Here is a 57,671-nt window from a genome sequence, read left to right as displayed (position 1 = left end):
AGTTCGCCCACCAAAGGGTATTTTTACGTCTTGGTCGATGCCGAAATCAGCGCTCAATAGCTTCTTCAAGACGCTCTCGCTGATATTTGGGCTTGGCGCCGAGTTTGGCACCTCTCCCGTTGAGGAGAAATAATAATCGGGCGACGGTGCCGTCCCCATCGGCGCGCGTCTCGCAAGCACGTAGATTTTATCGTTCACATGTATGCGCAGCCCGTACCAGGCGACATTTTCATTGATAATGCTCTCAGAAATCCGATGGTTACTCGCGAACATGCAGTAATCGACAATGTCCAAGATCGCCGTCTTACCGGTGTGACTTTCGCCGGTAATCACGTTGACCTTGTTCGGCAAGAAAGTAACGGACCGTCTCTGTTCGGTCTTCAGCCAGAGTTGCAGGCTTTCGATATGGAATTTCACAGCTCGATCCTCGCATTGAGGTAGAAAACTTCAGCATTGCCCGAGACCAACGCAGCTATGTTGGCTGACGCACGCTGGACGCGCTCGGCGCGTTTGCCCATGGAGGCATCGAAGGGTAAGGTAGACGCGGCCACCGCCCCATTATCTTTTAGTTGAACGACACCAATTTCACACAAGAGTTGAAGAGCATTCACCATAGGCGTCAACGATGCCGAGTATCGCTCATTGAAATTGTAGAAATATTCAATGTTATCGATTAGATACTGCTCAAAGCTGACGAAACGAAATCTGCGGTCAGCAAGCTTTTTCACCGTCTCGCGATGTGCAACAACGGGCAAGATCAAAGCGACTTTGGGAAGCGTTAGAAATCCAGCCTCTTTCAACACAGAAGCGATAGCGAACGCATTGATCCCAAGGTTATTGTAATATGAGCTAAACTTCACTTGTAGCGATCTTTCCAGTTACTCAACCAGCCGATCACCGGACGATCAGAAAGATCGTAGAATCCGCCATTGCTCATGGATAGCGGAAGCTCCTGCGAAGCCAGCGTGAGCTTTCTCAGCCGCAAGTCCCCGAGAATCGCACGGGCAGATACCCTCTCGTCGACGGCGGCCTGTTGGCCCGAATAAGTTTGGAGGAACTTGCCTTCCCACATAATGCTAGCTTCCTCCTCCAAATCGTCGATATCAGATTGAGTGATATCTCCGTCTTGGTTGAGCCGCTCCAAATTATCGCGAAAGTGCAGACGTCTGGTGGTGAACTTGGTGTGAAACTCGATGTTATCCGCCGCGACATCATCGATATCCACTAGTTGCCTGATGAACATCTGATCGGACAGATTGTCCGGCAGAACCGACGGAAACTCCCTAAAAAGCAGGGAGCCGCTCCGGGCCTTATCGAAATGCCGTCGGTATTTCTGGTTGAACTCGTCAAAGCTGATCGTGATCTTGTTGCCCGCCTTGACGGTGGCGAAGGAGTTTTGCCGCACCTCTGAGTCGACGGCGCTGAAAACGTCGTCAATTCGTGACTGGTGTATCTGCTTTTCAGCGATGGACGCTTTGCACAGATTGATGATCTCGTCCTTACCCAACGCGAACGACAGCTGCTGAAAAAACCTCTCCGACACGGCGCTGTCGAGTGAGAGCACATCATTGATGTAACCCCGAATGACCAGGTCTTTGGTTTTCGCTTTAAGTGACGTGATATCAGCGACAAGCTCCGCATGACTCTTGGTGGCAGACTTGAAGGCTTCGATAGATATCAAGAGGGCGTTTTTGTCGTTCTCCGACTTGTTGGACGCGAGCAGGAAGCTGGTCGTCTTAAGAAAGGCTAGCTGAGAATTCACCGACGCCCTTCCATCAGCCGGATCGATGATCAATTTGCACCAGTTCGAAATCGATTTCCAAAGGTCACTATCCAACGTCGTAAGATTGATAGGCACTCCTTGCGTGCTCGTCTGAACGGTGTGTTTCAGCTGGACAAGTAGATTGGTGCCGTCGGGGCGCTCGACATGAACATCATCGAGAACTTCCAAGCCCACGACTTGGCCGCTCCTCAGATTTAGTAGCTCGTTGAGAAAGTAATAATACTGGTAGTCGAAACCAATTGATTTATCTTCTGCACTAGTCGTATCGACCCGCGACCTTCCGCTCATGACCTACCAACAGAATTCTAGAAAACATGCCTCAAGTTGTCTCACCGACACATAGCAGCTGCAAGTCGCTATTTCAATTTACCAACAATGGATCTGGAGCTCAGATCCATGTCATTTAACAGATTTAGTTGCTGATTTCGCCTTCTCGGGGATTGAGAAGGATCGGCCATTGGCTGAGCTCTCAGCCGCTGCGCGATGCATCCGTACGAGATCACTTTGTCGACGGTTTCCGAAATGCTGGCCTGCCGGAGATGTGACGGGGGAACAATCGCGCCTGTGAGGACGGCGACCAAATTACCATCAATGCCCAGCGGCAGCTTCTGGAGCTCGACGTCCCGGATGAGGAGATTGCGAGACGCGAAGCCTCTGGAGCCAGCCGCAACCGCCACAGGCACGGCGTCCTCGCCAAGTTCGCGGCCTTGGTCCGACTCGCGAACGAAGGAGCGGTGCGGCGTTCCCTCTTTTCGGTTCGCCGGAATTCCGATAATCTGGCAGCCTAATCTGATTGGCTTTGTTCTCGGTGAATTGCATGTGGTGGCGCCATCATGGCGCCGTGATCACGGGCTGTCTATCCATGGATGCTCCGACTATCCTCTCATCCCTTTTGATCGCCGTGATATTTGGCGTTTCTTTTTGCTTCGGGCAGAGCGATGGCTTCGGTTAATTGCTGACCTGACCCCAAATCCCCCAGATCTAGGTAGAGCCCGAAAGGGAAGACGAGGAAGATGCCGACACCACAGCAACCCGGTCTGATAGTTCGACAGAAATCCCCTGAAAACATCGAGTTTCCGTTTGCCTCGCTCTCCGATTGGCTGATCCCAACCGAACTGTTCTTCGTGCGAAACCATTTCCCGTCGCCGGATCTCGATGCGCGAGACTGGAGGTTGCGCATTGACGGGGCGGTGGAGCGGCCGATCGAACTTGACCTCGACAGCATCAAGGCGATGCGGAGCACGACCTTGGCTGCCGTCGTCGAATGCGCAGGGAACGGGCGCGTCTACTATGAGCCCCCGAGGGAGGGATTGCAGTGGCAGAACGGAGCCGTCGGCAATGCCGCCTGGACAGGTGTTCTTCTGCGCGAGATCCTGGAGATGGCGGGCGTCAAGCAAACCGCATGTGAGGTTCTGCTGAGAGGCGCCGACAGCGGCGGCGTCGACGCGAACAAGAAAACGGCTTCCCCCGGCCCCATCGCGTTTGCGCGCAGCCTGCCGCTTGAGAAGGCCGTCGCCGACAGCACGATCCTTGCCTATTCGATGAACGAACATCCGCTGACGCGCGATCACGGCTATCCGCTGCGCGCGGTCGTGGGTGGCTGGTTCGGCATGGCTTGGGTCAAGTGGATCACGCATATCACGGTTGTGGAGCGACCGTTCCTTGGCTACTGGCAGGCGCGCGACTATTTCCGTTGGGAGCGCGGCCTCGGGGAACCGACGCTGGTCCCCCTTGCGCAGATGGAGGTCAAATCGCAGATCGCCCGTCCCGTGCAGGGGGCGCAACTCATCGCCGGCCAGCCGTGCCGGATTTTCGGAGCGGCCTGGAGCGGAGAGGCTCCTATCCGGCAGGTGCAGGTCTGCACTGGGGATGGCAAAGGCTGGCGCGAGGCAAGGCTCCTCGAAACGGAACGTCCCTTTGCATGGCGCCTGTGGGAGTACATGTGGACCCCTGAAGACGTAGGGCCATATACGCTGCGATGTCGCGCGACCGATGCGGCGGGATGCGTGCAGCCCGACCTCCAGCGCTCCGACTGCGAGAGCTACGTAGCCAATTGGATCATTCCGGTGAAGGTTACGGTCGTTCCCGCGCCACAGACATACGAAGAGGAATTCGTGATCTGATCACCCGCCTTGGGGCAATGCCGGCTTTTTTGCAGCAACAGCGACGGGTCGCTTGACGGGCCGAAGACGCCGCGCGCGACGACGAGGCCGCAAGCGCTACCCACGCAGGGTCTGCTATGGAACTTCGGCATAGCGGATGATGCTCTGGTTTTGGATATTGGCGACCAATTCATCAGAGCGAGACAAAAATCGGCGGAGCAAAGGCGAGGAATTTGAATCGTTGTATCCCAGGGTGAGATCAATTGTCGGCGGCACACCCTCAAGTGCTCTGGCAACGACATTCGGCGTCAGCATATTTTGCGCATAAAGCGGAATAAGCGTTATTCCACCTGTGGACACGACGAGCGACATTGCCGATGGCAGCCCCTCGCCTTCGTACTCTGCCTTGAGGGTGATCCCGACGTTCGACGCGTAATCCTGGATCACGGATTGCAGTACGGGAGAAATTCTGGCCGAACTGACGTAAGTTTCGCGGGCAAGGTCCTGCGGCAGGATCTTCTTGCGCGACGTCAGGCGATGGTCCGCCGGCAGTACGGCGATCAATGGCTCCTTGGCCAAAAACTTGAAGGACACACCGACACTCTGCGTCTCGGGGCGAAGGAAAGCGACATCCAGCTTGCCTCGCATCAGTGCCAGAGCAAGGTCCGGGGAAGACTGACTGGACAGTATGATTTCAACCTCCGGCGCTTCCTCACGAATAATGCGCAATGCATGGGGTAGCCACACGACCTCCTGTCCTGCGAGAAAACCGATCGTGAACGACTGCTTTTGCGGCCGTTCTGCCCGCCGGGCCCCTTCCGCAGCCGCCTCGACTTGCAATAAGGCCAGCCGCGCGTGATCAAGAAACACTTTGCCGGCGGCGGTGAGCGTCACGCCGCGCGGCTGCCGTTCCAGCAGTTTTACACCGACTTCGGTTTCCAGATCGCGAATTTGCCTGCTGAGTGAGGGCTGGGACGTGTGCAGCCGCCGCTCGGCTGCGGTCAGCAAGCTTCCCTCCTCCGCAACAGCAACAAAATAGCGCAAATGCCTGAGTTCCATCGCGTCCTCGCTATACATTCAAGGCATAGCTCGAACGTACAAGGTATTTGTCCTCGATAAAGAGGGAATTTAACTAGCGTCGCAGTTTTGAGATATGATCGAACACGCCTCGCCGAGGTATTTCGCAATCAACTGTATCGAAAAACGAATGTTCAACAGAGCAGATGGAGCGACACGATGCCTACAATTACTACGACGGACGGCGTAAACATCTTCTACAAGGACTGGGGCTCAGGCCAGCCGATCGTTTTCAGCCACGGCTGGCCGCTGTCGGCGGACGACTGGGACGCCCAGATGACCTTCTTCCTTGGCCACGGCTACCGGGTGATCGCCCACGACCGGCGCGGCCACGGCCGGTCCGACCAGCCGGGCACCGGCAACGACATGGACCACTGGGTTGCCGACCTCGCGGCCCTGACCGGGCACCTCAACCTGCGCGACGCGATCCATATCGGCCACTCCACAGGCGGCGGTGAGGTGGCTCGCTATGTCGCCCGCCACCAGGAGCGCGTCGCGAAGGCGGTCCTGGTCGCTTCCCTGACGCCAAACATGTACCGGAGCGAGGAAAACCCGTCCGGTCAGCCGCCGGAGTGGTTCGAAGCGATCCGCGCGGGCGTGCTGGGCAACCGCTCGGAATTCTACCGTTTCGTCCCCGAGAACCCGTTCTACGGCTACAACCTCGATGGCGCCAAGCCTTCGGAGGCGATCATTGCGAACTGGTGGCGCCAGGGCATGGGCGGCGGTGCTCTCGCTCACCACGCGACTGTCGCCTCCTGGCTGGAAGATTATACCGAAGACCTCAAGAAGATCACCGTGCCGGTGCTGGTGATGCATGGCGAGGCCGATCAGGTCGTCCCCTTCGCAAGCTCCGTGCCGCGTGCGGTCAACCTGCTCAAGAACGGCTCGCTGAAGACCTATCCGGGCTACCCCCATGGCATGCTGACCACACATGCGGATGTCCTCAACCCCGACCTGCTCTCGTTCATCAGGTCCTGACGACATCGACCGGACCGCGGCCTTCATCCAACGTCATCAGGACGATCTGTCACCCGGCGATGCCGGGTGACACCTGTTGGAGATCCGGAAGGCAGTGCGGCGGATTTTGCCTTTCCCGCCGGGGCCGAAGGACAGTCGACACCCATACCCTGCCCCTCCCAAAGGATGTCCGGAGACGCAATTGTCGGTCTCCGGACATGGCTGCTGCAAGCCATCCAGAATTTGTTTCCCTTTGGGGCTGCCATTGGTCACCTTTGCCGCTCTGCTGCGAGCTCTGATTGCACTTTGTGGATATTGCGGATCGGAGCGCGATAGCCTTGCGCGACTGTGTGACGTTCACCTCTTGTGTTAATACACAACTTAAGCGATTATATCATGCCCTGACTTTTTCTGGCGGTGTAACCAGGAGGTTGATTATGAGTGTCAAGGCTATACTTGGATCTTCGCTTCTCTCATGTACGCTTGCTCTGGCGGTCCTTGTCTCACCGGTCGCGGTTCCCCGGGAAGCGAGCGCTACGGTTATCATCGGCGGCGGAAGCAGTTTAAACCACGGACGAGGAATATCCTGCCCTCAGGGTGCGCGGCTGCTTCGTACTCGCGGCTTTCGCGGTGTCCGTCAGGTTGATTGCCGCGGCAGGTACTTTACCTATCGCGGAGTCCGCCGCGGCGTGCGCTACGAGGTCGCCATCCGTCAAAGGGATGGCCGCATCGTCGACCAGCGGCGCACTAATCGACGGTAACCCTTTCCTGTCCGCACCACCGATGCTGACCACGAAAAATCAATGTCGTCCCGAGCGGCCGGGGCTTTGAGCGAGACTTCCAAGCGCCCTATCATCACGGCAGCTCCGGTTCCAGCCGGTTCAACTGAGCCTGCGTGTCATGATTGTCATCGCCCGCCGCACGCGGATCGCTATCCGCGGAAGAACAAGGCCGGCACCCGTCCCCACCCCCAAAAAAACAGGTCTGGGGGCAGCACCGCCAGCGACAGCGCGCCCCCTCCCATGGCGCGTGTACCTTTCATCGTACGTATCTGAATTGGCTTCCGGACAGGCCTAGGACCAAATGCCGTGAATCCTTGTGCAAAACATCCTCAAGAATTGCTCGCGCCGTTTCACTTCGAGGTTGTTGCGATATTGTGATTCTACCGGTCTGGCGCGACAAAGATCGAAGTAGAGTGAGGGGGATCACATGGCATCTCGACCAAAACCTGTGAATGAAAACCTGAGTTCGAAAGTTGAAACCATCTCGTCCTCTCAGGAATTGACCAAAAGTCTCGCTTCGAATGAGTTGGTATTTGGGATCGTGGGGCATGTGGGCTCTGGGACCAGCACCACTGCGGACAGTCTTCGAGACATCCTAAAAACAAGCGGTTCCGGCGAAATACGAAGGCATGTTAGCATTTTGAAAGCACGCGAGGTTATCGCTGCTTGGGCAAATCATCATGGGGAACAATTGCCCGCCGACACCGACCCCAAAATGAAGCAAGTTGAACGTTACCAAGATCTGGGCGATCTGATGAGGAAAAACGGCGACCATGCTGCCGTGGCCAGGGGACTGATCCGAAACATACGGATGTGCCGTGCGAAATTGCAAGACACACCATTGGACGAGACAAAGCCGGTAATTCCGGACGGTTCTCCTCGTGCTTACATTCTCGATTCAATTAGGCACCCGGCAGAGGTGTATCTGTTGCGCCGCGCCTACGGTGAGGCTTTTGTGCTGGTCGGCGTCGTGTGTGAGCAATCTACGAGAGCCGAACGAATATCAAAAAAATACCGGGATGCTGGTCTCGATGATGCGGAAAAATTTATGCGCAGGGATGCCAAGGCAGGCGAAAAACACGGGCAGCGCGTTTCCGATGCATTTCATTTATCGGATTACTTTGTCGACAACACCGCCTCCCGTTTCATTGCAGATGACAAAAAGAAGCCCAATCCTAAGTGGGAAATTCCGGATCATCTCGAACGGTTGGTACGCTTAGTAACTCATTTGCAAATTGAACGGCCGAAGATTGAAGAGACAGCGATGCATGCAGCAGGCGGAGCTGCAATGCGCAGTTCATGCCTGTCCCGCCAGGTGGGGGCCGCGCTCTTGGATCGGAGCGGGAACATCGTAGCTACCGGTGAGAACGAAGTGCCAAGAGCCGGTGGAGGAGTCTACGGTGAGGAGTCCGATGATGGATCGGGGGACTCTCGATGCTTTGCAGACAGAAAATTCTGCAGCAATACGACTGAGCAGAACGAAATTTCGGAAGAGCTTGCGGATCACCTAACGACACTGTTCGATGGTAGCGCGAATCGAGAAAAACTGGTCGAAGCCCTTCGCTCAAGCAGGGTTGGTGAGCTGTTGGAATTCAGTCGGGCTGTCCATGCTGAGATGGACGCAGTGCTCGAAGCTGGCAGAAAGGGCGTCTCGACAGTTGGCTGTCGGGTCTTTGTAACCACGTTCCCCTGCCACTATTGTGCAAGGCATTTGGTATCCGCTGGGGTGGATGAAGTGCAGTTCATTGAGCCCTATCCGAAGAGCAAGGCGATCAAACTCCACGGAGATTCTATTCAGCTCGATGATTCGGACGGAACCTGGACGCGTCCATCACTCAACGGCGGCGGAAAAGTGCTATTTCGGCCTTTTACGGGGGTAGCTCCTCGAATGTATCGTCGGGCGTTTCAGAAAAGTCGTGAACTGAAAAACTCTTTGACGGGCGAGTTGCAAATTCACGAGCCGGAATGGGGATCGCCGTATGACATTGCCAAGAGTAGCTACGCGGAATTTGAGGTGAGTTTGACGAAGGGCTTTGGCTATTGAGTGACTTTAAGCGCCGTGCTGGACACCTGAGACTGGTCGATTTCGCAAACTCAGCGGATGGGAAGTCCGATCCTGTAATCAAGTCGAATGCGCAATCGGCGGTACAAGCGTCATTATTTTCCGATGCTTCTACGGTTACGCTAGGCTTCGTGTTGGCGTCAGAAATGCCAGCATCCACATTCAAGCAGTTTCTGGAGAATGTGAAGCCTAGATACATTTTCGATCTGCGGAAGTCGCCGAGCTTCGCAAAGGGCGGTCTTACTCGACGAACCATATTCGCTTTGTTTGACTCTTACAAAATTCGGTATTTCGACGTGTCGGGAGCAATTAACGCAAAATCTGCTCGTGATCCCGCACTTAATCCAGGCCTGCTCGTGCCAAAGATATTGGATCTTTTCGTGTCCGGAAAAGAGCTTCTCGAAGGTCCGGTGGTTTTCTTCGCTGACGATGAACAGCTTGAGGAGCGCTACATCGACGAAATGGCCGCGCTGCTTCCTAACCAGACCAAGACCGGCTGGGACGTCTTCATTTGGGATGGAAAGGCGGGCCAGCCTGCCAATTCATCACCTGAGAAACGAACCATATTCATCAGTCATGCGAATCCAGAGGACAACAACATCGCACTCTGGCTGGGTGCCCGGCTGGCTGCGGAAGGATATGAAATTTGGTCGGATGTCACACGGCTAATCGGTGGCGAATATTTTTGGGACAGCATTGAACACGTTATTCGCGAGCGATCAGCGTGTGTGGTCGTATTGCTTTCTAAAGCGGGCCACGAGAAACAAGGTGTTCTGGATGAGGTCAATCTCGCCATTTTGGTCGAACGGCAGCGCAAACTAGCAAACTTTGTGATTCCGATCAGAATCGACGATCTACCGTTCGCAAATATTCGTGCGAACTTGGCCCGAAAAAATGTTATCGACGGCGCAAAGAACCTTGGTGAAGCTTTGGGGAAGCTCCTAGTTTCGCTCGATAAGCTTGGGGTCCCAAGGCAACGGGGAGAGGTTCAGGCTTCGCTTTCAAAATGGAGAAAGACGCTTCCCAGCGGAGTTGGCGACCAAGGATCGTCCAAGGACGACCTCCTAGTGGAGAATAAGCTGTCCATCACACGATGGCCACCTGCAATTTACAAGATTACAAAATCTGAGAAGCCTAGTCTCGACGTTCGTCCATTTTTAGCGACCTCAGCTGTCGGTAAAGGTGAGCTTTGTTTCGCCAGCCCCTCCGAACTAACTACGATGATTCCTGGAGTCCAGGCAGTGCAGCATTCTGCCGCCACAACAGACGCCGTGATTGATGGTTCGGCTCTCGGCATGCTGGGGACGACGACCCAAGAAAGTCGTAGGGCGCTAACGCACATCCTAAAACAGGCGTGGAACGAATTTTGTGCCTCACGCGGAATGCAGAAGCATGAATTGTCTTCAGGGCGAATATGTTGGTTTGAGAAGAATGGCTTCGTGGAAAAGAACGAGGTCCGCTTCCTTGATCACAAATCGAGGTCACGGCGAAAGGCCTTGGTTGGGCGCAGCCAAAAACGCCGGGTCTACTGGCACTTCGGAATTGAGATCGTCCCGAACATCGGCGATCAATCCGTGCGCGTTAAACCTCATGTCGTTTTTACTGAAAATGGTTTGGACCCGATAGCTTCGACAGCCAAGCAGCATTCACTGCGTAGAGGATTTTGCAAGAGCTGGTGGAATGACCGCTGGAGGGATTTGCTCAACGCGATGTTGACCAATATGGCCAATAGCGCAGGCAGGTTAACGCTGCCCGTTTCACCTCTCCAATCCATTGAGATTGGGGCCACCATGACAGTTCATGATTTGCGCTCGAAATCCTCGGCGATTCATTCAATTGATGAGCCAGCAGTGGTTGTCGGTCAAAGCCAGCGGTCTTTTGACCCTCGCGAAGGATTAATGCTTTTTGGTCCAGTCGAATTCACCCGTAACCCGAGGGAGGTGAGGGTTGGTGTAGTGGGAGCACCCGAAGGCATCGAATTGTTCAAGAAATGGTGCGCCCGTTTTGCTTCTCCAGTGTTGCCGTCTGACGCAGGCGGCCCACGCCAAGTTCCGTTTCTTGGTTTTGACGCAGTCTTTAGCGCGACTTGGTTGAAGGAGCCCGTCGCGGCGCGTCCAATATCACGCACCGACCTCCTAAACGCCATTCGCATTTCAGAGCGTCATGAGGCGGTGTCGAAGGCTGTGGACCTCGTTGTCACCGAGATTCACAAGGCAGTTGTGGAAGATGACGCTCTGGTGGACATTTGGTTCGTAGTCATTCCTGAGGAGATTTTCCTGCTCGGTCGACCAAATTCACGAGTGCCGCTTGCAAAGGCGAATCCTCCTGCACTGCTTCTGTCAAAGCGAGCGGCAACGCGATTCACCAAAGCCAGCCCCTCACTATTTGAGGAAGACAACGCTGCAGCCGAGATTTTCTCCTATCATACGGATTTTCATCACCAGCTAAAGAACCGCTTGTTGGGCCTGAAGGCCGTAACTCAGCTTTTTAGAGAGTCGTCGATCATTCAGACTCTCAGTGAGCCAACGCCCTCGGTTCCTGTCATGGACGAAGATGAAGACGATTTTGAAGACGACGACCAGTTCGGCCATAGACGGATGCAAGCGCCATTGGATGTGAGCTGGAACATCGCGGCGGCGAGTTTCTTCAAGGCGGGAGGTCGGCCATGGCGAGTTTCAACGGCGCGTGAGGGCGTCTGCTATGTCGGTATGGTGTTCAAGCAAGACCCCGCGCGAAGAGATAGCAATGCTTGTTGCGGTGCCCAATTGTTCTTGGAATCTGGGGATGGCATCGTTTTCAAGGGCGCGATGGGTCCTTGGTACTCGCCTGACACCAAGCAGTTTCACCTTTCCGAAAAGGAGGCGGCGAACCTTGTTCAGAAGGCCTTGGCTTCGTACCAGGCCGAACATGGTTCTTATCCGCGCGAGGTGTTCATCCATGGTCGGACCTATTTCAGCCAAGATGAGCTTCGTGGGTTTGCAGCTGCTGTACCGCAAGGGACCAGCGTCACGGGAGTGCGGATCACGAGAAGCAGCGACCTCAAGCTGTTTACCTATCGGGACATCCCTGTCCGGCGTGGGACTGCTTTGATTGTTAGCCCTCGTCTGGCGTTTCTCTGGACATCAGGGTATATCCCATATCTGGGTACCTACCAGGGTAGAGAAACCCCTAATCCACTTCGTATCGAACTATGTGGTCAGTCATCCGCAGAGATTAAAACAGTGCTCAGCGACATAATGACCCTGACTAAAATGAACTTTAATTCGGCCATTTTTGCAGACGGCTTTCCGGTGACGATGAGATTTGCCGACGCGATTGGAGATGTTTTGATGGCGACTGGGGATAGAGAAATCCCGCCTCTCCCATTCAGACATTACATTTAGATTTCGCCCGCGCGATCGCTGCGGGAGTTTGGGGCGACATCCACCCCCAAAACAGGTTTGGGGGCAGCGCCGTGAGCGGCGGCGCGCCCCCATCCCATGGCGTGCAGGAGGCCCCTCGCCTGCACCGCCGGCGGACCTCTCAGTTTGGTTCGCGGATCGCGTCGTCCAGCCCGCGCAGGAGCGGGTAGAGGAAATAGGACATCACCGTCCGGTTCCCGACCTTGATTTCCGTCGAGACGGTCATGCCCGGCAGCAGCCGTACCGGCACGTCGGAGACGTTCAGCCTGGTATCGGCAAGCAGGATGCGCGCCTTGAAGAAGGGTGCCGCCGGCGGCTGGGCGCTAGTGGCGTTCGGGTCCTGCTGCTGGCCGGTCAGGAACGTGTCCTGGCTGATCGTGCGCACCTCGCCCGAGGCCGTGCCGTATTTCTGGAAGGGATAGGCATCGAGCTTGATGCGGGCTTCCTTGCCGACGGCGATGCGGCCGATATCGCGGGTGTTGATCGAGACTTCGGCTTCGAGCGGCACGTTGATCGGCACCAGTGTCACGACAGGCTCGGCCTCGCGCACGACGGAGCCGACCGAGCGCTGGGCGAGATCGAGCACGACGGCATCGGCGGGCGCGGTGAGCGCCACCATGTTGCGGCGCAGCTCCATCTTCTTCTGTTCTTCGCCGGCCATGTCGCGCTGGCTGCGCAGGTCGACGAGCTGTTCCATCGCGGCGCGGCGGAAATCCTCGACGAAGGCCTGGCGGTCGGCGCGCAGTTTCGCATAGGCATGGGCAGCCTCATCGGCCTTGCCGCGCACGGCGGTGATATCGGCCTCGACATCGAGGCGGGCGTCGCGCGAGCCGAGCATGGTCAAGAGCGAGCCGCTTTCCTTGTCATAGAGCTTCTTTCGCGTCGCCTCGATCTGCGAGAGGTTGTCTCGCCGGTCGTTGAGCACGGCCTCCTGATTGCGGTTTGCCGCAATCACCGAGGATTGTCCGGCAATCTGCTGCTCGAAATTCTGCAGCTGCGCCATGTAGAAGGCCCGCCGCTGGCCGAAGAGCTGCACCTGCAGTTGCTCGTCCGGCGTATTGCCGGCGATCTTGGAATAATCCTCGCCGGTCAGCTCCGCCTCCAGCCGCTTCACCTGGGCGTCGAGGGCGGAAAACTTCGCCTTCAGCTGCCCGACATCGGCCTGGCTGAAAGTGGCATCGAGGGTGGCCAGCGTCTGGCCGGCACGCACCACCTCGCCGGCCTTCACGTCGATCGTGCGGATGATCGAGGTTTCGAGCGGCTGCACGACGATGGTCGGCTGCGTGGTGACGAGCTTGCCGGGCGCAATCACCACCTCGTCGATGGAGGAGACGGAAGCCCAGGTGATGGCTGCGGCCAGCAGCGCCGTGACGCAATAGAGCGTCATGCGGGCAACGCGCGGCGGCGCGCGTTCTTCCAGTTCCACCGCGTCGGACTGGAACTCGGCAATTGCTGGCGGCAGCGGCGGCCGGGCGACAAGCTCCCTGCCCTTGCCGGACCGGCCCTGTTCCGATGGCCCCTTCTCTGAAGGGACGGGCATGTTTTCGTCGGATTTTCTGACATGGGCGTTCATGCGACCTGCCTCATCTGCTGTGCCCAGAGGTGGCGGTAGGTCATGCAGCGCGACACGAGCTGATCATGCCGGCCGATATCGGCGACCTTGCCGCGATCGATGACGAGAATGGCATCGGCATCGACGAGCGTCGAAAGCCGGTGCGAGACGATGATGACGGTGCGCCCGGCAGCGATCCGGCTGAGATTGTCACGGATGATCGCCTCGCTATCAGGGTCGAGCGCGCTCGTCGCCTCATCGAAGATCAGGAGCTTCGGATCGGTGATCAGCGCACGCGCGATTGCCAACCGCTGCTTCTGGCCGCCGGAGAGGTTGGCGGCATTTTCCTCCAGCATCGTATCGAAGCCGCGCGGCAGGCGCTCGATGAACTCTTCCGCACCGGCGATGCGGGCGACCTGCATGATTTCCTCGATACTGGCATCGGGCTTGGCGGCGGCGATATTGTCGCGCACCGAGCCGCGGAACAGGAAATTATCCTGCAGCACGACGCCGATGCTGGTTCTCAAATGCACGAGGTCGATCTCGCGGCTGTCGTAACCATCCATGCGCACCAGCCCCTCCTGGCTCTGGTAGAGCCCCTGGATGAGCCTGGTGATCGTCGTCTTGCCCGAGCCGCTCTTGCCGACCACGCCGAAGACCGAGCCGGCCGGAATGGCGAAGGAGACATTGTCGAGCGCTGGTGCTGCATCCGGCGCATAGCGGAAGCTGACGCGGTCGAATTCGATGCGGCCATGCAGATGCGGCCGAACCCCGCGCCCGCGGCCCGCCTGCTCCGGCCGCTGGTTCATGATCTCGCCGAGCATGCGCACGGAAAGCGCCACTTCCTGATATTCATGCACCATGGTGACGATCTGCACGAGCGGCCCCGAGACGCGGCCGGCGAGCATGTTGAAGGCAACCAGCGCACCGATGGTCATCGCACCCGAGAACACGTCGAGCGCGCCGAGACCGATGATCGCGACACTCATCAGCTTTTCGAGAAGCCCCGTCAGCGACTGGGCGATGGTGGAGATCTTCTCGACGCGGAAACGCACGGAGATCGACTGGGCCGAATAATCGTCCCACACCTTGCGCTGGCGCGGCTCCAGCGCCAGCGACTTGACAGTGCGCATGCCATGCACGGTTTCGACCAGCAGGGCCTGCCGGTCGCCTTCGGCCTGGTAGAGCGCCTTCAGGCGGCGCTGGAACGGGCCGACGAGCAGCATCACTACGAGGCCGACAAGGGCTGCGAAACCGAGCACCACGAGCGTCAGCTTGACGCTGTAGAGAAGCAGGATCGGCACGAAGACGAAGAGCGACACGCCGTCCAGAAGCGTCAGGAACAGGCGGCCGGTCAGGAATTCGCGGATGCGCCCCGTCTGCTGCATATGCTTGACGAGAACGCCGGCCGAGGCCTGCTCGAAAAGCGCGATCGGCAGGTTGAGCAGATGGCCGAAGGTGCGGGTGGCGACGCGGATGTCGATCCTGTTCGTGGCATAGAGCAGCAGGTAGCGGCGCAGGAAGGAGAAGGTCGCATCGAAGATCAGCGCGATCCCGATACCGACGGTCAGGACGGTCAGCGTCGCATAGCTCTGGTGCACCAGCACCTTGTCGATGACGAGCTGGAAGAACATCGGCGTCATCAGCCCGAGCCCGTAGAGCACGAAGGCTGCGAGCGCGACATCGCGGAAGAAGCTGCGCTGCTTGATGATTTCAGGCACGAACCAGCGGAAGCCGAAGGGCCGGTCCTCATCCGACATGCGATAGTTGCGCTTGAGCAGGATCACCGAGCCGAGCCAGGCCTTGGCGAATTGCTCTTCGCTGAGCATCATCACCTCGGCGCGTGACGCCAGCGGGTCGAGAACCCGGATCCGCTCATCCTCGCCCTCCCCGACAGCGCCGGCGATGACAACCCAGTTGCCATTGGTCAGTTCCGCAAGCACGGGAAAAGCCTCGCCGAGCTGGAACAGGCCGCGCCAGGTGAGATCGAGATGCTTCGCCCTCAGGCCCGCATCCTTGGCCATCCGCAACAGCTGCCGCACGGCGACGGGATCGTTGCCGACGGCATAATCGTGCTGCAGCCGCTCAGGAGCAAGATCGACGCCGTGATGGCGCGCGACGAGCGCAAGACAATGCAGGTTGGTATGCAGAAATCCACTCATGGCCCACCCGAAACAAAAGAGACCGAGGCTCTATGACTGTCAGTTGAAGTTCGGCGAGGCGTTCGAAGCGCTGCCCTGCGCCGCCTGAATATCGGCGGCCGCGGCAGCCGACATGTCGCCGATGCGGCGAACCGCGCCGGCTTCAACGAGGCCGCCAAGCGCCTTCTGCATGAGATCGACCGCATTGGCGAAGGCGTCGACCGGCATGATGATGCGCTGGCGGAAGACCGGCTTCGGATTGTTGTTGGCATCGCGGTCGGTCGCCGACAGCGACATCAGGTCGATGCGCACGATCGTGCCGGTGATGGTGATTTCGCCGATGCCATCTGCATAAAGTTCGCTGCTCATTGTTCTCTCTCCCTCTGGATTGACGTTAAAACCTGTTGGCTGGAAGCCGCTTCACACTTTTCGGCCCGATGCATGCGTATCGTGCTGCCAGGCCGGAAACGGATCGCGCAGGCCGATGGCGCTCTCCGGGTCGAAACCCGTCTCCTGACCGGTCAGGCAATCGTCGAGTGCTGCGCGGATCGCCGCCTCGTCGAAACCGGAGCCGATGAAGACCAGCTCCTGGCGGCGGTCGCCCCAGACCTCGTCCCAGTGCCTGTCGATCAGTTGGCGGAATTGCGGATGGCGCGGCCACTGCGCCTGCGGCACCGAGGCCCACCAGAAGCCTCTGGTGCCGATGCGGCATTGCGTGCCGGCAATCGACAAGAGGCCGATCTCGTCCGGCCGCGTCGCCAGCCAGAAATGCCCCTTCGCCCGGATGATGCCGGCAAGCGGCGCTTCGAGCACGCGGGCAAGCCGCGCCGGATCAAAGGGCCTGCGGCTGCGATAGACGAAGCTCGAAATGCCGTATTCCTCGGTCTCCGGCACATGGTTGCCCCAGCCGAAGAGCTCCTTGTGCCAGAGCGGATGGCGGGCAGCCCTGGCCTCGCTGAAGAGGCCGGTATCCATGATTGCGGAAAGCGGCACCTGGCCGAAGACCGCTTCGATGACGCGGGCATCCGGATTGAGCGCCGCGATCACCCGGCGAACCTCGGCAAGCGTTGCGGGCGGAACCTCGCCGGCCTTGTTGATGATGACGACATCGGCAAATTCGATCTGCTCGACCAGGAGTTCGACGAGCTTGCGCTCATCGTCCCCGTCGCGCCGCTCGCCGCGATCGGCAAGGAACTCGGCGCTCTGGTAGTCGGCGAGAAGATTGACCGCATCGACGACGCAGACCATCGTGTCGAGCCTCGCCACGTCGCAAAGGGCTGCCCCGCTCTCGTCGCGGAAGGAAAAGGTGGCTGCGACCGGAAGCGGCTCGGCAATGCCGGTGCCCTCGATCAGCAGGTAGTCGAAACGACCGGCAGCCGCCAGCCGCCGCACCTCGCTCAGGAGATCGTCCCGCAGCGTGCAACAGATGCACCCGTTGGTGAGCTCCACAAGCGTCTCGTCCGTGCGCGAAAGGTCTGCACCCCCTTCGCGCACGAGATCCGCATCGATGTTGACCTCGCTCATATCGTTGACGATGACAGCAACGCGACGACCCTCACGATTATCAAGTACATGATTGAGGACAGTCGTCTTGCCGGCGCCGAGAAACCCGGCGAGAACCGTAACCGGCAATCTGTTGTCTGCACGCATCATCGATATCACTCTTTACACACGATGCTGGTCTTACATCCACGCGGGCGTTAGGCCGCGAGTTGCGGTTTGAATCCCACATCCACATAGTAGTTCGTGCTGTTGTAGCTGCTCGTCGGGAACAGCCCGCCCGATCCGTAGGCATAGACGCCGTTATTGCCGGCGGGTGCCTTCAGGTCGCCGTTGGTCACGTCGCTGGCGAAGTAGTTGCCGGTCGCCGAATAGTTGCCATTGGTCGAATAGGAAACGACGTAGGTCGTATCCGCGGTAATGGCGATCTGCTGGGAAAGCTGCGCGGTCTGCCAGCCGCTCGCCGTCTCGTTGTTGAAGGTGACGCTGCCGAGCAGAGTGCCCGAAGCCGTCCACAGATAGCCGCTGTGCGGTCCCGTATTGTCGGCGCCCTTGTAGAAGCGGATGGAGGTGATCCAGCCTGCCGTATCGGCCTGGAATTTCATGCCGAGATTGACCGGCTGGTTGTCGGCGACCGAGACGACCGAGGGCGTCGCGTTTGCCGCAAAGAGGTTCTGCTCCGGTCCTGCGGCCGGGTTGTTGACAGCGAGCGAAACTTCAGCTGATGCCGTGCCGCCCTGACCGTCGGCAATGGCATAGCTGAAGCTCGCCGGCCCCGAATACCCTGATGTCGGCGTGAAGGTGACGGTCTGCGCTTGGGCGTCGAAGGAAACCGTGCCGTTGACCGCACCGCTGACACCGGTGATCGAGATCGTATTGCCATCGGCATCGCTGTCATTGGCAGTGAGCGCCGATGCCTGGATGGTGAGCGGCGTGCCGGTATTGGTCGTAAAGCCGCTGTCATTGGCGGCGACCGGCGCCGTGTTCTGCGCGCCCTGCTTATAGAGCACGTCCACCCAGTAATTGCTGGCATTGTAGGAGGAGGTCGGGAACAGGCTGCCGCTGCCATAGGCATAGACGCCGTTGCCGCCGCTGACCGAACTTGCCGGCGCCGTCAGCGCGCCGCTCGTATGGTCCGTCGTGAAGTAATTGGCCGTTGCCGAGTAGAAGCCGTTGGAATGGTAGCTCGCCACATAGGTGGTGCCGGCGGTGATGTTGATCGGCTGCGAGAAGGAAACCGTCTGCCAGCCGCTCGCCGTCTCGTTGATGAAGGTCGCCTGGCCGAGCAGCTGGCCGCTCGCGGTCCAGAGCGAGCCGACATGCGTGCCGGTATCCTGGGCGCTCTTGTAATAGGTGAGCCCGGTGATCTGGCCATTGGCCGAAGCGATGAACTTGACGCCGAGCTCGACCGCGTTGGGGTCATTGGCGGCGGTGACCCCCGACGTGTCGGCGCCGGTGAACAGGCTCGTGGTCGTACCACCGCCCGGCTGCGAATTGACCGTGAGGTTCACGGTGGCCGACGACGTGCCGCCATGCCCGTCCGCGATCGAATAGGTGAAGCTTGCGACACCCGTATAGCCGGAGTTGGGCGTGAAGGTGACGGTGTTGGTCTGGCTGTTGAACGTGACCGTGCCGTTGACCCCGCCGCTTGCGCCGGTGATCGAGAGCGGATCGCCATCCGCATCGGTATCGTTTGCCAGCAGACTTGCTGCGGCAATCGACAGCGCCGTGTTGGAATAGGTCGTATAGCCATTGTCATTGGCGGCGACCGGCGCCGTATTTGATGTCGACTGATTGAAGACGACATCCACCCAGTAGTTCGACGACTGGTAGCTGGACGTCGGGAATGTCGTGCCCGATCCGTAGGAATAGACGCCGTTGGCGCCGGCAAGGCCCGTCAGCGCGCCGTTCGTATGGGCCGTGGTGAAATAGCCCGATGTCGCCACATAGCTGCCGGTCGTGTGGTAGGAGGCGACATAGGTCGTGCCCGCCGAGATCTGCAGCGGGCTGGAGAATGCCGCCGTCTGCCAGCCGGACGCCGATTCACCGATAAAGCTGACTGTTGCAAGCAGCGTGCCGTTCGCCGACCAGATCGAGCCGGTATGCGGCCCCGTATCGCCCGCCGCCTTGTAGAAGCGGATGCCTGTTATCGTGCCGCTTGCCGAAGCCGAAAATTTCATGCCGAGTTCGAGCGGCGAATTTTCCTGGACGCTGCCGCCCGTCGGCCCCTCATTGGCGGTAAACAGGCTCTGGCCGGCAGGACCCGGATCGACGGTGAGGCTGACATTGGCCTGGTCGGTGCCCCCGCGCCCATCCGACAGCGTGTAGCTGAAACTTGCCGGGCCGGCATAATTGGCATTGGGCGTGAAGGTAATGGTGCCGGCCTGCTTGTTGAGGGTCACCGTGCCGTTCAGCGCATTGCCGACGGCGCTGATCGTCAGCGCATCGCCATTGGCATCGGTATCGTTGGCGAGAAGCGTGGCGATGGAGACCGTCAGCGTGCCGTTGCGCGAAATCGTCAGGCCGCTGTCGTCGCCGGCGTTAGGCACGCTGTTCGGCCCTGCATCGAAGACCACGTCCACCCAGTAGTTGGACCCGCCGGGGCTCAAGCCCGGGAATGTGCCGGCATTGTCGCTATAGGCATAGACGCCGCCGCCGTCGACGGCCTTCAGCGCGCCGCTGGCATAGGTGCTGCCGAAATAATTGTCGGTGACGGAGTAGAAGCCGTTGCTGTGATAGGAAGCCACATAAGTCGTGCCGGCCGCAATCTGGATCGGCGAGGAGAACATGACCGTCTGCCAGCCGGAGAGCGATTCATTCGTCGATACGCCCGTTGCCAGCAGCGTCCCGTCGCTGGACCAGAGGCTGACGACATGCTCGCCGATATTGTAGAAGCCCTTGTAGAAGCGGATGCCCTGCACGGAGCCGGCCGTCGTTGCCTGGAAGCGCAGGCCGAGCTCGACCGGATCGCGATCGATCGCCACCTCGGTCGCCGGTTTTTCCGCAAGCGTCCACAGGCCCTGTGTGGTGGGCAGCGTGACGGTGACCTGCTTGCCGGCCGCGGGTGTTTCGAGGTTCACGCTGTCATCGACGGCGCGCGACATGATCGTATAGGTACCGCTTGCCTGCACGACCCAGTTATAGCTCCAGCTCTCGCGGCCGGTCGCCTTGAACCAGTGCTGGCCGCCATCGGTGGAGACTTCCACACCGGCAATGATGCCGCCGCCGAAATCCTGCGCCGTGCCCGTGATCGTCACGTGCTGGCCTTCCAGGAAGGAGGCACCCACGATGGGCGAGCTGATCGACGAGGTCGGCTTCAGCAAGTCGGTCGATTGTGTCGCAAGGATCAGGCTCGCATCGAGCGTGGTCGGCTGGATGCCCATGTCGGCGAACATGTTGACCATCGCCTGCTGGACATTGCGATCGGTCGATGTCGTCTGGCCCTGATGGTTGTCGCTGAGGCCCCAGGACCAGAAGACGGTGCCGGCGCCGAAGACGAGCGCGCCGCTTGCGGCCCGGTACATGGTGAGGCTGTGGGTGGCGACGGCCGAACCGACCGTCGTGCCGTAATCGCGCAGATAGGTTTCCACCGAGATGGACGAGAGAGACAGGTTGACCAGTCCATCCGGCCGGAAACCGTTCTCGACATCGGAATCCCACTCGTAGCCGAGCAGGTTCTGCACTAGATTGTAGGTATCCCCTTCATTCAGCTCGGAGACTTCGGTATTGCGCCAGAAGCGCAGGTTCGAATAGTCGTAGGGGATGGAGATCGTATCCTGGCGGTAGCTGTCCACCTGGAACATCGTGCCCGTCAGCGAATTCTCCGGCTCCTGGCCCGGATCGGCATAGCGTGGGTCACGCCAGGTGCCGGTGCCCACATTGCTCGGATCCGTGCTCGAACCCCAGGTCTCCTTGTAGCAGACCATGGTCCGGTAGGCCTGGCCGCTGCCGTCGATGCTGCTTTCCCAGCGAACCTTCCAGTAGCACTCGTTGCCGCTCCAGAAGGCGAGATTGACGCCGGCATCACGCGCGGCCTCGACATTGGCGCGCTGCTCGGCCGACCAGTATTCGTCATGGCCGACGGAGAGATAGGCATCGTGGTTCAGCAGCAGGCTGCCGCTGCGCGTCGCATCCACACCCGAAATATAGGACACGTCGTAGCCGTTCTGCTCCAGCCAGGAGATGGCGGAGGATTCGACGCCGAAGATGTAATCGTGCGAGCCGCCGATCGGGCTCGTATTGGTGATGATCGGGCGGTTGTAGCTGACGGCCGAGGCGCGGCCGATGGCGGTCAGGCCGCAGCTGCAGTTCGGCGGCAGGTAGCCGATCATGTCGGCGGGATCGACCGGCACTTCGCCATAATAGAGGCTGGCGCCGCCCCAGGCATTATAGGCCTGCCATGTCGTATCTGATGTCTGGAAGACGATATTGCTGGTGGACGCATCGTCGCGCACGACGAAGGGAATGATGCTCGCATCCTCCGTGCCGTCCTCGCGCACCAGCTTGGCGAAATAGACGCCCGAAACGGCATCGCCGGGGATCTGCCAGCTCGCCGAAACCGACCAGTTGCCGCAATCGATGAGGCCGAGCGACATGTCGACGATCGGATGCGGCTGGATCTGCGCCGTCGTCAGCGACTTTTCGATCGAGTCGACCTTGCGCGCGCCCATACCGCCATAATAGCCCATGCGGTAGATATCGATGCGGTAATGGGTGGAATCCGTGGCGATCTTGAAATCGACGGTCTGGCCGATATTGGTGCTGATTTCGGTGGCGAAACCCTGGATGGTGCCGTTGCCGTCGCCCACCAGCCCCCATTCGCTGATGGGGTTGCCCTGCTTCAGGTTTTCGAGCGCGATCTTGTTGAGCGTGGGCGCCGCCGCAGTGGCAGCCGGCGCTGTGAGCGCCACCGAGCCGACGGGCGTCTCGGCGGAAACCTCCTGGCTCGGCTCCACCGAGATGGAGGCGATCGAGGTCTGAAGGAGTAACGACGCCGCGCCGGAACCGGCGGCGGGATCGGGCGGAGACGTGGTGGTGGTTGTCGTCCCGGTATCGCTGGTAATGCCCGTCAGCGTGGGCGCCGGCGGCAGGCTCGCGGCCTCCTGGTACGGATCCGGGCCGAGCACGGTCTGCTCTATTGTCGTGGTGGTCGTGGTGGTCGTCGTCTGCAGCGCCGGGAGGAGCGCCGCCGTCTTGGTGGACGTGTCCTGCGCGCCGCCGTCGCCGGAAGGCGCTGATATCGCCGTCGGCGGTAGCGAGGCCGTCTGCATGCCGCCCGATGAGATCGACGCAGAAGGCTGCGTGATACTGCCTGTGAAGGAGGACGGGACGACGGCGCCGCCCGGATCGGTAAAGCTGCCCTGATTGGCAAAGCTTAGGGAACCATCGGTACTCGTAGATGATACGACAGTCGCGGTTCCCAGCACTGCGCTCCAGGCTGACGGCACACGACAGATACTCAACGCTCCACCATATATGCTCAGGTACTCAAGACTACTAACCCGAATTCTCCGCATAAACGGCGTCCCCTTTCCCGTCCACCAGCCTCCTGGACCTGCCCCTCAACCGGCCCCACGAAGCAGCATTTCAAGACATGCATTCTGGCAGTTTTCGCGCGGGAACGAACGACAGCAATCAGGGGTATGCGGGTGGTATCCCCTACGTCCATATGATGATGCTTGGACATGCCCGTGGGGGCTGGGAGGGAGGTTCGGGTCCGGAAAAGGTGTTGTGCGGGCAAAGGGATGGCGGCGGGGGCCTGGCGAAGGCTCTTCGTCTTCCGGCGTGCCGTGAGGCCCCCTCATCCGACCCTTCGGGCCACCTTCTCCCCGATGGGGCGAAGGGGACGGAGACGTTGCGGCCCCCCTTCTCCCCAGCGGGGAGAAGGTGCCGGCAGGCGGATGAGCGACTATCTTGTGTGTCAAGTTGCATATTGGAATTCCCTTCGCGCGTCTCGTGCTTTTGCATTGAGAATGACGAGGAGCTTTCTGGCGAGGGCGATGCGGATGACCATTTTCGGTTTGCCCGCCGCCTGCAACCGTTGCTGGAAGGCGCCCAGATGCGGGTCGTATCTGGCAGCGATGGCGGCGACCAGGAAGAGGATGCTGCGCGGTCCGCTGCGTCCGCCGCGCACCGGCCGTGGTCCGTTTTTCTTGCCGCTGTCGTTGGCAATCGGCGCAAGGCCCGCAAGCTTGACGATCGCCTTGTTAGAGATCCGGCCGATCTCGGGCAATTCGGCCATCAGCCGGGCAACGGTGCGCGAGGCAACACCTTTGATGGAACGGAAGGCCTGGTTGAGGATGGCCCAGAGCGGATCGTCGTCGATCATCGAGGCGATCTCGCCTTCCAGCCTGCGGCTCTGACGCACCAGAAGCGCGATCACCTCATCGAGGCTTTCGAGAGCCTGTGCATCATTGGCAACGCCTCTGCGCTGCCTCTGGATGATCAGATCGCCGGTGACCTGCGACAGCCGCGCCACCAGCGCCTGCAGCCGCATCTGCGCCGGCTTCGGCGGGGGCAAGGCACGCAGCGGCTTGACTTGGGCATAATGAGCAATCACCGCCGCGTCGATCGTGTCGGTCTTTTCCAGAAAGCCCATGGCTTCGGCAAAGCGGCGCACATTGCGCGCATTGGCGAGCGAACAGGCGATCCCCATCTCCCACAACAACAGGAAGGCCCGCCGCTCATAACCGCCCGACGCCTCCATGACGACGAGCTCGACCGCCTCGGCCCGGCAGAGTTCGGCCAACATACCAATGCCGTCGGCATCGTTGCTGAACCGCCGGGAAACACTCAACGGGCGGATGAACACATCCAGCCAGTCCTTCGAAACATCCACTCCACATATGATGCTGTTCACGGTAACCTGCCTTGTGCGTGCGGTTGGAACCGAGCGACTGTTCGGTCGTACGTGACGATGGCGACGATCCCTGGCTCATCCACGGTTGTAACCGAAGGGGGAACGGGCGACGCCGCCACGCCTCTTGCCGGGTGGCCACCCGGCAAGAGGCTCAGTCGCTTCAATCCTACACATTCATCAAGGTGCAGATACAAGGGGGCCACACGGCACAACATCACCACCTTCGTCGCTATGGCCGCGGCCGCCGGGCTCATAGCGTGATCAGGCCGGAACGTAGGTCAGCCTGATCACGTCCTCGTCCATACGATCGCTGGCCACAAGGCGAAGCCGCGACCGGGGGCCGGTGAAGAACGGCGTGCCGTGGCCGAGCACGACCGGGTGGAAGTAGAGCTGATATTCATCGATGAGGCCAAGGTCCGTCAGGCTTCGCGCCAGATCCGATCCGCCAATGCCGATTTCCCCGGTAAGCCGGTCCTTCAACCCGCGTATGGCAGTTTCGAGGTCCCCCTCGACAAGCGTGGCATTGGGGCCGACCGACGTCAGCGTGCGTGATACGACCCACTTCTGCTGGCCCCGCCACGCCGCCGCAAACTCGCGTCGCGCCGCGTCCCACTCAGCGTGGTCGTCATCAAAATAGCGCATGATCTCGTACAGGCGGCGACCGTAGACGATGGCCGCGGCGCCGCGCACGCTCTCGATGAAATGACGGAAGAGCACCGGACCGGGCGCAAACGCCTCATGGTCGATGTACCCGTCCAGTGACACGTTCATTCCGAATACAAGTTTGGCCATGTCCTCTTCCTCCCCCCAAAGCATCCTTTGGGCGCCGCGCGACGGTGGTTCCGATTGCGTTGTACAACCAGCTGTAGGATAGCCAGACTAGTTTTAAATCGCAATCGGTTTTTGGAGCACGCATTCAAGATGGTGCGCCTGAGCGGATCAACGGGCGCTGTCGATAATCGCGCCGCCGTCGGGAGTGAGGCTGTAGCCGGTGATGAACTGCGAATCCCTGGCCGCGAGAAAAAGTACCACCGGTGCAATGTCGTCTTCCGGAGAGCCGAAACGGGCGAGCGCGTTGGCCGGCGGCGGAACATCCTTTGCCGCCGCACCCCAGGTATCGGCGATCGGCAGAACATTGTTCACGGTAATCCTGTCGGCGCCCCATTCGCGCGCCGCAGTACGCGTCAGCGCGCGCACCGCCTCCTTGGCCATGTTGTAGGGACCATAACCAGCCAATCCGACTGTACCGGCCATCGAACCGAAATTGATAATCCGCCCCTCGCCGCTCTGCTTCAGGTGAGGATAGCATGCCTGCATGAAGCGCAGATACGCGACCGGCCCGGTGTCAAAATTCCGCTGCAGTTGCTCGACCGGCAGATCGATGATCGAAGACAGGACCGCAGAACCGTCGAAAGCATTGTTCACGAGAATGTCGATCCGGCCGTAGGCGGCCACAACCTTGCCCACCGCAGCCGTGATCTGGTCTGCCGCACCGACATCGCAGACGACACCGAGCGCAATGCCGCCCGCTTCGACGATATCTGCGACGACACGTTCGACGCCTTCGGGCGTCCGCGAGAGAATTGCGACCTTTGCGCCTTCGGCCGCAAACAGCTTTGCTGTAGCGCGGCCAATGCCGCGGCTTGCACCTGTGACGATGGCAACTTTTCCATTGAGTCGACCCATTTTAGTCTCCTTGATCTGGGTTGGTGACAGGCGTCAGCGCATGGCCGCCAAAACGTAAGGGGAAGGCACGCCACGGGCGTCGTTCTGCGTGACGAATGAGGTGACCAGCAGCGCAAGGCCGATCGCCGCCGGCAGAGCGCCGGCGGGCTTTCGCACGCCGATATGCGCGAGGCCGGACAGCAGCAGGTGAAAGAAGATCCCGGCATAGGCGAGATCGCTGAGCGGCACGCTGATGCGTGAGAGGATCGCGACAGGAGCGAGAACCTTGATGCCGATCATGAAGGCAACGAGATAGGGAGCCGTGTATCCGAGCTCTGCCAGAATCTCGCGGACCCAGCCTCCCCTGGTGACGTAGACATAGGCTGACATGAGGTAGAGCGCGGACAGAAGTGCCGTGCTGATCCAGTATAGGTAATATTCAGGCATGATTTCATCCTTGTCGCCGGCCACGCGGCAACACTTCTCTCTTCGAGTCTGTCGGTTTGTCTTGAGAGGCGCCTTTACTGCGCTCCCCGATGCACGCATGGAAAGTGCATGCATGGAAAATGTCGACTAGGATTTATTTTTGCAAGTAGGATGAATTACTTGCACTTAGTATGGAAAAGCAGACCATGGCTGAAGAAGAAATCAATATGCATGAAGAGATGAGGCGCGCATTCGCGCTGCTGTCAGGCAAATGGAAGCTTGAAATCATGTGGCTGCTCAATCAGCGGGTCTACAGGTTTGGCGAACTGAGAAAGGCCATTCCCGGCATCACCCAACACATGCTGACGGCGCAACTGCGTGAACTCGAAGCGGACGGGCTCGTCTCGCGCACCGTATTTGCGGAAGTGCCGCCTCGCGTTGAATATGACATTACGCCAAAGGCGCGCGGCCTGGGTCCCACGATGGAAGCGCTCACCGCATGGTGGACCGAGTACGGAAAGAGCGTTCCGCCCAAGCCGGGCACACGCGGCCGGAAAGCTGGAGCGGCCAGGTCTCCCGGCTCCCCTAAACAGCCATAGAAGCATAGCAGGCCGGCACCGCGTAAGGATGTGTCGCGAAGTCGGCCGCACTGCAGCTCCGGTCTCGGGCGACTGCTCCGTCATCCTGCCGCGCGATTGGACGCCATCTGGCAATATGTATGCGAATCGCATATATTTACCGAATGGACACGGAACTCGAATATGCAATCAACCGCTGGCACGAAGCGGTGAACGACGGCGATCCGGCGCAGGCTGCAGCCGCAGTGAGCGACCCGATCGTCGTGTTGGGGCCGAAGGGCGCCGGCCCCATCTCGCCCACCGACTTCGCCGGCTGGGTGGGACGGTCGGGGATCAAACTCATAGCGCGATCCTGGCATCCGGTCAGCGATCGCCTGATGGTGGTCGAACAGGATGCCACATGGCCGGAAAGCGCTGGGCCCACGCGCGTGGCGACCGTCTTTCGCGTCACCGGCGCCAAAGTATCGGCAGCGCTGAGATTGCCCGATCTGGGCTCGGCGCTGGAACTCGCATTCATCTGCCGTGAAATGGCCGCCAGCGAATGAAAGACCGGGACGAAACCCCTTCGCTGCAGGAGACCGGCGGCCCCGGACAGACCCTGTTCGAATTCGTCCGCCACTGGTCCCGTCGCTCGAGCGCTCCTGCGAGCCACCAGACGGAGCAGAATGGCAGATATGTCCTTGTCACCGAGGCGGTCTGCTCCCTTTCGAAGCGGGCGCCTGCGACGATCAATTCCGTGGCCCGCGAAATCGGCATCGATCAAAGCGGGGCTTCCCGTCTCGTCAGGGATGCCGTCGAGGCCGGATATCTGGAAATGACCCCCTCGCCCCGCGATGCCCGCCAGCGCGTGGTCGCTGTCACCAGGGCGGGCCGGCGACTGCTTGTCGATGCCCACCATTGGCAGGAAGAGGTGTTCGTGCGGCTGACTGACGACTGGAAGGCAGAAGAGCGCGCCGTCTTTCACCATGCGATGCTTCGACTGCTGAAGCGCTCGCATGATCAGGAGGAACAGAGCGTTTTCCGTGGCCCGCAGAAAACGGAAATGCCCTAGGTATCGGCAAGCCTGAGTTCGATCAGCTCACGCGCCAGCTCGTAGGTTCCGTCCTCATCCTCACCGGAGGCTTCGTCGATCATCTCGGCGGCGGCACGGTAGACTTCCCGCTCTTCTTCGGTAGAAAGCAGACCCTTGTTGCCAAGCACGGAGATGAGTGAGTTCAGAACGGCGGCAGCCGATAGTGTCATTGCCTCGGATGTGAGACGCGTGGACTCTGAAGACATTTTTTATCCCTCGATCGGTAGAACAACGCTAAACAATACGTTGGACCTTCAACAAGTTCCAAGTCGAGGTTACAGGTCCGGCCCAACGGTAGATCATGTTGATCTTATCGCGACAATAATGTCTGCACCACCCCTGATGATTGCAAGAATTGGGCTAATCCGTATTGGTAGATTTTATCTTCGCGATACGCTCATTCCGGCTACCCCGCCGGGGAGTTTCACTGGTGTGCAACTTGACCTGCGCGGGAATGGCACAGTAGCTTATAGCGGATTTATGTCATGGATCTGATGGTGCGCAATGCCTGTCAAGGACGGGCTCGATCTGAAGGAAAAGTCGTGGAAACCAGTCAGGATCGGTTCTTTCAGGCCGTGGCGATGAGGCAGATACCGAGGATCAGGGTTGCCGGCATCGTGGTGGAGGATGGAAAGGTGCTGGTCCAGCAGCCGTCCGACGACCCATCCTCCTGCTATGCCTTCATCGGCGGCGAATATGAGACTGGCGACACGTTCGAGACGCGGCTGCGCAGGGAGTTCGAGGAAGAGACGAACGCCAGGGTGCGACAGGCGCAATACCTCTTCTGCGTCGAAAACCATTTTCGCTATCGCGGCCAGCTCATCCAGCAGGCCGAACATTATTTCCTCGTGTCGCTGGACCGGCATGATGTCGTGAGCCGCGAGACGCATCTGAAACAATATTGGCTGCCGCTGGCGACACTCGCGAGCGTTGACCTGCGGCCGACGGTGGTGAGGGATGCGGTGGCGCGCGGAAGCTACCTGACGGATAGGCACCTTGTGCAGATGGCGGATTGAGCTTGCCGTCGCATTCTACGTTGCATTCCCCGGCACCCCCCTCTGTCCTGCCGGGCTGCCGGGGTCGAGCCACGGGTCTCGACCCGTCCTTCGGACCCCCCACAAGGAGGGAGATTGGCTGGGCGCACCGGTTTCCCCAAACAAGCAGCGTTGCAAACTGCGGGACGTCAGTGATGTGCGAAGATCAGGCCGCTTGTCGATCTCCCCCCTTGTGGGGGAGATGTCCGGCAGGACAGAGGGGGGTGCCCGCGGCACAACAATAACCATCCCTCACCCCTGATGTTCAACGAGCCTTGTCGCCACCCTCCTGCCCAGCGCACCTTATTTCGCTGACGGTACGACAGGCAGGCGCACAACCTGATCGCCTGGACGAATGGATGACATCCGATGTGTGACTGCTACTATGGTCAGATCGTGGGCAAGATCGCGCAGGCCATCCATGATCTGCCGTTCGGTGTCCTCGTCGAGCGCTGAACTTGCTTCGTCGAGGACGAGGATCGCCGGCTTGCCGTAGAGTGCCCTTGCGATTGCGATGCGCTGGCGTTCGCCGCCCGATAATTTCAGCCCTCGCTCGCCAACCACCGTCTCGAAACCATCCGGCATGCCTTCGATACGATCGAGGATGGACGCTTGCCGCGCCGCCTCGCGCAGGCGGTCCGCATCAAAGGGGCGACCGAGAACGATGTTTGACACAAGCGTATCGTTGAGAAGCGCCACGTCCTGCGGCACCACGCCGACATGCGCGAACCAGTCTTCGCTGGTTATACGGGCCAGATCGATCCCGTCAGCCAGAATGCGCCCCTCGGAAGGTTGGAGCGCCTTGAGAAGCAGGCGAAGGATGGTGGACTTGCCCGAGCCCGTCTCGCCTATGATGAAAGTTGGTGTTCCCCTTTGTATGCCGAATGATGTTTTCGCAACACCACGCCCATTGTCATAGCGGAACGTCACATCGTCGAACGCGACTGCCCCCTGCGATGGGCGATAGGCGATCGGATCTGCAGGATCTTCCTCTTCCGGAGCATGCCACATGGCGGCAAGCGGACGAAACCGCGCGGCAGCCTCCACCGTTTCCTTGATCGCCATTCCGACGAGATGGAAGGGTTCATTGAGCTGGATGAGCAGCGTGTTGAAAAGCACGACTGAGCCGACCGACAGCAGCCCGGCGTCAACGCGGGGAACGAGGATCAGAAACGTGATTGCAAGCTGGAACCCGGCCGCAATGCCAAGCACGGCTGAGAAACTGCTGCTTGCGAGCGCATAGCGCCGCCAGTTCGCGAAGGCATCGCTCGCGCTTGCGGAAAACCGCTCCGCCATCCACCGTTCGCCGCGTGTCTGACGCAGCGTGTCCACGACGGCGACGGCATTGCCGATAAGCCGCGCGTTCTGCTGGCTCCGCTCCATCGCCTTGTCGAGGAACGGCGTCACCCGCCCGACCCTGATATAATCGAGGCCAATCACCACCGCTCCGTAGATCACGACGATCAGAGCGATTTCCCAGCCTATGAAATGGCCGAGAAGGCCTGCGCTGAAAGCGATCTGGACGAAACCGGGCAGCAGACCGCCAATGCTCAGCTGCGTGATGAGGTTGAGGGTCTGCGCCCCCTGCTGCTGCGCCCTTCCGATCTCGGCTGCATTGTGATCCAGGAAGAATGCAGGTTTCTTGCGAAGGATGCGGGCAAAAAAAGCAGAATTCGCGATAAAGCAAAGCCGCTCGGCGCAAAGAAAAATCAGGAAACGGGACGCCTGGCCAAACCCGGTCGCTATGGCGAAAAGGAGCGCGTACAGAAGCAATGTTCCAAGCGCATCGCCATGATCCCCGGCTTTCAACAGATCATCGACAGCGCGGGAAAAGAGATAGGGAGACGCGATAGCAGCGACTGACCCTATCATGGCAGCGAGGACGACAAGCGCCGTGGTGGTATGAGCCTGCCGGAAATACTGGCCAACGAGCGAACGCAAGATCGGCACGATCGCAGGGTTTGCGACTGTCATGATCGACTCCAGCCTGGGAAGATGACGTCCTCGCTATGCTACTTGATTTTTATAGTCAACTTTAAAGGCGGGAAGCTTCGATGGCTGCTCCTGGCGAGCACGGGACAAGAGGTTGGTGCCGGCACCTGATCCAGATGCCGGATCGGGCTTGCCGTCGCATTCTACCTTGCATTCCCCGGCACCCCCCTCTGCCCTGCCGGGCATCTCCCCCACAAGGGGGGAGATCGACAAGCGGCCTGACCTTCGCGCCTCTCTACCGTTTGCCGGCTGCAACGCCGCTAGTTTGGGGAAACCGGTGCTTCCAGCCAATCTCCCCCCTTGTGGGGGAGATGTCCGGCAGGACAGAGGGGGGTGCCACACGGCACAACAATAGCCATCCCTACTATTCAACGAGCCTTATCCAGCCCCCGCGCAAACGCCTCGAACCGCGCATCATAAGCCCCGAACGCCCCCTCCCCATCGAAAATCCCCCAATATTTCCGAAACGACGGCTTCTCGATCTGCCGGCGCAAAAACGTCTCCCACCCCGGCCAGAAATGCTCCGAGATCTCAGGCGTCTTGTGCCGCTCCAGATAGGCGCGCTCGAAGATCGAGATCATCATCTCGTAGAAAATATCGCGCCTGACGAGGTCGTCGGGTGAGAGGTCGGCGGGCTCCTCCTGCCAGGGGAAGATGCCGAGATGAGGATAGGCGACGGAGAGTTCGAGCAGCCGGTGGTAGGCGTCGCTGATCGTCAGATAGGAACTGTTGAACTCCTGCTCTTTCTCCCTGACATGCTCGCGCCGCGCCTTGATGAGTTCGACGACACCCGCGACGATCGCGATGAAGGTGCCGACGGCCGTCAGCAGCGAAATGAGATCGGCATAGTCGATCAGCGCGTTGTGCATGGGCACAGGCTACATCTTCGCCCTGACAGGTCAATCGCTGCCTATATTGAGCTCAAGCGCCGGCGTGGATCAGACGCGTTTCAGGAACGCACGCACCCTGATCGTGAGCAGCGCGGTCGCATCCGCGTCATAGGACGGGAGCGAGCTGTCGGCGAAATAGTGCTGATCGCCGGGATAGAGGAAAAGCTCCGCGTCCTCGGCCTTCTCCACGATCTCGCGGGCGGCATCGATGTCACCCTCGCCGACGAAGACAGGGTCCTTGTCCATGCCGTGAATCTGGACCGGTACGCCGTCCGGCCAGGGCCCGAAGGCCCACGTGCCGCTGATCGGCAGGCAGGAATAGAAAAGCAGGGCTCCGCGGGCGCCCGGCCGCGTCTGCGCCAGCTTCTGCGCCGGCAGCACGCCGAACGAGAACCCGGCATAGACGATCCCGGGAGGCAGTTCGTCGGCGAAGCGGACGCCGCGCTCCCGCATCTCGTCGAATCCGGTCTCGCCGATATAGGCAAGCCCATCATCGATGCTTCCGAACGTGCGTCCGTCGAAGAGGTCAGGCGTGTGCACGATGTGACCGGCGGCCCTGATGTCGTCGGCGAATGCGCGCACGCCAGGGGTCAGCCCCTGTGCGTGGTGGAACAGCAAGACCTCGGCCATAAGAGCCTCCGGGTAACGATCTGGTGCAAGTGCGGCCACTCTACAGGGTCATCGCCGCACCGGGAAGAGTGTGGGCGCGGTGCGGCTGCAGGGTCGAGGTCTCAGTTACCGGATTGATGCACACTTCGCGTCTGCCTTTGCGTTCCCAGGCACCCCCTCTGTCCTGCCGGACATCTCCCCCACAAGGGTGGAGATCGGCTGGAGGCACCGGTTCCCCAAATAATCAGCGTTGCAGACCGCACGGACGTCAATGATGTGCGAAGGTCAAGCCACTTGCCGATCTCCCCCCTTGTGGGGGAGATGTCCGGCAGGACAGAGGGGGGTGCCCCATGACACACCAACCCCGCCCTTCCGGAGCCGCCGCCAGAGCACCCGCCGGCGACGCCCCTCCCGCAACAGCGCACCTCATCCCTGCCCGAGCTTGCCGGCGAAGAAATCGACCAGCCCATAGGGCGCGCGGTCGCCGACGCAGAGATCCAGGATGAAGCGGGCGCCTTCGGCCTCGATGGCGCTGCGGGCAAACATCGCCTCCTCGAAGGCGGCAAGCGCTGCCTCGATATTGTCGGGCTGCGCGGCGATCGCCTTTGCGAGTTCCGCGCCGTCGAACATGGCAAGGTTTGCCCCCTCGCCCGATGGCGCCATCAGATGGGCGGCGTCGCCGATGAGCGTCACGCCGGGCAGACGCGGCCACCGGTGCGCATCCGGCAGCGCATGGATCAGGCGCGGGGCGAGCGCCGTATCGCTTTCGGTGATCAGCGCCGTCAGCGCCGGCGCCCAGCCTTCGAATTCCGCGGCGATTCTGGCCTTTGCCGCGGCGGCGTCGGAAAAATCGATGCCGGCGATCCATTCGGGCGAGCGGTTCATCTGGATATAGGCGTGCAGCACGCCGCCCGCCTCGCGATGGGCGGTGATGCCCTTGCCCGGCGAAAGCGCAAACATCCCGCCGCGGCCGACCGCTTCCGCCGCTGCCGGATGGCGGATATCGGCATCGTGGAGATAGGCCTCGACATAGGCGGTGCCGACATAGACGGGCTTTGCATCCGAAAGCAGCGGCCGCACCTTCGACCACGCGCCATCGGCCCCGACGAGCAGGTCGCTGATGACGCCGGTCCCGTCGGCAAAGCCGAGTTCATGCCGGCCGGCGCCGAGTGCTGCAACGCCGGTGAGCTTCTTGCCCCACTGGATCGTGCCCGCAGGCAGGGAACTGATGAGGATGCGGCGCAGATCGCCGCGCAGCACTTCCGGGCGCGAGAGCGTGCCGTCATCGGCCTTCTCCAGCAGCACCACGCCATGCCGGTCGAGCGCGCGCGAGGCCTGGGCGCCGTGATGGATGATGGCGCGGAACGCTTCTGTGAGGCCGGCATCCTCCAGCGCCCGCTGGCCGTTATGCGGGTGAATATCGAGCTGGCCGCCCTGTATGCGGGCCTCAGCCGAAGGCTCCGCCTCATAGATCGTGGCCTCTATGCCGTTGACGGCGAGGACGCGGGCAAGCGTAAGGCCGCCGAGGCCTGCCCCGACGATCGTGACTTTTACAGTCATTGTCTTCCTTTCCGAAGATGATTGGAACAACGTTCCATAGATAATAATTGGAACGCCGTTCCATTCATGTCAAGATGCGGCCCATGAAAAACAGGAATCAGCAAATCAGGAATCAGCAGGCCAGAACCCGGCGAAGCGAGCGGCGCACCGATGCCCTCTCGAAGGAAAGGATCGTCGAAGCGGCGATCGATATCCTCGATGCCGACGGCGAAAATGCCCTGACCTTCCGCGCGCTTGCGGCGCGTCTCTCAACAGGCAGCGGGGCGATCTACTGGCATGTCGCCGACAAGAACGAATTGCTGACCGCCGCCACCGACGCCATCATCGGCCGCGTCGTGACCGATGTCGCGGCAGATGCCGGGCCGGATCAGGCGATCCGCGCCTTTGCCCTCGGCCTGTTTGACGCCATCGACGCCCACCCCTGGGTCGGCACTCATCTTTTTCGCGAACCGTGGCAGGCGGCGATGCTGGAGATCTTCGAAGCGATCGGCGGCAGGCTGCAGGCGCTTGGCGTTCCCGAAGAGGCGCTGTTCAATGCAGGCTCGGCGCTCGTCAATTACATCCTCGGCGTTGCCGGACAGAATGCCGCCAATGCCCGCCTGCTGCCGCAAGGCACGGACAGGTCAGCCGCCCTCGGCGCCGTCGCCGCAAGCTGGACCGAGCTAGACCCGGCCCGATACCCCTTCGTGCATCATCTGGCGACGAAGCTCAGCGACCATGACGACCGCGAGCAATTCCTCGCCGGCATCGACCTGATCCTCGCCGGCATCGGTACCATCGGCCGGACAGATCGAGGGAGCTGAGACCGCGGAACGGGCTCCATGTCGTCTTCGCCACCCCGATCTGTGACCGCCTATCCATGGACAAGCAACGGAAGTTTCCATGGAAACTACATTGGAGGTTCCCACGACCAGAAAGTCTGGACGTGACGTTCACCGGCAGTGGCGACGCCGCCGTTTTTTTCATTTTCCGCACCTTGCAATTTCCCCAGCCCTCCGCTTCCCTGCCATCGGAAATGGTTTGGGAGGCACGGATGACGGAAGCCGAACGCGTCGATCAACTGTTCGAGACCTGGAACAACCAGGATTCGCCCGGCTGCGCGGTTGCGGTCATGCGCGATGGCAATCTTGTCTATAAGCGCGGCTTCGGCATGGCCAATCTGGCCCATGGCATCGCGATCGGGCCGGCCACTGTCTTTCATTCGGCATCCGTCTCCAAACAGTTCACGGCATTTGCAATCCTGCTGCTGTCATCAGAAGGAAAATTGTCGCTTGATGACGCTGTGCGGAAATACGTGCCCGACCTGCCTGATTTCGGCGTGCCGATCACGCTTCGACATCTGCTGCACCATACCAGCGGCATCCGCGATCATTGGGAATTGCTGTCGCTTGCAGGCTGGCGTTACTCCAGGGACCTGATCACCGACGACGACATCCTCGCCGTCGTCTCCCGCCAGCAGGATCTGAATTTCCAGCCGGGCGACGAACATCTCTATTGCAACACGGGTTATGCCCTGCTGGCGCAAGTCGTGAAGACGGTCAGCGGACAGTCCCTGCGTGCCTTCACCTCGGCCCGGATTTTCGAACCCCTCGGCATGCGCCACACGTTCTTTCGCGACAACTATGCCGAGGTCGTCAGGAATGTCGCCGACGGTTATGTGAAGACGGAGTTGGGGGTAGAGATCTCGAACACCAATTTCGACACTGTGGGCGCGACCAGCCTGCTGACCACGGTCGAAGATCTCGCACTTTGGGACGAAAATTTCTACCATGCGCGTGTGGGAGGGCCTGACGTCATCGCAGGGATGCTCGAACGCGGCCGGCTGAATGATGGCAGTGAAATCGGCTATGCCTCGGGCCTCGGCATCGGTACCTATCGCGGTGTGAGGATCGTCGAACATACCGGCGGCGATGCCGGCTTCCGCTCCGATCTCATCCGCTTTCCCGAGCAGCATTTCTCCGTGGCGATCCTTGCCAATCTCGGGTCGATCGTGCCGAGCGACCTCGCTCGTGGGATCGCCGATATCTATCTCGCGGATGTGTTGCAGCCGGTACAAGAGCCTGCGCCGAACACGTTCTCACAACCCGATGCGAATGCGTTGGAACTGCTCACAGGCTATTACACCGAGCCGCGACTGGCCGGCGGGGTCGCCCGCCTTGCGACGCATGAAGGAAAGTTGCTGGTAGGCTATGACATCGAATATGGCCGCTATGCCCTTGAGGCGGTGGATGACCGTCGTTTCCGTTTCAGCGATTTCCCGAACTATGAAATCGAGCTGGAGCAACAGGAAGGTCAGCCGGCGACCGAGCTGACGTCCTATCTCGACGGCAAGCGCAGATACCAATACCGGCGATTGCCGGCATATACGCCTTCGTCAAAGGAACTTGCCGATCTGGCCGGCTGCTATCGTCCGGTCGAAAACGACATGCCCTATGAGGTGAACGTGACGGAGGCGGGTCTGGCGTTCAAATCAGTGAAGTCCCAGGAAATCACACTGACAGCCGTCGCTCCGGACCATTTTCTCGGTGATGGCGACCGCTTCACCTTCACCCGCGACGCAGACGGCCGGGTCACCGGTATGCTGATGAACAGCGGTCGCATCCGCAATTTCCGCTTCGAACGGCTTTGAAGCGCGAGGCTCAATCCACTCCACGATCCCCGAGGCGTGCAGCACCGAAGACAGCATCGCTCGTGCCCTGTCGCCCGCAGCCGCCAGCCATGCACCCATCACGGCGGCTTCTGTTCGGCTGCCTTGTCTGCGCAGGACGTGATGCCGGCAGCAGCACCAGGCGCCGCTGAAGGCAGGCCTGCCGCCTCGCTATGCGCCTTGTCGGGCGGGCCGCAGGGAACGAGATAGCCCTGCTCCGGATCGACCGCGTTCAGGAGGTAGAGATAGGCGAGCGCGGGAGACATGCTGCGCTTGGGAAAATAGGAGGCGAAGCGCGCCGTTGCCGTCGCGCGGTGGGAAAAGATCTGGTAGACGCGCGTCTGCACGAATTGCACCAGCTCCGGATCGCTTCTGTTGACGAGAAGCGCATAGGGTTCGTAGGTCAGATATTCGGCGCCAATCAGCTGCTCCACCGCGCAGGGCGCATTGCGGGCGTTCCAGCTGTCGAGCTTGCCGAGGATCAACTCCCGATCGCCCATGAAGATCGGCCTCAGTCCGGGATTCGGGCTGCAGAACCACTGGATGAGATCCCCGTAATCCCTCATCGGGCAGAAATGATATTCACGCCAGGATCTCTTTTTCTTGTCAGCCTCGCTGAGTGGCTTCTTCTCGGGAGGATTGGCTGACGGGCAAAGCGGATCGGTGACGGCGGATACGAGCTTGACCGGATCAGCCTTCAGTGCCGCGTCGCAGAGGACAATCGGCGGCTCGGCCTCGCCGCCCGCCGTCTTCGGGGCTGGCGGGCAAAATTCCTTCACTGTGGTGATGAGATTGCGCGCCATCTCCTGGGACGGCAGCGGCCGAAAGGATGTCGTATCCGGCTGGATCGGAAGGTCCGCGAGGATCTGCGCGCTTCGCAGCGCCTTCTCGAGCGATGGCCTGATATCGATTGGCGGCGCGTTTTCGGGCGATACGCTGATATCACTTGGCATCGCCTTTTCAGGCGATGCGCTGATATCACTTGGCATCGCCTTTTCAGGCGATGCCGGGGCAGAAGCACCCGGGCCGGGATTGTCGGGCAGCAGCATCTCGATCCTGCTCCTGGCCGCCGCCGCCGCATCTAGGAAACGGCACCGCTCGTAAATCGCCTTTCTCTGGTTCGGCGCCAGCGCCCTGAAGAAGTCGACCTGGCAGCTCTTGAAGGCAACATCTGCGGCCGTTGTCGCCGAAACATAACCGATCGCGACATCGCCGGAGTACGCCGTCGCATCTCGCGAGTACCGGACGAGATAGGAAACGCCGGAGGCAAAGACGATCGGCGAGTAGATGCTGTTGCGGTCGCGTTTGGACCGGCCATCGGCATCGCCGCCTGAATCGCCGTTGGCGCTGAATGATGCCCCGGCAAAGCGCATGGTCACTGTGTCGCAAAGAACCTCGACGGGCTTCTTGCCGCCGACCGTCTCCCCGTTCACCAGCTTGAAGCGTTCGGCCGTCGTGACCGACACTTCCTCGATCGTATATTCGCCGACCGAGAATATCTCGTGGCAGAGGTCCGCAAGGTAGCCGATATGATGCGCCTTTCCGTTGGAATCATCGACCAGATAGGAAAACGGCTCGATATTGTCGCGGAAGCCGACGCGCACGTCGCGAGCGAAAACGGGCGTGCTCAGCGCAAAGGTGGCGGCCATGATGACAGCGCAGGCAAGCTCCGCCTGCTTTCGGTTGATCCATCGCCGCGTTCGGCTGAAGCCGGGGCGGCCGAGGTTCCAGCTTGCAAGGAACGCCAGGACCGTCAGGATAAGCCGGCTCAGCGTATCCGATCGCCGGCTGCATGCTGCGGTCGCAATTGTCTCCGCTCTGAAACACTCGCCCGGCCAGCCGGGATCCCAGAACCAGCTATGGGCGATGGAAAGCACCAGCACCGAAGCGGCGCAGAGAATGGCATGGCCAAGGACCGGCCTTCCATGCGCCCGCGCATCGGCCGCAGCCAGGCATATCGGCACCATGGGGAGAAGAGTGACGGCAAGGGTCGGATAATAGAGCATGAAGGGGGCCGACCCGCCGAAGAGCAGCGCGTTGAAAAAATTCGCATTCTGGGCGATGGAAAAGGCCCGCAGCATCGCAACGCCGGTCAGCCCGATGACCGAAGCGGCGAGCGCAAGCGCAAGGCAGCCCATTATCTGCGACAGGCGCGAGGAATCCCTATAGGCCCAATCCTGCTGGGCGCCGACCCAATCCTTCGTATCCCACCGGTATTGACGCAGCGAAAAGGCCGCCAGAAGCGGCAGCCAGGTCAGCGAGGCGATCTTCAAGGTTTCCAGCAGTGCCGTCAGCAGCACGCCGGCGAGGTTCGTCGTCTCCACATATTGGCTGACAAGCTCCTGCGCGCCCTGCCAGGCGCTGGCGGCAAACAGGATGAAAACCGGGATGAGCGAGAGCAGCAGCCCCGCCTCCGGCCCACTGCCGACAGCATCCGGCCGGTCGGTTTCGAGCAGCAGATCGGCAAGCGCATCGATCGGATGCGCCAGGCCGGGCTTCGGCGCCCTGGCCGGCCTGCGAAAATCCGGATCGCGCTCGAGGAAGATCGCCAGCAGCGTCACCAGTTCGAAACGGAACGAAGCCGCCTGCTTCATGACATCAGAGATATGATCGTCGAACCGGGCCTCGCTCGCATCCAGATCGGGATTGGCGGCATTGGCCGGATCGCTGGCCTTGGAATCGGCGGTTTCCTGCAGCCGGCTCTGAAAGCTGTTCAGCAGGGCATCGGCCTTATCGACGAATTTGGTCTCAGTCTCGCGCACACGGGCTGAAACCTCCGCACCCGGCCAGCTGCCGCGCGTGGTTTTTGCCCAGACGATCAGGAGCTCCAGCTGCGACAGCAGCGATAGCAGCTCGCGGGTTCGAGACGTCCGCTTTCCGAGCAGCCGCCTGACGCGTGGATTGCCATCGATCTGGTCTCTCCACGTCTTGCGAAAGCTCTCCAGCATCTCGGCAAGCGAACCCCTGCCCCTGTTGCGTAAATGCTCCCGGCGCTCGCCGTTGCGCGCCGGCGGTTCCTCCAGCGTGGCGATGAGGCTGCGCGTGGTTTGTTCGATCCGCACGGGAATGCCGGCTGCCCGGTAGGCGCGATTGCGCAGCCACTCCTCGGCGATCCGCACCGGTGGCAAGAGATCCGCAAGCCCCGCAAACGCGAAGGCAAGCGTCAGCGGCCATTGCGGACTGTCGAATTTCAATTCGGCAATATCGACGGAAATGCCGGCAACGGGGATCATCTGTGTCGCCTGGAAGATCAGCTTGCCGAAGAAGGTGAGCGATACGTAGATGATGAGCATCGCGCCGGCATAGATGAAATAGGCCCTGTGCAGCGAATTCTGGCCGCCGAGATCCGTCGGGTCGAAATCGCGCAGCGCTTCCGAGGTGGCATTGATATTCCGCCCCCTCGCCTTGAACCGCGGCCAGGAAAAGAAAGCCACGAAAAAACAGCCGAAAGCGAAAGCGTAAAGGAAAGCGGGCTCGAACCGGACGCCCATCATGGGCAGTTGCGGCATGTCGCTAAGGGTCAGGCCCTGGTAGTTCCAGAGCGACCACGGGATATCCGCCGGCCAAGGATCATCCATCCGCCTCTCCAGAGATAGTGGCGTTCGCAGGTTCTCAAACCGAACCAGTCAGTGCCGGTGGATCCGGATTTTTCTGGCTAGCAGTTACCGACACTCGGGTCGCATGGCCCCGCCACCGCAGCTGGCGGAACGACGGCGAAGGTCGATACGCTGAGGCCTATGGCGATGAGCAGAACGAAGATACGCATGTTACCCTCCCTAACTCACTTTATAGTAGCATATTTGAAATAACGGGGAAAGAGCACCCGCAGTGAGCGACAGTTCAGGGCAAAGAAAGACGCTTCGAAATAAGGATTTACCGCCTTCCCAAGTTGTCTTTTCACTTGGGCAGAATGCTATCTATCATTGAATTAGCAATATCGTAACTATAGGCATCAAGCATTTCGGGCCTGGCCGGAGGGCGGGTTCGGCGCCGAGTAGAGCCAAAAAAGCCCAGCAACCGGGTCACATTCCCCTTCCTCTCACCACTAACCCTTTGATCATGAATAAGAATTTGGAATAATGCGGCAAAAACGGCCAAAATCCGGGCTAAGTCATTGATTCTGAATAAGTGATCCACTTATCCCTAAAAATACGCGTAAAGAAATTCAAATTGGGACAGAGCGCCGGATGACGGAAAAAAATATAAAAGTTTTTTCGCTTTCCTGGGTCACTTATTCAGGATCAATGACTTAGCGTGTTTCACAGCCATGCCGGCAGCAATGTGCCCTCATCCACTTCCCCGAACCTATTGGCGTCCTTCGAGCCGGGAATGAAGATAATCGCAAGCTGAACCGCCACCGCAAGGATGCACGTGAGAATGGCTGCGACCGGTCGGTCCGCCGAGCGGCTGGCCGTTCGGAGCGACCGGTTAGCTGTCGCTCATCTCACCGCCGAACAGCCGACATCGCCGCCGTTAGCCATCCAAATTCGCCGAATCCCAAGGATCTCGTTCCGCTTTCGGCAAACAAATTGTGGCCGCCTTCGCGAAGGCTTCCGAATGTCGAGGACCATGTCCATCACATGAGGCGCGGAGCATTTCTAAGGATGACGTAAACCGCGACGACCAACACGAGTGCAGCGAAAATCCGGTTTAAGGCCGTTTTGCTGGTCGAGAGGCGGGTGGCTATGAGCATGCCGAACGCGCCGCCGATGACACCGCCCAGGATGAACTCGATGGCCAGCGGCCAGTCAACCAGACCGGCCCGCGCATAGTTGAGCGCGGTGGCAAGGCCGAAGGTTCCGACGGCCAGCAGGGAGGAACCAATGGCGCTGATGGTCGGCATGCCGGTGGCGAAGATCAGCGCCGGCACGATGAGAAACCCGCCGCCGATGCCGAAGAAGCCGGATGCCGCGCCGGTGGCTATGGCCGCCGTGGCGGTGACGAGGCACATACGCAGATCGACCGGACGCGGCTCTGCTCCCGTGTCGCGGCGTGGGCGCAGCATGAGCAATCCCACCGCGACCATCACCAGGCCGAACAGGAGCAGCAGGTTCTTACCATCGACAAGAAGTCCCAGGCTGGAACCCAGTATCGCGCCGGCGGTGCCGATCAGGGCGAAGACGATGGCGCAGCGCCACCATACATGCCCCTTGCGGGCGTGATTTGCGAGATTGGCATAGGCATTGACCGAGACGGCAAGCGCGCCCGTGCCGATCGCAACATGCGGATTGGCGACACCGACCGCGTAAAGAAGCAGCGGCGTGGCGAGGATCGAGCCACCGCCGCCGATCAGCCCCAGCGTGAAGCCGACGAGCCCCCCGGAGCCAACCGCCGCGAGGATGGACGCGGTCGTCATCGCGGGCTCGCTGAAAGAAACCGGTCGTGCAGGATCATGCCGGCGGCCATTGCGGCGACGAACAGGACGACAGGCAACGATCCCGTCGCAAGCGCCGAGATGGCCGGCCCAGGACAGAAACCGGCAAGGCCCCAGCCGATGCCGAAGAGGGCTGATCCGAACAGGAGCGGAGCATCAATAGCGGTCTTCTCGGGCAGATGGAACCGCCGGTCGAGAACCGGTTTTACCATCCCGCGCTGAATCATCATGCCCGGCACGGTAACGAGCACCGCACCGCCGAGCACGAACATCAGGCTTGGATCCCAATGCCCGCTCGCGATGTCGAGGAAGCCGAGAACGCGCGCGGGATCCACCATGCCGGAGAGCGACAAGCCGAAGCCGAAGATTGCGCCCGCTACAAGAGCGACTGCAGGCCGTGCGGCGTTCATCCGAATACTCCCATGGTCGTTGCCGATATAATTCCTGCGACGAGAAAGGTGGCCGTCGCCGCGAGCGAGCGCTTCGAGAAGCGTGCCAGGCCAAGAATGCCGTGACCGGAGGTGCAGCCGGAGCCCATCCGCGTGCCGATGCCGACCAGCAGCCCAGCAAGAAGGACGGCAGGCCATGAGGCGGTGACCGTCATGGCCGGGAGATCTCCGAGCACTGCGGCGTAGAGGAACGGACCAGCGAGAAGGCCGATGACGAAGGCAATGCCGGCTGCCGCATTACGCGCTCCGAGCAGATTGCCGAGAATACCGCTGATGCCGGCGATCCGGCCGTTGACGAGCAGGAGCAGGACCGCCGACAGGCCGAGCAGCATACCCCCGAAGAGCGAAGGCAGATAGGCGGTCATGCCCGCTCCTCCGGCTGGCAGAAGATAGCGTAGAGCGCCTGAATGAGCTGAGCCGCCTTCTCTTCCGTCAGACGATAGAAAATCTGCTTGGCCTCCCGTCGTGTCTCCACGACTCCGGCATCGCGCAGTACGCCGAGCTGCTGGGAAAGCGTGGGCTGATGGATGTCGAGTTTTTCCTCCAGCCCGCCGACGGAATATTCGCCCTCGGCCAGTGTGCAGGCAAGCATCAGCCGCACCGGATGCGCCAACACCTTCAACAGTATCGCGACCTCGCCTGCCCGGCCGGCCATCTCTTCAGGCGGCACGACCACACGTGTCGATCTCGCCTCCGTCACCATGCCGCACCCTCCAGCGCGTTAAGCGGGAATTTGAGGTATCGTCGGCCGTTATCCTCCGGTTCCGGCAGGCGGCCGCCGCTCATGTTCACCTGCAGCGCGTGGAGGATCAGCTTCGGCATCGGCAGTGTTCTATCGCGTGCTTCGCGGGCCACGATAAAATCTGCCTCGCTCATGCCGGCGATATGGGGGTTGGCCCGCTTCTGCTCGCCGACCGTACTCTCCCATTTCGCGTTTCGCCCTTCCGGCTGGTAGTCGTGGCCGGTGAACAGACGCGTCTCGTCCGGTAATGCGAGGATGCGCTGGATCGAGGTCCAGAGAAGTTGCGCGTTCCCGCCGGGGAAATCGGCGCGGGCCGTGCCGGAATCCGGCATGAACAGCGTGTCGTTGATGAAGGCGGCGTCGCCTATGACATAGGTTATGGAGGCAAGTGTATGGCCGGGCGAGAACAACACGCGACCTTCCATCCCGCCGATCCTGAACGTGTCGCCGTCTTCGAACAGCCGGTCCCATTGAGAGCCGTCGGCCGCAAACTCCGGCAGATTGTAGATGTCCTTCCATAGCCGCTGCACATCGACGACATGGGCGCCGATGGCCGTCGGCGCGCCGGTCTTCTCCTTGAGGTAGGAGGCGGCCGAGAAATGGTCGGCATGCGGGTGGGTGTCGAGGATCCATTCGACTTCAAGCCCCTCGCCGCGGACATGATCGAGGATTGCGTCGGCACTGACGGTTGCCGTCGCGCCGGACTTCTCGTCGAAGTCGAGCACGGGATCGATGATGGCGCAGGCCTTCGTTACAGGATCGCTCACGACATACTGAATGCTGCCGGTACGGGCATCGTAGAAGCCTTCGACCCTTGGGACGCGTGCATCCTCGCGCTCGAGCCAGCGCGCCGCACCGGAAAGATCGAAGCCGAAGTTTCTGCCGAAGCTCTCCACATCTTCGCGCTTCATCCGCCCGTCGCGAACTTCACCAAGCGCGTAAAGTGTCAGAGCGCGCGTTCCGCTCTTACAGTGGGCAAGCACCGGCGCGCCCGCATCCGACAGCGCTTTCTGAAAGGCGCGGATATCCGCAGCAGTGATGGTCGGACCGGTGACGGGTATGAAGGCATAGTTGAGGCCGGCCGACCAAGCGGCGGCAGCCTCCGCGATATTGCCGGGTTGGCCGGGTTCTTCGCCGTCCGGCCTGGCATTCACAACAACAGCAAAGCCTTGCTCGGCGAAGTCGCCGAAGATCGCAGGCTCAGGCTGGTCGGACACCGAAAGATTATCCGTGATCTTTACGACAGGCATCGGAAACACTCCAATTATCAATATACAGTTACATATAATGTATATTGACTATCCATCAAGAGGCAAAGCCTGTCTTTTCCCAAGACCCCTCCGCCGAGACCGGCGAGGTACCGTTCGTGCCGCTGAACACGTTGAAGAAGTCGCCGTTCAAGCCCGCAAGTCCCGGACGCGCGGCCGAGAATACGTGCTTGAAAACGGGATCGCGACTATGGCCAACCTGCTGTCAGGCAAGCCATCGAAGGTGCCGGTTGCCGACTGCTTTTCCAGCCGCCTTACAGCCTCGACTTCAACTCATTGAAAACGCCAACTATTTCGCGGCAGCCGGATATGATGCCGATTAGAATGGACGAGTTCAGTGATGATGGCTCCGGGAGCGACGCCAGGAAAACGAAAAGTGCCAGTGGGCTCCTTCGTCGCGGGGGAAGGCATCGCGGATGTGCTGCGTGTAATACCAGCCGGGCGATGGCGCGGTGATCAGGTTCAGGACGACGGCGGGCGGCACGTCGAAATAGCGGCGGCGGCCTTTCAGGCGGTGCTCGACTTCGAGGATCTGTGTCGCGGGATCATAGGTGATCTCCCTGATCAGATGCGAGGCGAGCTCGATCGTCGCCACGCTTGAACGGGCACCGGAATCCTCAGGCTGCGCCCCGCGCGGGCCGGGCGCAGCATTTGCCGCGTATTCATGCCGCGTCCCTAGCTGGCCCTCTTGCCCGTGATGTCCCCCTTGCCCGTTACCGGGGCTCATCCCCGCCCTGCACCTTCGGTTTCCAGCGGACGGTTCGACGGCTCGATCTGGGATTCGTAGAAATCCAGCTTGTCCTCGGCGATGCGCAGGCCGACAATGTGCCCTTCGATGACATCGACATGGGTATGCATGCTGCCGTCGGAAAATTCGACGACCAGTCTGGAAGGCTCTTCGCTGTAGCCAATTCTGCTGATTTCCCTGTCTCGATGAGCCTTCTCGGATACACCGATGGCATTCTTAAGCTTTTCAAGCATCAGCAAGCTCCTCTATTCTAACAGATCTCCAGTCAATTCAATGCGCCCCGGCAGAGAATAGTTTTTCATGTCGTTTGATCAGGTGATTAATATTTGGATATACAAATTACGATTGTATTCCGCGGCGAGATACCGGCTTTGAGATAGGTTGATCGACCCATTTTCCTCCTGATGGCTTTGGACAAAAAGCGGCTGAGGCACCAAACGCGAGGCTTCCGAAAAGGTTCCCGCCTGCGTTCACAAATTTCCATTCACGATTCGCCGTTCCGCCTCACCGGCAGTTCAGGAAAACGTCGCGTGCGTCAAAGTCGATTAACGATCGGGAAAAGCGATGAACAAAGGGTAAATTTCAACAGGGGCGACGCTGAAATCCGCTCTATTCCGAGACATGGCACGCCGCAGGATGCAGGCCCGCGCCGTCTCCTGAGCAAGTCCACCCGCCCGTTCACCGCGCCAACCTTTTCCCGGTTATGGCTGCCCGCAAACCGAGGTGTAGCGACATGAGCGAACTGACGGCGCGGCAGCAGCGCTTTGTGGAAGAATATCTCGTCGATCCCATCGGCGCGCAGGCGGCGATAAGGGCAGGCTATTCCCCGCGCGGAGCCAAGGAGATTGCCTGCAGGCTCCTGAAGAAACCTGAAATCGCAGCAGCCATCGCGGAGGCGAAGGCGGATCGTTCCGAGCGCACCCGGATCGATGCGGACTGGCTGCTGACGCGGCTCGCCGCCGAAGCCGAGGCCGATATCGGCGATCTCTATGACGAGAATGGCGATCTCAAGCCGATCCAGGAATGGCCTGCCATCTGGCGGCAGGGGCTGGTGACGGATGTCGAAATCTCCGCGCTCTACGAGGGCACAGGCAAGGACCGCCGCGAAATCGGCCATGTGAAGAAGGTGAAATTCGCCGAGCGGCTACGCCGGCTGGAGCTGATCGGCAAGCATATCCGCATCAACGCTTTCAAGGAGATCGTCGAGCACAAGGGCCTCTCCGCGCTTGCCGAGCGGCTGGAGCGGGCGCAAAGGCGCAGCGGGGGCAATGATGGTGGCACGGAATAGGCCCATGATGCCGCAAAAGCCCCTGCCCTCATTCAGCGAAAGCCGCGATCCCAATGACGAGATCATCGAGCTTGCCGCCGCCTGCCGCTTCAGCCCGAAGCGCTGGAGCCGGCTTGCCTGGGACTGGGGCATGGGCGAACTCAAAGGTTATGACGGCCCGCGCCCCTGGCAGGACGAGATCAACGACCTGATCGGCGCCCATCTTGCCGACCCCGAAACCCGCTACCAGCCGCTGCAGATATCCGTCGCCTCCGGCCACGGCATCGGCAAATCGGCGGAGATGGGCATGCTGTCGAACTGGGCGATGTCCTGTTTTGCCGATTGCAAGGTGGTCACGACCGCCAATACCGAGGGCCAGTTGCGCACCAAGACGGCGCCCGAGATCGGCAAATGGTTCCGGCTCTCGATCACCGCCCACTGGTTCGATCAGCAGGCCATGTCCATCAAGTCGCGCGACCCTGATCGCAGCGAAAGCTGGCGGCAGGATTTCATCTCCTGGAGCGAGCACAATACGGAGGCCTTTGCCGGCCTGCACAACAAGGGCCGCATCATCCTGCTGCTCTTCGACGAGGCCTCCAAGATCCATGACAAGGTCTGGGAAGTGGCCGAAGGCGCCCTGACCGACGAAGACACCATCATCATCTGGATCGTCTTCGGCAACCCGACCAGAAACAGCGGCCGCTTCCGCGAATGCTTCCGCCGCTTCCGCCACCGCTGGGTGGGAAGGCAGATCGACAGCCGCACGGTGCCCGGCACCAACAAGCAGTTCCTTCAACGTCTCGTGGACGATCACGGCGAGGATAGCGATATCGTCAAGGTGCGCGTGCGCGGCCAGTTTCCGAGCCAGTCCGCCATGCAGTTCATCTCCGCCGACGATGCCGACCGGGCGCGCAGCGTGCACCTGCGCTCCGAGCAATACGCCTTCGCGCCGGTCATATTGGGCGTCGATCCCGCCTGGACGGGCGACGACCCGACGGTGATCATGCTGCGCCAGGGGCTTTATTCGAAGCGGCTGGCCACCATTCCCCGCAACGACAACGATATCGAGATCGCCAATCTCATCGCCCGGCTGGAGGATGAATATGAGGCCGACGCCGTCTTCGTGGATGCCGGCTACGGCACCGGCATCGCCAGCGCCGGCACCGTCATGGGCCGCTCCTGGCAGCTCGTCTGGTTCGGTTCAACGAAGGTGCTGGACCCCGGCTATTACAATATGCGCGCCTATATCTGGGGCCAGATGAAGCGCTGGCTGAAGGCCGGCGGCGCGATCGACCCCGCCAACGAGGTGCTCTATCAGGATCTGGTCGGGCCGGAGACCGTGGCGCGGCTGGATGGCAAGATCCAGCTCGAAAGCAAGGAAGACATGAAGGAGCGCGGCCTGCCCTCACCCAACGAGGGCGATGCGCTGGCGCTGACATTCGCGCAGCCGGTGGCCAAGAAGGTTCGTCACCCGGCGGGGACCGGGGTGAAGGCGGCGGTGGACTATGATCCGTATGGTTAAAGTGGGAATGGCGGGTTTGCGGAATTCGGCGGCAGAGGCGGCCAGGATCCGTGGCCGCTTCGTACCAGAAGCAGATTTAGCGATATCGCCGCAATTGGGGCAGAGTGTATTCTTTAGGTGGCTCCTGCCGACGACACGGAGGAAATCAAATGCACACATCCGCCCTACCGGAACCACCATACTATATGGTCAGCTTCAGTTCGCAGCGAACGAATGTAAACGATGACTATGGTGAGATTGGTTACGCAATGACCAAACTTGCAGCGCAACAACCGGGTTATCTTGGCTTCGAAAGCGCCCGCGGCGCGGATGGCTTCGGGATACTGATATCATTCTGGAAGGACGAAGAAAGTATCCGCGCATGGAAGAGCGTCATCGATCATGTTGAAGCACAGCGACGAGGTCGCCAAGACTGGTACTCCAGATACGAAATTCGAGTCGCTCTTGTGCAGCGTGCTTACGGTTTTGAGAGCGAGACTGCGACTGCCACATAATGGAAGCGCAACTTGACGTCCGCTTGAGGCCGCAAGCAGACACGAGGTCACACCTCCCAGCCCGATCTATAGGTCCGCGCTCTAAGTAACCGCGTCAATTCAATCTTAACCGCCAATGTCTTGTCGAGACGATCACGGAGAGACTGTGACATTGCACCATTCTGCAGCCAATCCCGTGTCGATGCATAGACTGCGTATGGATTGATGATGCATTTGAAATCGAGCATGAGTGACATCGCTGTCGGTCCGTAAGCCATGTAGCTGTGGGGCAAGCCCCCTGCACAGGCGAAGGTCACGACCTTATCGAACCACGCTGATAACCTCCCGCCTTCGCCAGTAGCACCGGTTGCCTCCATCAGGCCTTTGGCCGCACTTCCGATCGACCAGTTGTAGATCGGCACACAGAGCAATACTCCGTCCGAATCTCTGATCGCCGCGTGTAGGCCTGCAAATGCCGGGTGGTTGTAACAGTCTGAATTATCGAACGATGGGAGGCCCAAATCCCTGAGATCGAGGAGTTTGGGCTCGTGCCCGCCTTCCTTGATCAGCCGCTCGGCTTCTCGAGCCATGATCCGGCTGCGGCTTTCCGGATCGAGGCTGCACGAAAGGATAGTGATGTTCGAAGGTCTGGAAACATGGCTCATCGGAAACCGGGCGCGCTGGTTAAAGACGAGCTGACCCTGCAACCTCAAGTCCAGTTGAGATCAAGCGCGAAGAAGTCGAAGCTGGATGCTCACGCGCGATGATGTATCCGATCGGCAGTTACGCGCCATTTGCGGACGGGACTCGGGTGAAGGCGGCGGCGGATTATGACCCCTATGGGTGGTGGTTTAGGCGGTCTGAAGGTCAGTATAGGTAGAATTTCTGCCTGCCATTCAGGTCTTGCCTGAGGCGTAGACGCCTCCGCCTCCCCCTCATCCCTGTGCTCGTCACAGGGATCCAGCCGCCCAAGTCTTTGGGCAGGAAAGACTTTTTCGCTTGGGGTCAGGAGTGAGTCATTCACCGCGCAGACGCGCGGTGACTGGATTCCTGTGACGAGCACAGGAATGAGGGAGGTTGGGGGAGCCGCCCGCCCACCGAAACGCCGCGCTTCCGTCACCAGCATCAGACCAGTGGTCGCGGCAGGCTAATCACAATGCGCGGTTCTGATTTTATCCACAGGTTTATTCCCGGGTTCCGGGCGTAAAAAAGCTCGCAAAAGCAGGGCCTCCGTGCCGCCAACAGCCGAGTTAATCCAACTGGTCGAATTGCTGCGCTTCATACGTGGGCGTCTAATCGGCTTGTCACGGTGGAGGGCGCAGATGAGACAAACACCGGGGCTGGGGCTCGTCTTGGTGCTGGGTGGCGAGCCCCAATGTCTTCGCCAATGATCTGACGAAACTGTGTCAGAACAGACTGCCTCGGGGGACGCTAAAGGATGAACTCCATCTCCGGAAGGTCCGCCAATGCCGCCCTTGCTCGATGCCGACGACCCAAGCAGCCTTGATATTGTCTGCGATGTCATCCTGGTTGACTGGTACAACGCAGGCGTAGACACCTTCGATATCAGAGACTTTCGGGAAGAGATGGAGCTGCATTATCAAGAGATGGGCAGACCCGTCCCTGCAGAGATTGCCGATCCCCAAAAGCTCGTTCCCACCCTCCGGCTGCTGCAGGCACGCATGCACATCGTCAAGCCGACGCGCATTACCGGCATCGAGTGGCAATTCATACGAAACGGTAATGGTGACGGTAACGGCGATTGGGCGCACCGGTCGCCCAAATAGCGAAATTTTTCTCCCTCCATGCGTTTTCCGGTAAAAATTCGCAGGCGATGTCGAAAACCGTCTCCCGCAAACGTCTTTTACACGTTGTGAACGAGGCGATACCATCGCCATGCCGGCCGCTCTGAAAGCGAGCAGCGCGGTGCCCCGAACCATTGCGACCAAAGGGAGCGAGCATATGGACATGACCGAGTTGAAACCGGCGAAGGAGCTGGCCGCAAAGCGTGTGACGAAGTTCGAAAACGAAAGTCGCGCCTACGCGGAGGCGAGAACCGCACTCCTGGCCGAGGAAATCGAGGTGCGTCGTCACCTTACCCGCCTTGCCGAGCAGCGTCGCCGTCTCCCCCCCGGCCCCGTCGTGCTGAAGGACTATCGCTTCAAGGACGAGAATGGCGCCGAGGTAGGGCTTGCCGACCTGTTTGGCGAGCACGATACCCTGGTGACGTATTTCTGGATGTACGGGCCGCAGCGTGAACGGCCATGCCCGATGTGCACGAACTTTCTCGGCGGTGTGAATGGAAACGCCGCCGACGTGAAGCAGCGGGTTGCGTTCAAGGTGCTGGGGCGCAGTCCAGTGGCGCGGCAGAGGGCGTTCGCGCTTGAGCGCGGGTGGCGCGATCTCGATTTCGTGCAGACAATTGGCGACGACTATGCCCGCGACCTCGGCCTTCTCGGCGACAGAGGCGGCGAGAATCCAGGCTTCACTGTCTACCAGAAGGATGGCGACGAGATACGCGTCTTCTACAATGGCGAAATGCCTGCCGAAGCGGCCGATCCAGGACAGGATCCGCGAGGGGCCGTCGACATCGCGCCGCTCTGGAACATTCTCGACATGACGCCTGGAGGGCGCGGCACGGATTGGTATCCCAAGTTGGTCTATTGAGATCGGCTGCCGCCGGCAGCGGCATTGCGTATCTCCGGGAGCGGCAACTGCTTAACACGCCAGTGCCGGGCAACCCGGGTTAATCTGAACCGGGATGACGAAACCCTGGGGCGAAGCGACGAAGAAAGTTCATTGCTTGTCTGAGGCTCGTCATCCCCATTCGCTGGGTGTCTCGTTGGGACGAGAAGCCGTCGTTGGTGGCACCGTCTGCATGATCGCGAGTGTCAGCGCCATGTAATCCGCATAGGCAGAGATGCAAATATTGCCTATTCGCGGCCGGGCACCCCCCTCTGTCCTGCCGGACATCTCCCCCACAGGTGGGGAGATCGACAAGTGGCCCGACCTTCGTCGCGTCATTAACGTCGTGCAGTTTGCAACGTTTTTGTTTGGGGAAACCGGCGCTCCCAGCCAATCTCCCCCCTTGTGGGGGAGATGTCCGGCAGGACAGAGGGGGTGCCGGACAGGCCTCCAATCCTAAAACTCCTGATAACAAAGAGCGGAATTTTGGACGCGGTTTCTATCAGCTTGCCGGGACTGTATGCGCAGTTATCGTATAGCCAAACGGATCGACGAAGGCGAAATAGCGTCCGAACGGACCGTCCTTCGGTGGGAAAGCGATAGGCACGTCGCGCTCGCATAGATGAGCATGCAATTCGTCGGCGTCGTCGCAGCCAAACCAGATCGCGATGCCAACCCCTAGCTTGCCGCTGTCGTCAAAGCCCTCGATCGGCGTGCGGACGGCGAATGGGATAGGCTGCGTTTCGAAAACGACCGCACCCGGAGGGGCTTTTGCCGAGGGCGTAAGCCCGACAATGTCCTGATAGAACGTCCGTGCGGCGTCCAGATCCCTGGTCTGTATCCCGATGAAATCCGGTCCAATGAGGCGAGGCATGAGTATCTTCCCTTTTTATACCTGACGCAGTATCGTCAGGGGCCTGATATAATATAAGGGTACTGATATGTCCAGCTTGATCGATCCACCGGTGAATGACACCTACCGCTCGCTCGGATATGCGCTGAAGCGGGCGCAGCAAGCGCTGCGGGGCCATCTCGACACAGAACTGAGAAAGATCGGATTGACGACCCCGCAATACTCGGTGCTGGCGGGGCTTGAGGCCAGCGCGGGCTTGTCGAGTGCGGAGCTTGCGCGGCGGGCCTTTGTGACCGCGCAGACGATGCAGTCCATCATAGCGACGCTCGAACGCGACGGCCTCGTCAAGCGAACGGCCCACCCGGTCCATGGCAGGGTCCTGACGACAGAACTTACGCCGGATGGGCGCTCGGCATTGCGTGCGGCCCACGAGATTGTCGCTAAAGCCGAGGGCCTGGCCCGAAAGGCCGTTGCCCCCGATGATCCCGAGATCATATATGCAGCCTTGCTGCGCATAGCAGAAGCCATGCCGTGAGCTTCTCCGGCGGCTTTGGAGAGGCACGGCGGCGAGACCGGCGAACGGTCGAAGCTGGACTGCCGAGCCAGGTTCATCGGCTTTCGGCCGGATACGGGCGAATGAGGGAAGCCGGCCGTGGGGGTGCAAATGCCACCTGTTTGCGCACGTCGCGCATACCCCCTCTATCCTGCCGGACAGAAGGGGTGGGGCAACTCGCGCCCTGGACAAAGCGGCTCGTCTCTCAGCCCTTTGACTTCAGCTTGCCGCCGACCGCCCAGCTACAGAGCCGGAGGTAAATCTCTACTTTTCGCCTGGATCTGTGTCGTTTTGCTCGGCGCTATTCGATCTCTATAGCGCTCGCGCATGCAATCGGCCCGCTCCCAATTCAACAGCTCAGTTAATCGGCCACCATGGATCTGATCCTGAGACTTTCTGAAACATTTCCGAAAGCCTGCCCCGCACGAGGCGTCACGGTTGGCCTCAGGCGTTTACCTGAGGAGGAGCAACGATTTTTAATTGTCCAGCGAGAAGCGTGTGCTCGGCGACCTTCAGCTTGACCTGCAACTTGCCATGCCTCTCGACCTGAACTGGAAATCCAGAAAATATCAGGACCATTGGCAGATCGGAGGCATGAATTTGAGCCTCGCCCTCTTGCTCAAAAACCGTAGCTCCGTCCTCAAAAGCTAGGGTGAGGTGAAAATGGTGAGTCCCCTCTGGCAGACCATGCACCCTCACGAACATCCCCATAGGAAAAGCTGCTGGCAGAAGCCCAGGGACCAGATCGCCGGGATACACGCCGATGAATATAAACTTTCCGGTGATCTCCTGCCTTATGTCATCGCAAAAGACGACATCTGCACTCAAGTCACTCATTCCGCGGCCTCGACGTAGGACGAAGCATTGCGGGGACTTTGCGCCGGGTAGACAGTAACATTCTGTTTGGTAGATCCTGCAGAAAATCTTACTGCAGGTTGCTCCACGGGAGGCGTGTTCGTAGCGGCTTTAGGCTCTGCTCGTCGCTTCATTGTGAACTCTGGCTCCCAGCCCAAGGCCCAAGCCAACTCACCAATAGAACGCAGAGTGAGGTTACCGTCCCCCTTAAGCATTCTGTTGATAACAGAGCGGTTTACGCCGAGCGAAGCAGCGACCTTTTGCTGATTTATCCCTGACAGGGACTTCTCGTCTATCGCGGCGCTGACAAGAGCTTTTCTTACTTTGCCGATGAACCTCGAGGCGGCCCGCTTCTTCGGGTCGATTTTGAGTTCATAAGACATCTTCATATTCTCCCGTGATGAACTTAGGTTCATCCAAATTCAGTTGGTTACGTCTGTACACGACACTGTTTCGGTAGCCGGCATAGAGACTATGGTGCTTGCATTGGAACGCACTGTTGATCTCTGCAACAACAAAGACACCCTTCGAAGCGAACCATCCAAATAAGCGCAAATCGGACGTCTTTAGTTCCCAAACACCCGGCTCCGTCGGCAACATCGAGTGAGATTTCTCGTAGTAAGAGAAGTCTGCGCCACTGACGAAATCGTGAAACAGGTCATCAGCTTGTTCCATCGGATCCTGCTTTCCTTCGTGGAAGTCCGGATCGAGGGACGGAAGCGTATTCTCCAGCCAGTCAATGACGTGGGGAAATGCACAAAGGAGCCGTTCAGGCTGTTCATGCGCATCTAACCCACCCCCAATCGATACGAGAACATTGGCATCGCATAGTTCTGTCAGTGTTGCCATATAAGTCAACAGATAATGGTTAACAAGTTATCCCTTGTGGGAAGCTGGTGTGACATATTGGCTATTCAATTTGATGAGCGCACTGACGCGCAAAAATCGCTCGCGCACGCCGAAGCCCCTTCCCCGCCAATAAGGCCAGAACGTAGCAGAGCAACCGTAGATTGGGGAGTCAATTCCTCTGGCAAATACTGACTCGTGCCCGAAGCACCGCAGTCGGCTCGCCTGGGTGCGAAAGCTCTGCGACAGCGCCCCGACACCGCTAACTCGGCGAGGCGTCAGGCCCGCCGGCGGCTCTTTGAACCAGGCGGGCGACCACTTCGGTGCGGTTCTGCGCCTGCAGCTTGCGCATGATGTGCTGCAGGTGCATCTTCACCGTATGCCCCGACAAATTCAGTTTTCCTGCGATCACCTTGTTTGAGCAGCCACTTTGCAACTCTGCCAGCACATCCGCTTCCCTGGGAGTGAAATCGGCAATCGCCAGGTACTGCGTCCTGTCATCCAGGCGTTTCTCGGCCTCGGTTCTGACAGGAACATGCTCGTTTGAGCCGTTTGTAGCGGCGGCCCCCATGAGCTGCGGGAAAAATATCCCCCCTGCCAGAACAAGACGAAGACCGGCAAGGGCGATGTCAACGGGCAGTGAAGTCGTGAAAAAGCCGCGCATGCCCATCTTGAGCGCCTGACTGGCTATGATGACGTCGTCAGTCCCTGAGAGCAACGTGATAGGAGCCTCCGGAAAACGTGCAGCAATTGCCGCAAGGTCGTCACGCAGGCTGGTGCTCTCAATAGCCCTGCCGGCCAAATCCAACGCAATCAAACGTACCTCGGCTCCAAGAGCCCGGTCGAGACTCTCAGTCGAGATCAGGTCGATAAAGTTCCACCCGGCAAGTTCATGCTCAAGAAGCTTCACCACGGTGGTGCGAGCGAGTGTAGAATGCTCAATTATGATCACAGTTGGTGCATTGCGCCCCGTACGGCGCTTAGATTTAGCACTGTCGGACACTTGCGTGCTCCCCAGAAGATTTGCAACCCAACAGCTATTCACATTATTCCTGTTCTCGCTTCATGTCATGATAAAAAACGAGTGTATTGCCGCTATCAATAGTCTGATCTCTCATGATAATTCTTATAGTCTATAAGATCCTGGTGAGAGATAACTGAACCTGCAGAGCAGTTTTGAAAGCTTATCTACGACGACTTGCCGGTTCGACTTGCCGCTGCAGACTTTCCGGTTTTCGTCGAATTCACGTACGGAAAGCGCGTCAACAAAGCTTTCAAAGGCACTGAAAAGGCAGGCGATCTGCTACGGATCCATTCAGGAAAGAGCCGTTGGACAGAACGCGCTGCCGATCGGTTCGGTTTTGTTCCCATATCTCATTGCAAAGCAGCCGCAGACCTCGACAGCAAGACGACCGGCGCGAAATGCGACAAAAGTCTGAGATCGCCAGTAACCCTTTATGATTACTGAATAACTAGGGGTCTATTGGGTATTAATACCGGCTCTCATGGTTTTCACGCAGGCAGCACTGCGCCGGCGCCGACGGATGCCAGCCGGAGGCTACGGCCTCCGGGACCGAAATCGACGACAATGCGGAGAAGGTCATGGTGGCCCAGGAGACGAAGTCGGGCGTCCGGGATGCCCCCCTCCTCCGTCATGTCAGGGCTTGCCCCTGATATCTGCTGCGGCGACGATAGAGTACACGATCGACGACGGCGTTGTCAGGGGCAATTCCAGCAAAGCCGGGCCGCCACTTCCAGCATTACGCCTTGGATGGGTGTCGAACGATCGCGAACGTTGCAGATATCAGGGACAAGCCCTGACATGACGGAGGTGAGCCCTCGCCAGTCACTCGCCGCTATCCTCAGGCTTGCCCGAGGATCTGCGACGGTTTTGCGTCCGCAATAGCGAGGAAAAATGGAAATGCCCTAGCTGTGCATGAAGCCCAGAATGTCGTCGACGAGAGCCGAATGGGCGTCCGTGAGGTTGCCCTCTCCGCCATGCCCCCCGATGCCGGCCATCTGGAGCGCCTGCTGGTCATAGAGAACATGATCGATCTGTTGGGCATCCGCCGTCCCGCCGGCGGGAACGGCAATGTTGATGGGATGGAAATAGCCGAAATTGACGTCGACCATGCTGCCGGTCGACGATCCGTTCCCGCCGCCTCCACCCGCATGGTTGCCGGTGAAAATCGTGTCCGACGACAGGTTGAAGCCACCGCCATTGCCGCCGATGCCGGCGATCTGCACGGTGCCCTGATCGAAAATGACATTGTTTGTCTGATGAGCCGTTGCCGAGCCGCCTGCAGCACCGATGGCGATGTTGATCGGTGAGAAGATGGCAATACTTATATCGACCATACTGCCGACGAAATATCCATTGCCGCCGTGGCCCGCATAAAAGTCGCCGGTCAATGTCAGTGACGTTCCCGGGCTCAAGGAGTCATGGCCCACAGCATTATGGTCTCCGCCTGAGCCCCCCATGCCGCCGATCTGGGTTGCGCCCTGCAGGAACAGCGCGTTGTTCGATTGCAGGGCGTGAGCCTCCGCGCCGGGGCCCGCCGCCACGGCCGTATTGACGGGGACAAAGAGCGCGGTCTCGGTGCTGACGAGCCCGCCGTAGAAGAGGCCATTGCCGCCGGTGCCGGCATGACTGGCGCTCTCGCCGCTGCCGATGGCAACATTGCCGCTTCCGCCATTCCCGCCAATCCCTGCCATTTCGGTGGGATGCTGATTGATGAGTGCTTCATTGCCCTGGAAGGCTTCGGCAGCCGAATGCGGTCCTGCAATAGCGGCATTGGACGGCATGAAGACGGCCAATGCGTTGCTGCTGATCACGCCTTCGCTTATTCCGTCACCGCCGCTGCCGGCTGAACTATAGGCTTGGCCGGAAGCGACATCCAATGGAAGCCAGGTCGGCACCAATGCCAGATGCCCTGCGGCCACGTTGTAGGCGGGGTTTTGGTCGGTGCTCGCTTTGGGCAAGTCTTCCAGTAAGGAACGAATTTCCGTCATTACCGTCTCCATTCCGCGGCCGGCCGCGCATCCGCCGAACGCGTCGCGTATGCAGCCTGAATTGCTCAGCCCCCTGATTGCTCAATCATTGTGCCTCTGAACGTCGGAAAAGCAGAGCCTGCAATTTGTCTACATCCCGTCGGCCAGGGCTGTAGCCATTTGGCTGTCATCGCCGCAGCCTCCCCTCGTGCGGGTTCGAGAGGTCAGGATCCCGCATCCTGCATCCTCGTTCTGCCGGCGGAACATGCATGGTTTTCGGCTCCGAACAGGTTCTCCCTGGCGGCCATTGCTTTGGCGAGGTCGTAGATCATGACCGGGCCATCCGACCTGCCACG

Annotated in this window: 50 protein-coding genes (1 of these 50 cut by a window edge); 17 read left to right on the top strand and 33 right to left on the bottom strand. The window is 59.9% G+C overall.

Annotated elements, in window-relative coordinates:
* The 3 genes in view from H4W29_RS19680 to H4W29_RS19670 are tightly spaced (each overlapping or abutting the next) and all read right to left on the bottom strand, a layout consistent with a single transcriptional unit that may run on beyond the window.
* Nucleotides 1–417, bottom strand: partial view of a DUF3732 domain-containing protein gene (locus H4W29_RS19680; protein ID WP_192730408.1) — the beginning only. It extends 1,443 nt beyond the left edge of the window; only the first 417 of its 1,860 coding nucleotides appear in the window; its start codon is at nt 415–417; the stop codon falls past the left edge of the window.
* Nucleotides 414–860 (bottom strand): three component ABC system middle component, encoded by a 447-nt coding sequence (locus H4W29_RS19675; RefSeq protein ID WP_192730407.1) that lies wholly within the window; start codon nt 858–860, stop codon nt 414–416. Before H4W29_RS19675 ends, H4W29_RS19680 begins: the two co-directional genes overlap by 4 nt.
* Nucleotides 857–1,957: a hypothetical protein gene (locus H4W29_RS19670; protein ID WP_312872312.1), complete on the bottom strand. Its 1,101-nt coding sequence runs from the start codon at nt 1,955–1,957 to the stop codon at nt 857–859. The genes H4W29_RS19675 and H4W29_RS19670 overlap by 4 nt, the downstream gene beginning before the upstream one ends.
* A gap of 407 nt (nt 1,958–2,364) precedes the next feature.
* Here H4W29_RS19670 and H4W29_RS19665 point away from each other — a divergent pair, with 407 nt between their 5' ends.
* Nucleotides 2,365–2,571, top strand: coding sequence for a dihydroxy-acid dehydratase (locus H4W29_RS19665; RefSeq protein ID WP_192730797.1), 207 nt, complete (start codon nt 2,365–2,367; stop codon nt 2,569–2,571).
* A gap of 225 nt (nt 2,572–2,796) precedes the next feature.
* Complete coding sequence (locus tag H4W29_RS19660; protein WP_192730405.1) at nt 2,797–3,906, top strand: sulfite oxidase; 1,110 nt, start codon at nt 2,797–2,799, stop codon at nt 3,904–3,906.
* Between the two features lie 114 nt (nt 3,907–4,020).
* Here the strand turns inward: H4W29_RS19660 and H4W29_RS19655 are convergent, their stop codons facing one another.
* Complete coding sequence (locus H4W29_RS19655) at nt 4,021–4,944, bottom strand: LysR family transcriptional regulator (protein WP_192730404.1); 924 nt, start codon at nt 4,942–4,944, stop codon at nt 4,021–4,023.
* Nucleotides 4,945–5,121: 177 nt separating this feature from the next.
* Between H4W29_RS19655 and H4W29_RS19650 the strand changes: the two genes are divergently transcribed.
* From H4W29_RS19650 to H4W29_RS19640, 3 genes are all read left to right on the top strand, one after another.
* Nucleotides 5,122–5,940 carry an alpha/beta fold hydrolase gene (locus H4W29_RS19650; RefSeq protein ID WP_192730403.1) on the top strand — a complete coding sequence of 273 codons (819 nt, stop codon included), beginning with the start codon at nt 5,122–5,124 and terminating at the stop codon, nt 5,938–5,940.
* Nucleotides 5,941–7,128: 1,188 nt separating this feature from the next.
* Nucleotides 7,129–8,745 (top strand): anti-phage dCTP deaminase, encoded by a 1,617-nt coding sequence (locus tag H4W29_RS19645; RefSeq protein ID WP_192730402.1) that lies wholly within the window; start codon nt 7,129–7,131, stop codon nt 8,743–8,745.
* Nucleotides 8,742–12,146: a TIR domain-containing protein gene (locus tag H4W29_RS19640; protein WP_192730401.1), complete on the top strand. Its 3,405-nt coding sequence runs from the start codon at nt 8,742–8,744 to the stop codon at nt 12,144–12,146. Before H4W29_RS19645 ends, H4W29_RS19640 begins: the two co-directional genes overlap by 4 nt.
* 139 nt (nt 12,147–12,285) lie before the next feature.
* On the opposite strand, the gene H4W29_RS19635 is transcribed toward H4W29_RS19640, so the two are convergent.
* The 9 genes from H4W29_RS19635 to H4W29_RS19595 form a co-directional block, all read right to left on the bottom strand.
* On the bottom strand, nt 12,286–13,737 hold the full coding sequence (locus H4W29_RS19635) for an HlyD family type I secretion periplasmic adaptor subunit (RefSeq protein WP_192730400.1): 1,452 nt from the start codon (nt 13,735–13,737) through the stop codon (nt 12,286–12,288).
* Nucleotides 13,734–15,878: a peptidase domain-containing ABC transporter gene (locus H4W29_RS19630; protein WP_192730399.1), complete on the bottom strand. Its 2,145-nt coding sequence runs from the start codon at nt 15,876–15,878 to the stop codon at nt 13,734–13,736. Before H4W29_RS19630 ends, H4W29_RS19635 begins: the two co-directional genes overlap by 4 nt.
* 39 nt (nt 15,879–15,917) lie before the next feature.
* Nucleotides 15,918–16,226: a hypothetical protein gene (locus H4W29_RS19625; RefSeq protein ID WP_037109324.1), complete on the bottom strand. Its 309-nt coding sequence runs from the start codon at nt 16,224–16,226 to the stop codon at nt 15,918–15,920.
* 51 nt (nt 16,227–16,277) lie between these two features.
* Nucleotides 16,278–17,510, bottom strand: coding sequence for a GTP-binding protein (locus H4W29_RS19620; protein ID WP_192730398.1), 1,233 nt, complete (start codon nt 17,508–17,510; stop codon nt 16,278–16,280).
* Between the two features lie 47 nt (nt 17,511–17,557).
* A complete protein-coding gene (locus H4W29_RS19615; RefSeq protein ID WP_192730397.1) occupies nt 17,558–22,873 on the bottom strand; it encodes a DUF4082 domain-containing protein in 5,316 nt (1,771 codons plus the stop codon).
* Between the two features lie 404 nt (nt 22,874–23,277).
* Nucleotides 23,278–24,216 (bottom strand): IS110 family transposase, encoded by a 939-nt coding sequence (locus tag H4W29_RS19610; protein ID WP_192730234.1) that lies wholly within the window; start codon nt 24,214–24,216, stop codon nt 23,278–23,280.
* Between the two features lie 261 nt (nt 24,217–24,477).
* On the bottom strand, nt 24,478–25,008 hold the full coding sequence (locus H4W29_RS19605) for a dihydrofolate reductase family protein (protein ID WP_192730396.1): 531 nt from the start codon (nt 25,006–25,008) through the stop codon (nt 24,478–24,480).
* Nucleotides 25,009–25,155: 147 nt separating this feature from the next.
* The gene (locus tag H4W29_RS19600) at nt 25,156–25,902 is read right to left on the bottom strand and encodes an SDR family NAD(P)-dependent oxidoreductase (RefSeq protein WP_192730395.1); all 747 of its coding nucleotides are present in this window, start codon (nt 25,900–25,902) and stop codon (nt 25,156–25,158) included.
* 33 nt (nt 25,903–25,935) lie between these two features.
* Nucleotides 25,936–26,328 (bottom strand): DoxX family protein, encoded by a 393-nt coding sequence (locus H4W29_RS19595; protein WP_192730394.1) that lies wholly within the window; start codon nt 26,326–26,328, stop codon nt 25,936–25,938.
* A gap of 170 nt (nt 26,329–26,498) precedes the next feature.
* Here H4W29_RS19595 and H4W29_RS19590 point away from each other — a divergent pair, with 170 nt between their 5' ends.
* From H4W29_RS19590 to H4W29_RS19580, 3 genes are all read left to right on the top strand, one after another.
* Nucleotides 26,499–26,906, top strand: a complete 408-nt coding sequence (locus tag H4W29_RS19590; protein WP_192730393.1) for a winged helix-turn-helix transcriptional regulator — start codon at nt 26,499–26,501, stop codon at nt 26,904–26,906.
* 143 nt (nt 26,907–27,049) lie between these two features.
* Nucleotides 27,050–27,430 (top strand): hypothetical protein, encoded by a 381-nt coding sequence (locus H4W29_RS19585; protein WP_192730796.1) that lies wholly within the window; start codon nt 27,050–27,052, stop codon nt 27,428–27,430.
* Complete coding sequence (locus H4W29_RS19580; RefSeq protein ID WP_192730392.1) at nt 27,427–27,936, top strand: MarR family winged helix-turn-helix transcriptional regulator; 510 nt, start codon at nt 27,427–27,429, stop codon at nt 27,934–27,936. Before H4W29_RS19585 ends, H4W29_RS19580 begins: the two co-directional genes overlap by 4 nt.
* Here H4W29_RS19580 and H4W29_RS19575 read toward each other — a convergent pair.
* Nucleotides 27,933–28,163: a hypothetical protein gene (locus H4W29_RS19575; protein ID WP_192730391.1), complete on the bottom strand. Its 231-nt coding sequence runs from the start codon at nt 28,161–28,163 to the stop codon at nt 27,933–27,935. The genes H4W29_RS19580 and H4W29_RS19575 overlap by 4 nt on opposite strands.
* A 336-nt stretch (nt 28,164–28,499) precedes the next feature.
* On the opposite strand from H4W29_RS19575, the gene H4W29_RS19570 reads away from it, so the two are divergent.
* Nucleotides 28,500–28,973: an NUDIX domain-containing protein gene (locus H4W29_RS19570; protein ID WP_192730390.1), complete on the top strand. Its 474-nt coding sequence runs from the start codon at nt 28,500–28,502 to the stop codon at nt 28,971–28,973.
* Nucleotides 28,974–29,294: 321 nt separating this feature from the next.
* Here H4W29_RS19570 and H4W29_RS19565 read toward each other — a convergent pair whose 3' ends face one another.
* The 4 genes from H4W29_RS19565 to H4W29_RS19550 form a co-directional block, all read right to left on the bottom strand.
* Nucleotides 29,295–30,965 carry an ABC transporter ATP-binding protein gene (locus H4W29_RS19565; protein WP_192730389.1) on the bottom strand — a complete coding sequence of 557 codons (1,671 nt, stop codon included), beginning with the start codon at nt 30,963–30,965 and terminating at the stop codon, nt 29,295–29,297.
* Between the two features lie 386 nt (nt 30,966–31,351).
* The gene (locus H4W29_RS19560) at nt 31,352–31,852 is read right to left on the bottom strand and encodes a hypothetical protein (RefSeq protein ID WP_192730795.1); all 501 of its coding nucleotides are present in this window, start codon (nt 31,850–31,852) and stop codon (nt 31,352–31,354) included.
* Nucleotides 31,853–31,921: 69 nt separating this feature from the next.
* Complete coding sequence (locus H4W29_RS19555) at nt 31,922–32,503, bottom strand: dienelactone hydrolase family protein (RefSeq protein WP_192730388.1); 582 nt, start codon at nt 32,501–32,503, stop codon at nt 31,922–31,924.
* Between the two features lie 405 nt (nt 32,504–32,908).
* The gene (locus H4W29_RS19550; RefSeq protein WP_192730387.1) at nt 32,909–34,042 is read right to left on the bottom strand and encodes an FAD-dependent oxidoreductase; all 1,134 of its coding nucleotides are present in this window, start codon (nt 34,040–34,042) and stop codon (nt 32,909–32,911) included.
* 83 nt (nt 34,043–34,125) lie between these two features.
* Here H4W29_RS19550 and H4W29_RS19545 point away from each other — a divergent pair, with 83 nt between their 5' ends.
* Nucleotides 34,126–34,845, top strand: coding sequence for a TetR/AcrR family transcriptional regulator (locus H4W29_RS19545; protein WP_192730386.1), 720 nt, complete (start codon nt 34,126–34,128; stop codon nt 34,843–34,845).
* Nucleotides 34,846–35,075: 230 nt separating this feature from the next.
* Entirely contained in the window at nt 35,076–36,671 is a 1,596-nt protein-coding gene (locus tag H4W29_RS19540) for a serine hydrolase domain-containing protein (RefSeq protein WP_192730385.1), read from the top strand.
* A 98-nt stretch (nt 36,672–36,769) separates the two neighbouring features.
* Here the strand turns inward: H4W29_RS19540 and H4W29_RS19535 are convergent, their stop codons facing one another.
* From H4W29_RS19535 to H4W29_RS19500, 8 genes are all read right to left on the bottom strand, one after another.
* Nucleotides 36,770–40,267: a type 2 periplasmic-binding domain-containing protein gene (locus H4W29_RS19535; protein WP_246517252.1), complete on the bottom strand. Its 3,498-nt coding sequence runs from the start codon at nt 40,265–40,267 to the stop codon at nt 36,770–36,772.
* Between the two features lie 998 nt (nt 40,268–41,265).
* On the bottom strand, nt 41,266–42,045 hold the full coding sequence (locus tag H4W29_RS19530) for a sulfite exporter TauE/SafE family protein (protein WP_192730384.1): 780 nt from the start codon (nt 42,043–42,045) through the stop codon (nt 41,266–41,268).
* Entirely contained in the window at nt 42,042–42,473 is a 432-nt protein-coding gene (locus H4W29_RS19525) for a YeeE/YedE family protein (protein ID WP_192730383.1), read from the bottom strand. Before H4W29_RS19525 ends, H4W29_RS19530 begins: the two co-directional genes overlap by 4 nt.
* Nucleotides 42,470–42,877 carry a YeeE/YedE family protein gene (locus H4W29_RS19520; protein WP_192730382.1) on the bottom strand — a complete coding sequence of 136 codons (408 nt, stop codon included), beginning with the start codon at nt 42,875–42,877 and terminating at the stop codon, nt 42,470–42,472. Before H4W29_RS19520 ends, H4W29_RS19525 begins: the two co-directional genes overlap by 4 nt.
* Nucleotides 42,874–43,215: a sulfite-sensing transcriptional repressor BigR gene (bigR, locus tag H4W29_RS19515; protein ID WP_192730381.1), complete on the bottom strand. Its 342-nt coding sequence runs from the start codon at nt 43,213–43,215 to the stop codon at nt 42,874–42,876. The genes H4W29_RS19520 and bigR overlap by 4 nt, the downstream gene beginning before the upstream one ends.
* Nucleotides 43,209–44,504 carry a bifunctional sulfur transferase/dioxygenase Blh gene (gene blh / locus H4W29_RS19510; RefSeq protein ID WP_192730380.1) on the bottom strand — a complete coding sequence of 432 codons (1,296 nt, stop codon included), beginning with the start codon at nt 44,502–44,504 and terminating at the stop codon, nt 43,209–43,211. Before blh ends, bigR begins: the two co-directional genes overlap by 7 nt.
* A 352-nt stretch (nt 44,505–44,856) precedes the next feature.
* Entirely contained in the window at nt 44,857–45,249 is a 393-nt protein-coding gene (locus tag H4W29_RS19505; protein ID WP_192730379.1) for a KTSC domain-containing protein, read from the bottom strand.
* Nucleotides 45,246–45,503, bottom strand: coding sequence for a KTSC domain-containing protein (locus tag H4W29_RS19500; protein WP_192730378.1), 258 nt, complete (start codon nt 45,501–45,503; stop codon nt 45,246–45,248). The genes H4W29_RS19505 and H4W29_RS19500 overlap by 4 nt, the downstream gene beginning before the upstream one ends.
* Before the next feature lie 500 nt (nt 45,504–46,003).
* On the opposite strand from H4W29_RS19500, the gene H4W29_RS19495 reads away from it, so the two are divergent.
* From H4W29_RS19495 to H4W29_RS19485, 3 genes are all read left to right on the top strand, one after another.
* Complete coding sequence (locus H4W29_RS19495; protein ID WP_192730377.1) at nt 46,004–46,558, top strand: terminase small subunit; 555 nt, start codon at nt 46,004–46,006, stop codon at nt 46,556–46,558.
* A gap of 4 nt (nt 46,559–46,562) precedes the next feature.
* Complete coding sequence (locus H4W29_RS19490) at nt 46,563–48,059, top strand: terminase (protein WP_246517251.1); 1,497 nt, start codon at nt 46,563–46,565, stop codon at nt 48,057–48,059.
* Between the two features lie 149 nt (nt 48,060–48,208).
* Entirely contained in the window at nt 48,209–48,553 is a 345-nt protein-coding gene (locus tag H4W29_RS19485) for an antibiotic biosynthesis monooxygenase family protein (protein ID WP_192730375.1), read from the top strand.
* 47 nt (nt 48,554–48,600) lie between these two features.
* On the opposite strand, the gene H4W29_RS19480 is transcribed toward H4W29_RS19485, so the two are convergent.
* Nucleotides 48,601–49,239, bottom strand: coding sequence for an NADPH-dependent FMN reductase (locus tag H4W29_RS19480; RefSeq protein WP_246517250.1), 639 nt, complete (start codon nt 49,237–49,239; stop codon nt 48,601–48,603).
* A 759-nt stretch (nt 49,240–49,998) separates the two neighbouring features.
* On the opposite strand from H4W29_RS19480, the gene H4W29_RS19475 reads away from it, so the two are divergent.
* Nucleotides 49,999–50,319, top strand: a complete 321-nt coding sequence (locus H4W29_RS19475) for a hypothetical protein (protein ID WP_192730374.1) — start codon at nt 49,999–50,001, stop codon at nt 50,317–50,319.
* Nucleotides 50,320–50,494: 175 nt separating this feature from the next.
* Nucleotides 50,495–51,199, top strand: coding sequence for a DUF899 family protein (locus H4W29_RS19470; RefSeq protein ID WP_192730373.1), 705 nt, complete (start codon nt 50,495–50,497; stop codon nt 51,197–51,199).
* 520 nt (nt 51,200–51,719) lie between these two features.
* On the opposite strand, the gene H4W29_RS19465 is transcribed toward H4W29_RS19470, so the two are convergent.
* Complete coding sequence (locus tag H4W29_RS19465; RefSeq protein ID WP_192730372.1) at nt 51,720–52,091, bottom strand: VOC family protein; 372 nt, start codon at nt 52,089–52,091, stop codon at nt 51,720–51,722.
* 67 nt (nt 52,092–52,158) lie between these two features.
* On the opposite strand from H4W29_RS19465, the gene H4W29_RS19460 reads away from it, so the two are divergent.
* Nucleotides 52,159–52,605 (top strand): MarR family winged helix-turn-helix transcriptional regulator, encoded by a 447-nt coding sequence (locus tag H4W29_RS19460; protein WP_192730371.1) that lies wholly within the window; start codon nt 52,159–52,161, stop codon nt 52,603–52,605.
* A gap of 462 nt (nt 52,606–53,067) precedes the next feature.
* Here the strand turns inward: H4W29_RS19460 and H4W29_RS19455 are convergent, their stop codons facing one another.
* From H4W29_RS19455 to H4W29_RS19435, 5 genes are all read right to left on the bottom strand, one after another.
* Nucleotides 53,068–53,460 (bottom strand): DUF6941 family protein, encoded by a 393-nt coding sequence (locus H4W29_RS19455; RefSeq protein WP_192730370.1) that lies wholly within the window; start codon nt 53,458–53,460, stop codon nt 53,068–53,070.
* On the bottom strand, nt 53,457–53,861 hold the full coding sequence (locus H4W29_RS19450) for a helix-turn-helix domain-containing protein (protein ID WP_192730369.1): 405 nt from the start codon (nt 53,859–53,861) through the stop codon (nt 53,457–53,459). Before H4W29_RS19450 ends, H4W29_RS19455 begins: the two co-directional genes overlap by 4 nt.
* On the bottom strand, nt 53,851–54,327 hold the full coding sequence (locus tag H4W29_RS19445) for a hypothetical protein (protein ID WP_192730368.1): 477 nt from the start codon (nt 54,325–54,327) through the stop codon (nt 53,851–53,853). The genes H4W29_RS19450 and H4W29_RS19445 overlap by 11 nt, the downstream gene beginning before the upstream one ends.
* 259 nt (nt 54,328–54,586) lie before the next feature.
* Nucleotides 54,587–55,327, bottom strand: coding sequence for a response regulator transcription factor (locus H4W29_RS19440; RefSeq protein ID WP_192730367.1), 741 nt, complete (start codon nt 55,325–55,327; stop codon nt 54,587–54,589).
* A 923-nt stretch (nt 55,328–56,250) separates the two neighbouring features.
* Complete coding sequence (locus H4W29_RS19435; protein ID WP_192730366.1) at nt 56,251–57,336, bottom strand: hypothetical protein; 1,086 nt, start codon at nt 57,334–57,336, stop codon at nt 56,251–56,253.
* Nucleotides 57,337–57,671 lie beyond the last annotated feature (335 nt).

The organism is Rhizobium viscosum, from assembly GCF_014873945.1.
Lineage (GTDB): Bacteria > Pseudomonadota > Alphaproteobacteria > Rhizobiales > Rhizobiaceae > Rhizobium > Rhizobium viscosum.
The sequence above is the reverse complement of the archived record's forward strand: the minus strand, read 5'-3'. Positions and strand labels throughout refer to the sequence as shown.

Excerpts from the sequence above, each read along its gene's own strand:
- H4W29_RS19645 (WP_192730402.1), top strand. The coding sequence starts at position 7,129 with ATGGCATCTCGACCAAAACCTGTGAATGAAAACCTGAGTTCGAAAGTT.
- H4W29_RS19595 (WP_192730394.1), bottom strand. The coding sequence starts at position 26,328 with ATGCCTGAATATTACCTATACTGGATCAGCACGGCACTTCTGTCCGCG.
- H4W29_RS19620 (WP_192730398.1), bottom strand. The coding sequence starts at position 17,510 with ATGATGCGTGCAGACAACAGATTGCCGGTTACGGTTCTCGCCGGGTTT.
- H4W29_RS19545 (WP_192730386.1), top strand. The coding sequence starts at position 34,126 with ATGAAAAACAGGAATCAGCAAATCAGGAATCAGCAGGCCAGAACCCGG.
- H4W29_RS19650 (WP_192730403.1), top strand. The coding sequence starts at position 5,122 with ATGCCTACAATTACTACGACGGACGGCGTAAACATCTTCTACAAGGAC.
- bigR (WP_192730381.1), bottom strand. The coding sequence starts at position 43,215 with ATGGTGACGGAGGCGAGATCGACACGTGTGGTCGTGCCGCCTGAAGAG.
- H4W29_RS19530 (WP_192730384.1), bottom strand. The coding sequence starts at position 42,045 with ATGACGACCGCGTCCATCCTCGCGGCGGTTGGCTCCGGGGGGCTCGTC.
- H4W29_RS19585 (WP_192730796.1), top strand. The coding sequence starts at position 27,050 with ATGGACACGGAACTCGAATATGCAATCAACCGCTGGCACGAAGCGGTG.
- H4W29_RS19540 (WP_192730385.1), top strand. The coding sequence starts at position 35,076 with ATGACGGAAGCCGAACGCGTCGATCAACTGTTCGAGACCTGGAACAAC.
- H4W29_RS19455 (WP_192730370.1), bottom strand. The coding sequence starts at position 53,460 with ATGAGTGACTTGAGTGCAGATGTCGTCTTTTGCGATGACATAAGGCAG.
- H4W29_RS19435 (WP_192730366.1), bottom strand. The coding sequence starts at position 57,336 with ATGACGGAAATTCGTTCCTTACTGGAAGACTTGCCCAAAGCGAGCACC.
- H4W29_RS19615 (WP_192730397.1), bottom strand. The coding sequence starts at position 22,873 with ATGCGGAGAATTCGGGTTAGTAGTCTTGAGTACCTGAGCATATATGGT.
- H4W29_RS19555 (WP_192730388.1), bottom strand. The coding sequence starts at position 32,503 with ATGGCCGAGGTCTTGCTGTTCCACCACGCACAGGGGCTGACCCCTGGC.
- H4W29_RS19560 (WP_192730795.1), bottom strand. The coding sequence starts at position 31,852 with ATGCACAACGCGCTGATCGACTATGCCGATCTCATTTCGCTGCTGACG.
- H4W29_RS19485 (WP_192730375.1), top strand. The coding sequence starts at position 48,209 with ATGCACACATCCGCCCTACCGGAACCACCATACTATATGGTCAGCTTC.
- H4W29_RS19635 (WP_192730400.1), bottom strand. The coding sequence starts at position 13,737 with ATGAACGCCCATGTCAGAAAATCCGACGAAAACATGCCCGTCCCTTCA.
- H4W29_RS19500 (WP_192730378.1), bottom strand. The coding sequence starts at position 45,503 with ATGCTTGAAAAGCTTAAGAATGCCATCGGTGTATCCGAGAAGGCTCAT.
- H4W29_RS19550 (WP_192730387.1), bottom strand. The coding sequence starts at position 34,042 with ATGACTGTAAAAGTCACGATCGTCGGGGCAGGCCTCGGCGGCCTTACG.
- H4W29_RS19600 (WP_192730395.1), bottom strand. The coding sequence starts at position 25,902 with ATGGGTCGACTCAATGGAAAAGTTGCCATCGTCACAGGTGCAAGCCGC.
- H4W29_RS19445 (WP_192730368.1), bottom strand. The coding sequence starts at position 54,327 with ATGGCAACACTGACAGAACTATGCGATGCCAATGTTCTCGTATCGATT.
- H4W29_RS19465 (WP_192730372.1), bottom strand. The coding sequence starts at position 52,091 with ATGCCTCGCCTCATTGGACCGGATTTCATCGGGATACAGACCAGGGAT.
- H4W29_RS19605 (WP_192730396.1), bottom strand. The coding sequence starts at position 25,008 with ATGGCCAAACTTGTATTCGGAATGAACGTGTCACTGGACGGGTACATC.
- H4W29_RS19470 (WP_192730373.1), top strand. The coding sequence starts at position 50,495 with ATGGACATGACCGAGTTGAAACCGGCGAAGGAGCTGGCCGCAAAGCGT.
- H4W29_RS19525 (WP_192730383.1), bottom strand. The coding sequence starts at position 42,473 with ATGAACGCCGCACGGCCTGCAGTCGCTCTTGTAGCGGGCGCAATCTTC.
- H4W29_RS19495 (WP_192730377.1), top strand. The coding sequence starts at position 46,004 with ATGAGCGAACTGACGGCGCGGCAGCAGCGCTTTGTGGAAGAATATCTC.
- H4W29_RS19490 (WP_246517251.1), top strand. The coding sequence starts at position 46,563 with ATGATGCCGCAAAAGCCCCTGCCCTCATTCAGCGAAAGCCGCGATCCC.
- H4W29_RS19660 (WP_192730405.1), top strand. The coding sequence starts at position 2,797 with ATGCCGACACCACAGCAACCCGGTCTGATAGTTCGACAGAAATCCCCT.
- H4W29_RS19630 (WP_192730399.1), bottom strand. The coding sequence starts at position 15,878 with ATGAGTGGATTTCTGCATACCAACCTGCATTGTCTTGCGCTCGTCGCG.
- H4W29_RS19655 (WP_192730404.1), bottom strand. The coding sequence starts at position 4,944 with ATGGAACTCAGGCATTTGCGCTATTTTGTTGCTGTTGCGGAGGAGGGA.
- blh (WP_192730380.1), bottom strand. The coding sequence starts at position 44,504 with ATGCCTGTCGTAAAGATCACGGATAATCTTTCGGTGTCCGACCAGCCT.
- H4W29_RS19580 (WP_192730392.1), top strand. The coding sequence starts at position 27,427 with ATGAAAGACCGGGACGAAACCCCTTCGCTGCAGGAGACCGGCGGCCCC.
- H4W29_RS19535 (WP_246517252.1), bottom strand. The coding sequence starts at position 40,267 with ATGGATGATCCTTGGCCGGCGGATATCCCGTGGTCGCTCTGGAACTAC.
- H4W29_RS19475 (WP_192730374.1), top strand. The coding sequence starts at position 49,999 with ATGCCGCCCTTGCTCGATGCCGACGACCCAAGCAGCCTTGATATTGTC.
- H4W29_RS19505 (WP_192730379.1), bottom strand. The coding sequence starts at position 45,249 with ATGAGCCCCGGTAACGGGCAAGGGGGACATCACGGGCAAGAGGGCCAG.
- H4W29_RS19590 (WP_192730393.1), top strand. The coding sequence starts at position 26,499 with ATGGAAAAGCAGACCATGGCTGAAGAAGAAATCAATATGCATGAAGAG.
- H4W29_RS19575 (WP_192730391.1), bottom strand. The coding sequence starts at position 28,163 with ATGTCTTCAGAGTCCACGCGTCTCACATCCGAGGCAATGACACTATCG.
- H4W29_RS19460 (WP_192730371.1), top strand. The coding sequence starts at position 52,159 with ATGTCCAGCTTGATCGATCCACCGGTGAATGACACCTACCGCTCGCTC.
- H4W29_RS19565 (WP_192730389.1), bottom strand. The coding sequence starts at position 30,965 with ATGACAGTCGCAAACCCTGCGATCGTGCCGATCTTGCGTTCGCTCGTT.
- H4W29_RS19625 (WP_037109324.1), bottom strand. The coding sequence starts at position 16,226 with ATGAGCAGCGAACTTTATGCAGATGGCATCGGCGAAATCACCATCACC.
- H4W29_RS19520 (WP_192730382.1), bottom strand. The coding sequence starts at position 42,877 with ATGACCGCCTATCTGCCTTCGCTCTTCGGGGGTATGCTGCTCGGCCTG.
- H4W29_RS19450 (WP_192730369.1), bottom strand. The coding sequence starts at position 53,861 with ATGTCTTATGAACTCAAAATCGACCCGAAGAAGCGGGCCGCCTCGAGG.